The sequence below is a fragment of the Halopseudomonas bauzanensis genome (assembly GCF_900114735.1).
Lineage (GTDB): Bacteria > Pseudomonadota > Gammaproteobacteria > Pseudomonadales > Pseudomonadaceae > Halopseudomonas > Halopseudomonas bauzanensis.
Map to the genome: position 1 here is coordinate 54,801 of NZ_FOUA01000008.1, position 53,924 is coordinate 108,724.

The 53,924-nt window shown below is 60.2% G+C and carries 53 protein-coding genes and 1 pseudogene; 28 read left to right on the forward strand and 26 right to left on the reverse strand.

The features are described 5' to 3' along the window. Positions 1-35: 35 nt before the first annotated feature. From rhlB to BM267_RS15015, 7 genes are all read right to left on the reverse strand, one after another. Positions 36-1,568: an ATP-dependent RNA helicase RhlB gene (gene rhlB, locus BM267_RS14985; protein ID WP_083392537.1), complete on the reverse strand. Its 1,533-nt coding sequence runs from the start codon at positions 1,566-1,568 to the stop codon at positions 36-38. Between the two features lie 86 nt (positions 1,569-1,654). Next, positions 1,655-2,314, reverse strand: a complete 660-nt coding sequence (locus tag BM267_RS14990) for an alpha/beta hydrolase (protein WP_036992827.1) — start codon at positions 2,312-2,314, stop codon at positions 1,655-1,657. Between the two features lie 17 nt (positions 2,315-2,331). Then, positions 2,332-2,898 carry an elongation factor P-like protein EfpL gene (gene efpL / locus BM267_RS14995; RefSeq protein WP_036992826.1) on the reverse strand — a complete coding sequence of 189 codons (567 nt, stop codon included), beginning with the start codon at positions 2,896-2,898 and terminating at the stop codon, positions 2,332-2,334. 68 nt (positions 2,899-2,966) lie between these two features. Further along, the gene (gene mscK, locus BM267_RS15000; RefSeq protein ID WP_036992982.1) at positions 2,967-6,266 is read right to left on the reverse strand and encodes a mechanosensitive channel MscK; all 3,300 of its coding nucleotides are present in this window, start codon (positions 6,264-6,266) and stop codon (positions 2,967-2,969) included. Positions 6,267-6,497: 231 nt separating this feature from the next. Beyond that, entirely contained in the window at positions 6,498-8,300 is a 1,803-nt protein-coding gene (locus BM267_RS15005; RefSeq protein ID WP_036992824.1) for an acyl-CoA dehydrogenase, read from the reverse strand. A gap of 159 nt (positions 8,301-8,459) precedes the next feature. Continuing rightward, a complete protein-coding gene (locus BM267_RS15010) occupies positions 8,460-9,434 on the reverse strand; it encodes a serine/threonine protein kinase (protein ID WP_036992823.1) in 975 nt (324 codons plus the stop codon). 180 nt (positions 9,435-9,614) lie between these two features. Then, positions 9,615-10,331, reverse strand: coding sequence for a ComF family protein (locus BM267_RS15015; RefSeq protein WP_036992822.1), 717 nt, complete (start codon positions 10,329-10,331; stop codon positions 9,615-9,617). 76 nt (positions 10,332-10,407) lie between these two features. On the opposite strand from BM267_RS15015, the gene bioB reads away from it, so the two are divergent. From bioB to BM267_RS15050, 7 genes are all read left to right on the forward strand, one after another. Further along, the gene (gene bioB / locus BM267_RS15020; protein ID WP_036992820.1) at positions 10,408-11,457 is read left to right on the forward strand and encodes a biotin synthase BioB; all 1,050 of its coding nucleotides are present in this window, start codon (positions 10,408-10,410) and stop codon (positions 11,455-11,457) included. A 111-nt stretch (positions 11,458-11,568) separates the two neighbouring features. Next, positions 11,569-12,741, forward strand: a complete 1,173-nt coding sequence (gene bioF, locus BM267_RS15025; RefSeq protein ID WP_036992818.1) for an 8-amino-7-oxononanoate synthase — start codon at positions 11,569-11,571, stop codon at positions 12,739-12,741. Further along, positions 12,738-13,454 (forward strand): alpha/beta fold hydrolase, encoded by a 717-nt coding sequence (locus BM267_RS15030; protein ID WP_036992817.1) that lies wholly within the window; start codon positions 12,738-12,740, stop codon positions 13,452-13,454. The genes bioF and BM267_RS15030 overlap by 4 nt, the downstream gene beginning before the upstream one ends. After that, entirely contained in the window at positions 13,447-14,235 is a 789-nt protein-coding gene (gene bioC / locus BM267_RS15035; RefSeq protein WP_036992816.1) for a malonyl-ACP O-methyltransferase BioC, read from the forward strand. The genes BM267_RS15030 and bioC overlap by 8 nt, the downstream gene beginning before the upstream one ends. A gap of 14 nt (positions 14,236-14,249) precedes the next feature. After that, positions 14,250-14,954, forward strand: coding sequence for a dethiobiotin synthase (bioD, locus tag BM267_RS15040; protein WP_036992814.1), 705 nt, complete (start codon positions 14,250-14,252; stop codon positions 14,952-14,954). Between the two features lie 48 nt (positions 14,955-15,002). After that, positions 15,003-15,311 carry a flagellar basal body rod C-terminal domain-containing protein gene (locus BM267_RS15045; protein WP_036992812.1) on the forward strand — a complete coding sequence of 103 codons (309 nt, stop codon included), beginning with the start codon at positions 15,003-15,005 and terminating at the stop codon, positions 15,309-15,311. A 347-nt stretch (positions 15,312-15,658) separates the two neighbouring features. Then, complete coding sequence (locus BM267_RS15050; RefSeq protein WP_036992810.1) at positions 15,659-17,464, forward strand: phenylacyl-CoA dehydrogenase; 1,806 nt, start codon at positions 15,659-15,661, stop codon at positions 17,462-17,464. 450 nt (positions 17,465-17,914) lie between these two features. Here BM267_RS15050 and egtB read toward each other — a convergent pair whose 3' ends face one another. The 3 genes from egtB to yjgA form a co-directional block, all read right to left on the reverse strand. Then, positions 17,915-19,123 carry an ergothioneine biosynthesis protein EgtB gene (egtB, locus tag BM267_RS15055; protein WP_036992809.1) on the reverse strand — a complete coding sequence of 403 codons (1,209 nt, stop codon included), beginning with the start codon at positions 19,121-19,123 and terminating at the stop codon, positions 17,915-17,917. 1 nt (position 19,124) lies between these two features. Then, positions 19,125-20,099, reverse strand: a complete 975-nt coding sequence (egtD, locus tag BM267_RS15060; RefSeq protein ID WP_051611356.1) for an L-histidine N(alpha)-methyltransferase — start codon at positions 20,097-20,099, stop codon at positions 19,125-19,127. A gap of 75 nt (positions 20,100-20,174) precedes the next feature. After that, positions 20,175-20,699 carry a ribosome biogenesis factor YjgA gene (yjgA, locus tag BM267_RS15065; RefSeq protein ID WP_036992808.1) on the reverse strand — a complete coding sequence of 175 codons (525 nt, stop codon included), beginning with the start codon at positions 20,697-20,699 and terminating at the stop codon, positions 20,175-20,177. Positions 20,700-20,795: 96 nt separating this feature from the next. Here yjgA and pmbA point away from each other — a divergent pair, with 96 nt between their 5' ends. After that, on the forward strand, positions 20,796-22,154 hold the full coding sequence (gene pmbA, locus BM267_RS15070; RefSeq protein ID WP_036992807.1) for a metalloprotease PmbA: 1,359 nt from the start codon (positions 20,796-20,798) through the stop codon (positions 22,152-22,154). 54 nt (positions 22,155-22,208) lie between these two features. Here pmbA and BM267_RS15075 read toward each other — a convergent pair whose 3' ends face one another. From BM267_RS15075 to BM267_RS15120, 10 genes are all read right to left on the reverse strand, one after another. Next, positions 22,209-22,487, reverse strand: coding sequence for an HPr family phosphocarrier protein (locus tag BM267_RS15075; RefSeq protein ID WP_036992805.1), 279 nt, complete (start codon positions 22,485-22,487; stop codon positions 22,209-22,211). Beyond that, positions 22,484-23,338 carry an RNase adapter RapZ gene (gene rapZ, locus BM267_RS15080; RefSeq protein ID WP_036992804.1) on the reverse strand — a complete coding sequence of 285 codons (855 nt, stop codon included), beginning with the start codon at positions 23,336-23,338 and terminating at the stop codon, positions 22,484-22,486. Before rapZ ends, BM267_RS15075 begins: the two co-directional genes overlap by 4 nt. A 5-nt stretch (positions 23,339-23,343) precedes the next feature. Next, positions 23,344-23,793: a PTS IIA-like nitrogen regulatory protein PtsN gene (gene ptsN, locus BM267_RS15085; protein WP_036992801.1), complete on the reverse strand. Its 450-nt coding sequence runs from the start codon at positions 23,791-23,793 to the stop codon at positions 23,344-23,346. Positions 23,794-23,813: 20 nt separating this feature from the next. Continuing rightward, positions 23,814-24,122, reverse strand: a complete 309-nt coding sequence (gene hpf, locus BM267_RS15090) for a ribosome hibernation-promoting factor, HPF/YfiA family (RefSeq protein ID WP_036992799.1) — start codon at positions 24,120-24,122, stop codon at positions 23,814-23,816. Positions 24,123-24,218: 96 nt separating this feature from the next. Further along, positions 24,219-25,718, reverse strand: a complete 1,500-nt coding sequence (locus BM267_RS15095; RefSeq protein WP_036992797.1) for an RNA polymerase factor sigma-54 — start codon at positions 25,716-25,718, stop codon at positions 24,219-24,221. A gap of 84 nt (positions 25,719-25,802) precedes the next feature. After that, positions 25,803-26,528, reverse strand: a complete 726-nt coding sequence (lptB, locus tag BM267_RS15100; protein ID WP_036992795.1) for an LPS export ABC transporter ATP-binding protein — start codon at positions 26,526-26,528, stop codon at positions 25,803-25,805. Then, a complete protein-coding gene (gene lptA / locus BM267_RS15105; RefSeq protein ID WP_036992793.1) occupies positions 26,515-27,051 on the reverse strand; it encodes a lipopolysaccharide transport periplasmic protein LptA in 537 nt (178 codons plus the stop codon). The genes lptB and lptA overlap by 14 nt, the downstream gene beginning before the upstream one ends. Beyond that, a complete protein-coding gene (gene lptC, locus BM267_RS15110; RefSeq protein WP_051611354.1) occupies positions 27,038-27,610 on the reverse strand; it encodes an LPS export ABC transporter periplasmic protein LptC in 573 nt (190 codons plus the stop codon). Before lptC ends, lptA begins: the two co-directional genes overlap by 14 nt. Beyond that, complete coding sequence (locus tag BM267_RS15115; RefSeq protein ID WP_036992792.1) at positions 27,607-28,131, reverse strand: KdsC family phosphatase; 525 nt, start codon at positions 28,129-28,131, stop codon at positions 27,607-27,609. Before BM267_RS15115 ends, lptC begins: the two co-directional genes overlap by 4 nt. After that, positions 28,128-29,099, reverse strand: a complete 972-nt coding sequence (locus BM267_RS15120) for a KpsF/GutQ family sugar-phosphate isomerase (RefSeq protein ID WP_036992791.1) — start codon at positions 29,097-29,099, stop codon at positions 28,128-28,130. The genes BM267_RS15115 and BM267_RS15120 overlap by 4 nt, the downstream gene beginning before the upstream one ends. A gap of 195 nt (positions 29,100-29,294) precedes the next feature. On the opposite strand from BM267_RS15120, the gene BM267_RS15125 reads away from it, so the two are divergent. The 10 genes from BM267_RS15125 to hisC are packed head-to-tail and all read left to right on the forward strand — an operon-like array spanning position 29,295 to position 36,989. Further along, positions 29,295-30,113: an ATP-binding cassette domain-containing protein gene (locus BM267_RS15125; protein ID WP_036992789.1), complete on the forward strand. Its 819-nt coding sequence runs from the start codon at positions 29,295-29,297 to the stop codon at positions 30,111-30,113. After that, positions 30,110-30,892, forward strand: coding sequence for a lipid asymmetry maintenance ABC transporter permease subunit MlaE (mlaE, locus tag BM267_RS15130; protein WP_036992788.1), 783 nt, complete (start codon positions 30,110-30,112; stop codon positions 30,890-30,892). Before BM267_RS15125 ends, mlaE begins: the two co-directional genes overlap by 4 nt. Before the next feature lie 18 nt (positions 30,893-30,910). Then, positions 30,911-31,375, forward strand: a complete 465-nt coding sequence (gene mlaD, locus BM267_RS15135) for an outer membrane lipid asymmetry maintenance protein MlaD (RefSeq protein ID WP_036992786.1) — start codon at positions 30,911-30,913, stop codon at positions 31,373-31,375. Between the two features lie 12 nt (positions 31,376-31,387). Further along, positions 31,388-32,035, forward strand: a complete 648-nt coding sequence (locus BM267_RS15140; protein ID WP_036992784.1) for an MlaC/ttg2D family ABC transporter substrate-binding protein — start codon at positions 31,388-31,390, stop codon at positions 32,033-32,035. Then, positions 32,032-32,376 carry an STAS domain-containing protein gene (locus BM267_RS15145; RefSeq protein WP_051611352.1) on the forward strand — a complete coding sequence of 115 codons (345 nt, stop codon included), beginning with the start codon at positions 32,032-32,034 and terminating at the stop codon, positions 32,374-32,376. Before BM267_RS15140 ends, BM267_RS15145 begins: the two co-directional genes overlap by 4 nt. Then, positions 32,363-32,599, forward strand: coding sequence for a BolA family protein (locus BM267_RS15150; RefSeq protein ID WP_036992782.1), 237 nt, complete (start codon positions 32,363-32,365; stop codon positions 32,597-32,599). The genes BM267_RS15145 and BM267_RS15150 overlap by 14 nt, the downstream gene beginning before the upstream one ends. Positions 32,600-32,624: 25 nt before the next feature. Continuing rightward, positions 32,625-33,890, forward strand: a complete 1,266-nt coding sequence (gene murA, locus BM267_RS15155) for a UDP-N-acetylglucosamine 1-carboxyvinyltransferase (protein ID WP_036992781.1) — start codon at positions 32,625-32,627, stop codon at positions 33,888-33,890. 10 nt (positions 33,891-33,900) lie between these two features. Beyond that, complete coding sequence (gene hisG / locus BM267_RS15160; RefSeq protein ID WP_036992779.1) at positions 33,901-34,542, forward strand: ATP phosphoribosyltransferase; 642 nt, start codon at positions 33,901-33,903, stop codon at positions 34,540-34,542. 34 nt (positions 34,543-34,576) lie between these two features. Further along, positions 34,577-35,884, forward strand: a complete 1,308-nt coding sequence (gene hisD / locus BM267_RS15165; RefSeq protein WP_036992778.1) for a histidinol dehydrogenase — start codon at positions 34,577-34,579, stop codon at positions 35,882-35,884. 49 nt (positions 35,885-35,933) lie between these two features. After that, positions 35,934-36,989, forward strand: coding sequence for a histidinol-phosphate transaminase (gene hisC, locus BM267_RS15170; protein ID WP_036992777.1), 1,056 nt, complete (start codon positions 35,934-35,936; stop codon positions 36,987-36,989). A 4-nt stretch (positions 36,990-36,993) separates the two neighbouring features. On the opposite strand, the gene BM267_RS15175 is transcribed toward hisC, so the two are convergent. Beyond that, positions 36,994-38,130 carry a S1C family serine protease gene (locus BM267_RS15175; RefSeq protein ID WP_036992974.1) on the reverse strand — a complete coding sequence of 379 codons (1,137 nt, stop codon included), beginning with the start codon at positions 38,128-38,130 and terminating at the stop codon, positions 36,994-36,996. Between the two features lie 147 nt (positions 38,131-38,277). Here BM267_RS15175 and BM267_RS15180 point away from each other — a divergent pair, with 147 nt between their 5' ends. From BM267_RS15180 to tadA, 4 genes are all read left to right on the forward strand, one after another. Further along, positions 38,278-39,036, forward strand: a complete 759-nt coding sequence (locus tag BM267_RS15180; protein WP_036992776.1) for a Nif3-like dinuclear metal center hexameric protein — start codon at positions 38,278-38,280, stop codon at positions 39,034-39,036. Between the two features lie 129 nt (positions 39,037-39,165). After that, the gene (gene cysD / locus BM267_RS15185; protein ID WP_036992774.1) at positions 39,166-40,071 is read left to right on the forward strand and encodes a sulfate adenylyltransferase subunit CysD; all 906 of its coding nucleotides are present in this window, start codon (positions 39,166-39,168) and stop codon (positions 40,069-40,071) included. 23 nt (positions 40,072-40,094) lie between these two features. Next, positions 40,095-42,002: a sulfate adenylyltransferase subunit CysN gene (cysN, locus tag BM267_RS15190; protein ID WP_036992773.1), complete on the forward strand. Its 1,908-nt coding sequence runs from the start codon at positions 40,095-40,097 to the stop codon at positions 42,000-42,002. Positions 42,003-42,101: 99 nt separating this feature from the next. Beyond that, the gene (gene tadA, locus BM267_RS15195) at positions 42,102-42,557 is read left to right on the forward strand and encodes a tRNA adenosine(34) deaminase TadA (protein WP_036992770.1); all 456 of its coding nucleotides are present in this window, start codon (positions 42,102-42,104) and stop codon (positions 42,555-42,557) included. Between the two features lie 57 nt (positions 42,558-42,614). Here the strand turns inward: tadA and mltF are convergent, their stop codons facing one another. After that, complete coding sequence (mltF, locus tag BM267_RS15200; RefSeq protein WP_036992768.1) at positions 42,615-44,054, reverse strand: membrane-bound lytic murein transglycosylase MltF; 1,440 nt, start codon at positions 44,052-44,054, stop codon at positions 42,615-42,617. Positions 44,055-44,228: 174 nt separating this feature from the next. Between mltF and purL the strand changes: the two genes are divergently transcribed. Next, positions 44,229-48,125, forward strand: a complete 3,897-nt coding sequence (purL, locus tag BM267_RS15205; RefSeq protein WP_036992765.1) for a phosphoribosylformylglycinamidine synthase — start codon at positions 44,229-44,231, stop codon at positions 48,123-48,125. A gap of 174 nt (positions 48,126-48,299) precedes the next feature. Next, positions 48,300-48,647, forward strand: coding sequence for a hypothetical protein (locus tag BM267_RS15210; protein WP_074781251.1), 348 nt, complete (start codon positions 48,300-48,302; stop codon positions 48,645-48,647). Positions 48,648-48,806: 159 nt separating this feature from the next. Here BM267_RS15210 and BM267_RS16980 read toward each other — a convergent pair whose 3' ends face one another. Then, positions 48,807-49,424 (reverse strand): integron integrase, encoded by a 618-nt coding sequence (locus BM267_RS16980; RefSeq protein ID WP_328586288.1) that lies wholly within the window; start codon positions 49,422-49,424, stop codon positions 48,807-48,809. Continuing rightward, positions 49,316-49,771: a phage integrase N-terminal SAM-like domain-containing protein gene (locus BM267_RS16985; protein ID WP_328586289.1), complete on the reverse strand. Its 456-nt coding sequence runs from the start codon at positions 49,769-49,771 to the stop codon at positions 49,316-49,318. The genes BM267_RS16980 and BM267_RS16985 overlap by 109 nt, the downstream gene beginning before the upstream one ends. Positions 49,772-49,991: 220 nt before the next feature. Between BM267_RS16985 and BM267_RS15220 the strand changes: the two genes are divergently transcribed. From BM267_RS15220 to BM267_RS15235, 4 genes are all read left to right on the forward strand, one after another. Further along, positions 49,992-50,264 carry a hypothetical protein gene (locus BM267_RS15220; RefSeq protein ID WP_235818296.1) on the forward strand — a complete coding sequence of 91 codons (273 nt, stop codon included), beginning with the start codon at positions 49,992-49,994 and terminating at the stop codon, positions 50,262-50,264. 115 nt (positions 50,265-50,379) lie between these two features. After that, positions 50,380-51,687 (forward strand): FRG domain-containing protein, encoded by a 1,308-nt coding sequence (locus BM267_RS15225; protein WP_036992762.1) that lies wholly within the window; start codon positions 50,380-50,382, stop codon positions 51,685-51,687. A gap of 45 nt (positions 51,688-51,732) precedes the next feature. Further along, positions 51,733-52,368, forward strand: a complete 636-nt coding sequence (locus BM267_RS15230; protein WP_036992761.1) for a DUF5343 domain-containing protein — start codon at positions 51,733-51,735, stop codon at positions 52,366-52,368. Then, complete coding sequence (locus BM267_RS15235) at positions 52,368-52,931, forward strand: Swt1 family HEPN domain-containing protein (protein WP_036992759.1); 564 nt, start codon at positions 52,368-52,370, stop codon at positions 52,929-52,931. Before BM267_RS15230 ends, BM267_RS15235 begins: the two co-directional genes overlap by 1 nt. A gap of 175 nt (positions 52,932-53,106) precedes the next feature. Here BM267_RS15235 and BM267_RS16765 read toward each other — a convergent pair. Together BM267_RS16765 and BM267_RS15240 are read right to left on the reverse strand one after the other, a co-directional pair. After that, positions 53,107-53,256, reverse strand: a pseudogene (locus tag BM267_RS16765) (IS3 family transposase); the annotation flags it as partial. A gap of 25 nt (positions 53,257-53,281) precedes the next feature. Then, a partial coding sequence (locus BM267_RS15240) for an IS3 family transposase (RefSeq protein ID WP_074992216.1) occupies positions 53,282-53,924 on the reverse strand: 643 nt, incomplete at its 5' end.

Consider the following 53,924-nt stretch of genomic DNA (forward strand, 5'->3'; position numbering starts at 1 on the left):
GGGGCGATGGCTCGCCCCGGCTCTTGCATTGCGCGTCAACGACGGTCCCGTCGGCCATCCCGGCGGTTGCTCGAACGCTTGCGGTTGGCTGCCGCCGCAGCGGCCTGTTCGGCTTCGTTGGCGTCGCTGGCGGCTTTCTCCTCCGCGGTGCGCTGAAGCTTGGGCACGGGCTTGAGGTAGATCTCCTCCGGTGGGATGCAATCGAGCTTGCCGCCCAGCAACTCCTCGATCGGCGGCAGCTGGAAGGCGTCATCTTCACCGGCGAAGCTGATGGACGTGCCCTTGGCGCCGGCGCGACCGGTACGACCGATGCGGTGTACGTAGTCTTCCGGATCGTCCGGCAGGGTGTAGTTGATCACATGGCTGATGCCATCGATATGGATGCCACGGCCGGCCACATCGGTAGCGACCAGTACCCGCAGCTTGCCCTCGCGGAAGTTCTCCAGGGTGCGTACCCGCTTGTTCTGTGGCACATCGCCGGAGAGCTGGGCGGCATTCACGCCATCGCGGACCAGGCGCTCCTGGATGCGGCGCACTTCATCCTTGCGGTTGGCGAAGACCATGACCCGTTCCAGTTCGAGCTGGGTAACCAGGTTGAACAGCAGCTTGTACTTGTCACTGCCGCTCACGGCATAGACCTTCTGCGTGATGTTCTCCGAAGCGGGCCGTTCCGGCTCGATTTCGACGATGGCCGAGTCGACCGTCCATTGCTGCGCCAGGTTCATGACGTCATCGCTGAAGGTGGCGGAGAACAGCAGCGTCTGGCGGTCGCCCTTGCGCGGAGTCTGGCGGATGATCTGCCGCACCTGGGGAATGAAGCCCATATCCAGCATGCGGTCGGCTTCATCGAGTACCAGCACCTCGACCAGATCCAGGTGCACTTCACCGCGGTTGCAGAAGTCCAGCAACCGGCCGGGGGTGGCCACCAGAATGTCGCAGTACTTGCGTTCCAGCTGCTTGAGCTGCTTGTCGTAATCCATGCCGCCGACAAAGCCCATGACATTCAGGCCGCAGTGCTTGGTCAGCCCTTCGGCGTCGCTGGCAATCTGCATGACCAATTCGCGGGTCGGGGCGATGATCAGCGCCCGGGGCTCACCCATGAAACGCTCATCCGGTGGCGGGGTTTCCAGCAACTGGGTGATGGTGGAAATCAGGAACGCCGCAGTCTTGCCGGTACCGGTCTGGGCACGGCCAATGGCATCGTGGCCGAGCAGGGTGTTGCCCAGCACTTCGGCCTGGATCGCGGTGCAATAACTGAAGCCCTGGTCCTGAATGGCGCGCATCAGGCTGTCAGGCAGCGGGAAGTCATGAAAGCGCGTCTTGCCCTCGGCCGGTTCGACCGCGAAATCCGCAAGCGTCCAGGGTTTGGCTGGCGGCGGGGTGGCGCGCGGTTTGCTCTGGCGGCTGCGCTTGGGGCGGGCTTCACGCTGGTCCTGCTGGGCTGCGGCAGGCGGCGTCGGCGGCTCGGGAGCCGGGCGTATCGGTGCGGCCGCCGGCTCGATATGCGTCTCATGGTGCGGAGCCGGTGTCTTGCCCGGCTTGAACAGTTTTTTCAGTGCCTTTAGCACAATCGTCTCTCGATGTGATATGGGATCACCGAGCAGTGTAAAGGAAGCTCTGAAAAACTACTATGCGCAGCGGTATTGCCGCCCGGTCAGAGTCCCAGGCGGCTGACCAGCCAGGCGCGGATATCACTGATCTCTTGCGGGCACACTTCATGGGCCATGGGATAGCTGTGCCATTGAGTGGCATATCCCGCCTGCTGCAGCAGGTCGTGGGCGCTGCGGCCCATCTCCGGTTGCAGGATGTCGTCATACAGGCCATGGGCAAAGAATGCATTCAGCTTCGGACCCTGGTGGTCGGTCAGCAGCTGTTGGAGGGTGGGGCCATAGGTCGACAGCGCCATGATGCCACCCAGCGGCAGCCCACTTTCCAGCGCGGTATGCATGATCACCGCGCCGCCCTGGGAAAAGCCGGCCAGAATGATACGCTCGGCAGCGATGCCGGCAGTGATCTGTTCATCGATCAGCCCGCGCACCATGGCTACGGATTCGGCCAGTTGCGCCATGTTCATCACCCGCTGGGGTGTCACCGCGAGAATGTCGAACCAGCACGGCATGGGATAGCCACCGTTGATGGTCACCGGGCGGGTCGGTGCCTGGGGAAAGATGAAGCGCACCCGGTGATCGGTCGGCAATTCCAGCGCCTTGACCACCGGCACGAAATCGTACCGATCCGCGCCCAGGCCGTGCAGCCAGATAACGCAGGCATCGGCCGGCTGGGGAGATTCGATGATCAGGGCTTGGTTGGACATGATGTTCCTCAGGTTTATCAGGCGCGCGACATGAACTTGCCGCTTTCGGTATTGATGCGGACCACTTCGCCGGTTTCCAGGTATTCCGGAATCTGGATTTCCAGGCCGCTGGCGAAACGGGCGGTCTTGGTACGGGCGCTGGCGGAGGAGCCCTTGATCGCCGGGGGCGTTTCCTCGATGGCCATTTCCACTACTGCCGGCAGCTCCACACCCACCAGATTGCCTTCCACTACCAGACCGTAGAGGCCCGGAATGCCATCATGCAGATAAGGAATCTGTTCCTCAAGGGCATCGGCGTTCAGGGTGAACTGGGTAAAGTCCTCGTTATCCATGAAGGTGTAGCCGTCCATATCCTGGTAGAGAAACTGCACCGCGCGCTTCTGGAAGTCGATGGGCGCGAGGAAGTCATCGCCGGTCAGGCTCTGTTCCAGCTTCTGTTTGGTCTGCGCATGGTTGAAACGCACCTTGTACAGGGTCGTGCCGCTGCGTGAAGAGGGACTCTTCACGTCGATCTGGGACACGATATACGGCTGATTATTGATCTGGACGATCTGGCCTTTCTTCAGTTCGGCGGCTTTTGGCATCGGTCATGCTCGGTGGGCGGGGAAAACGCTATTGTGCGTTTTTCCCCGATTGGCGCGCAAGCTGCGACTCATCCCTTGTCGATGCTGATCAGTCGCTCCAGACCTTCATTGGTGCGCAGGTTGACATCCACCTGCCGGGTGGCGATCTCGATGTCGTTCTCGGCAAACAGGCGGTCGATTTCGCGGTTGGTTTCATCGATGGTCAGGTTGCGGTCGATCAACTGTCGCACGTGCATGCGCAGCTCGTGATCCAGGCGGTTGTCATTGAAGCCGAGGAACAGCACCATCGGCTCCGGCTCGTCCAGAACCCGGGGGTTGTCTTCGGCAATCTGCAACAGCAGGCGGCGCACCAGGGTGACATCCGAGCCATAGGCGACGGCAATCTTCACCGTGACCATGGTGATGGTATCGGACAGTGACCAGTTGATCAGATGTTCGGTAACGAAGGTCTTGTTGGGGACAATGATTTCCTTGCGATCGAAATCGATGATGGTGGTGGCGCGGATGCGGATGCGGTTGACCGTGCCCGACAGGTTGCCGATGGTTACCACATCGCCGATGCGCACCGGCCGCTCGAAAAGGATGATCAGCCCCGAGACGAAGTTGGCGAAGATCTCCTGCAGGCCGAAACCCAGCCCCACCCCGAGCGCTGCCACCAGCCACTGCAGCTTGTTCCAGCTGACGCCCAGGGTGGCCAGGCAACCGATGATGCCGACGCTGACGATGATATAGCTCAGCAGCGTGGTTATGGCGTAACTGCTGCCCTGGCGCAGCTCCATGCGCGATAGCACCAGTATCTCCAGCAGTCCGGGCAGGTTGCGGGCCAGCATGACGGTCAGAATGACGATAATGACCGCGCCCAGCAGGTCGCCGGCGCTGAGTGGCGCCATCAGCGGATTGTCCGCGGTGCCGCTGTTGTATTCCCAGAGGGTGATGGACTCCAGATAGGAAGCGGCGCTGAGCAAGTCGGACCAGACCAGATACACCAGTACGCCGAACAGCACCAGCAGGCCCAGACGGGCCAGACGCAACGACTGCTGATTGATCTGCTCCAGCTTGAGTTCAGGTATCTCCACCGGTGTTTCATGCTCGGCGCCATTGGCCTGTTCCTCGGCCTGGCGTTTGCTGATGGCCCGCTGGTAGGCGAGGTGACGCCCAGCCACACCCAGATTGCGCACCACAATGCCCTGCAGCAATATCCAGGCGGCGATCAGGTACAGGGTATCGATCATCCGGTCCGCCAGGCGGATGGCGGTGAAGTGATAGCCCCAGATGGTCATCCCGGCCAGCACCAGCGGCAGCAGGATGAGGATCAGCGAGGCACCGAAATGGAAGATCCGCGAATTGTTCAGCGGCTCGCTCCGGCGCATCAGGCGTCCGACCAGCAGGCTGAACAGCGACAGGGTGATGATCATCACCACTCGGCCCACCACATCCTTGTCCAGATGCTCCGGGTTGGTGGACCCCAGGCTGATGATCAGCACCATCGGCAACAGTACCCAGGCCAGGTGGCGGGTCAGCTTGCGCAGGCGCGCGACCTTGATGGCGGACCAGCGGAAATGGCGGATGGTAATGCCCTGTGGGTCGAACAGGCGATACATCAGGTGCAGCGCGAACCAGCTAACCGAGAGCTGCAACAACGCCCGCCCCAGCCTGGGCATGGCGGGGGTATCACCGAACACCAGGCCGAAGCCGGCGCCGCCCAGCAGGATAGGCAGCGGCAATACCGAGACCGCCGTCAGCAGCAGAGCGAGGGGCGTGGTGCGTTGGCTGTCGAGCCGGTAGTGGCCGACTTCTCCATGAAGCTGATTCAGGCGGTTGACCAGGCGCTTGCGCAATAGCAATGGAATGCTGGCCACGGCCAGTAGCAGGGCGAGCCAGCCGGGGTGATCCCAGAGCGTCAACAGCAGCAGCTTTATCTGCGCCAGCGGCTGCAGATTCTGTAATTGGGACAATATCTGTTGTGGCAGGTTGAGCAGCCACTCGCGGTTGATCGGCGGATTGCTGGCCACCCAGAACAACTGATCATCGATGGTTTGTCGCAGCTTGGTGCTGAGTTGCTGCAGCTGGTTTTCGCTGATCTGCAGGGCGATGGCTTCACCCAGCAGGGTATTGATATGGACGCTGAGTTGTTCGACCAGGGTTCCCCGGCTGCGGATCAGCTGCAGCAGGTCGTCGCGCAACTCGTCCCGCTGGGCCTCAGGCAATTGATTCAGTAGCCGGGTGAGATAGGCGTCCTGATTGCGCAACTGTTCGCGCAGCTGGTTGATCTCGAACTGGCGCAGGCGCATGTCCGCTACCGAGTCGGCGAGGGTGCGGTCGATCTGCACCGCCGGCAGCGCCTGCTTTTCCTGATGCAGGATACGCGACAGGAGCACGCTGCCCTCCAGTACGCTGATCTGCTGGTCCAGAGCGCTTTCCTGCTGGGTGAGCTGATCGATCTGCTGGGTCGTCTGGATATTGCGGCGCGACAGGGTACTGATTCGATTCGATGATGCGAGCAGCTCCTCGCTGATCCGCTGATTGATCAGGCTCTGCTCGTGCAGCAACTGGTGGTTGCTGATCTGCTGTGATTCGGCGGTTGTATCGCTGATCACCTGTTCCGACAAGCTGCGGCGCTTCTCGTCAATCACGTCCTGCAGGACATTGATTTCCTTATCGATGTTGCCGAGTTCGGCGAGCAGGTGGCGGCGCTTGCCGTTGGCCAGCTCCAACAGCGTATTGTTCGCCGACAACTGCTGGCGCAGCAGCGCGCTGGATTGTTCCAGGCTGACCAGTTCGGCCTCCGCCGCCTCGATTCGGGCCTGGTTGAGCTGGTTCTGCGGCTGGCGTTGCAGTTGGCGCAATTGCTCGTTGAGCTCATTGGTCCGCGCCTGGTTGGCGGAAATCCGGCTCTGGGTTTTTTCCGGGCGGGTTTCGGCGGCGATCAGTTCACTGTTGACGGCCGTCAGCTCGTTCTGCCAGTCATACATCCGGGCGACCTGATCGCCCAGGGTGGCATCCAGGGTCTGCAGCGTGCCGGCGGCAAACCGCTGGCGCAGGCGCTCTTCATTGACTGGACCCAGGGCTTCGGTCTGTTGATTCAGCCGGCGCAGCTCTTCCGGCGCGTCGTCCAGAGTCGCCTGCAGCTCGGTCTGTTGCTCGCGCAGTGACTCGGTTCGTTGCAGTGAGGTCAGTGTCTGCTGCCAGGCTTCCTGCAACTGCTGCTGCTCGGCGGCGGACTTGCCGCTGTCGGGTAGGGCAGCGATAGCCTGCTGCAGGCGTTCGACGGGATTGGCACCGTCCTCGCTGTCCTGCGCATGGGCCAAGGGCAGGGCCCAGAACAGGCACGCGAGCAGAATCAATGGCAACAGGTGGAGGCGTGGCATGATAATGATAATCCGCGATGAACAAAGGGAAGCTTAGTCCCGAGTGCGTGCCAATGAAAGCAGCACCAAGGAACGACGCCTCGGACAATGCGGGTCAGGGGTTGGTTCAGGAGTGGCTGAGGAAGTGCTTACGTCATCGACGGAACGAAGATGAACATGGGGAGCGGCCCGCGGACCGGTAAAAAGGGTTCCGGCTGATCGGTGTCAGCCGGAACTCGCGCAGAAGCGGATTTAGAACCACCCGTCCTGCATTGCCATGCACGTTTGATCACGCGCATCCAGCAGGTTCAGCTCATGGTGGCAGGCAGGCACTTCCCAGGTCAGGAAGTAGCGCGCCGCCTGCAGCTTGCCCCGGTAGAAGCTCTCGTCAGAGGTATTGCCGCGGGCCAGACCTTCCTCGGCGCGAATCGCCTGCTCCAGCCAGCGCCAGCCGATCACTGCATGACCGAAGACCTTCATGTACAGCGCCGAGTTGGCCAGGGTTTCGTTGAGCTTGCCGCTGCCCAGGTCGGTGAGCAACGCCTGGGTGGTGGTCTGCAGGTGTTGCAGCAATTGCTCAAGCGGCTTGCGCAGTTCCTCCAGCGAGGCGTATTCGCCGGCACGCTGGATGCTGCTTTCGATCAGCCCGATCAATTGGCGTAGGCCAGCGCCCTTGTTCTGGGTCAGCTTGCGGGCCAGCAGGTCCAGCGACTGGATGCCATGGGTGCCTTCGTGGATCGGGTTCAGGCGATTGTCGCGGTAGTACTGTTCCACCGGATATTCGCGGGTATAGCCGTGACCACCGAGGATCTGGATCGCCAGCTCGTTGGCCTTGAGGCAGAACTCCGAGGGCCAGGATTTGACGATCGGGGTCAGCAGGTCCAGTAGTTCATTGGCCAGTTGCCGCTGCTCTTCGGTATTGCCGGTCTTGCCGTCATCCACCAATCGGGCGCAGAACAGGCCCAGATCGAAGGAGCCTTCGACATAGGCTTTCTGCGTCAGCAACATGCGACGGATATCGGCATGCTCGATCAGCGCCACCTGCGGGCTGGTCGGATCCTTGCCATCGGGGTGGCGACCCTGAGGGCGCTCGCGGGCGTAATCCAGCGAGTACAGGTAGCCGGCGTAACCGAGCATGATGGCGCCCATGCCGACGCCGATACGCGCCTCGTTCATCATCTGGAACATGTAGGCCAGGCCCTTGTGCGGCTCGCCGACCAGATAACCCACGCAATTGCCGTTGTCACCGAAGTTCAGTGCGGTGGATGTGGTACCGCGCCAGCCCATCTTGTGGAACAGGCCCGCCAGCACCACATCGTTGCGCTCGCCCAGGCTGCCGTCATCATTGACCAGGAACTTGGGCACGATGAACAGGGAAATACCCTTCACTCCGGGCGGCGCGTCGGGCAGCTTGGCCAGCACCATGTGCACGATGTTTTCCGACAGCGGATGGTCGCCACCGGAAATGAAGATCTTGTTGCCCTTGATGCGGTAGGTGCCGTCGCCAGCCGGCTCGGCACGGGTACGCAGATCGGACAGGGAGGAGCCGGCGTGGGGCTCGGTCAACGCCATGGTGCCAAAGAAACGACCTTCGATCATCGGCTGGAAGAAGCGGCGCTTCTGGTCCTCTGTACCGAACTTGCCGATCAGGTTGCTGGCGCCCATGGTCAGCATCGGGTAGGACGAGGTGGCGATGTTGGCCGCCTGGAAGTGCGCGAAACAGGCGCGCGACAGCAGGTTCGGCAACTGCATGCCGCCTTCCTCGAAGCTGCGCCCGGCGTTCTGGAAACCGGCTTCAATAAAGGCGTCTACCGCCGGCTTGATCTCGGGGATCAGTACCGCTGCGCCGTCTACATACTCCGGCTCGTTTTCGTCGCTCTTGCGGTTGTGCGGGGCGAAGAACTTCTCCGCGATCTGGCGGGCTGTGGCCACGGCGGCATCGAAGGTTTCGCGGTTGTGATCGGCGAAGCGCTCGCGCTGGGTCAGTTCTTCAGCATCCAGCACTTCGTAGAGTTCGAATGCCAGGTTGCGTGGGTCGAGCAGGGTATCGGTCATGGCAGTTGCCCTTGTTGTGTTACCTCGAACTCGCCGTTCCCGGTTGGCTACCGACGTAATGCGCCGAGGTTGCAGATAATGATGTGCCGCAGTGTATGCGGCACATCATCGGTGGGGGAACAGCCATTGATGGGATTGATAAAGCGGAATCAGGAATTTTCAGAACAACCGCAGGGTCGGCTCATCCAGCGCAGCGCGCTGTTCGCGCAGGGTGAGGATCTGATCGGCCCAGTAGCGCTCGCTGGCAAACCAGGGGAAGTGCATGGGAAACGCCGGGTCATCCCAGCGCCGGGCCAGCCAGGCGCTGTAATGGATCAGCCGCAGACTGCGCAGGGATTCGATCAGCGGCAGCTGGCGCGGGTCGAAATCATGGAATTCGTTGTAGCCATCGACCAGTTCCGCCAACTGCGCCTGGCGCTGATCGCGCTCGCCGGACAACATCATCCACAGATCCTGGATCGCCGGGCCCTGGCGGCAGTCATCCATATCCACCATATACAGCAGCTCATCGCGCCACAGCAGGTTGCCGACATGCAGATCACCATGCAGGCGAATGGTCTGGTAGGGGTGCTCGCGGACGATGTCATCAATCCGTGCGAGCAGGTCATCGGCTACCGAGAAGTACGCCGGACGCAGGTTGGCGGGCACGCTGTCATGTTCACGCAGCCAGGCGATGCTGTCATGGCCGAAGTTCTGCACCGTCAATTCGGGGCGGTGATCGAAGGGCCGCATGGCGCCGACTGCATGAAGGCGACCCAGCAGGCGGCCGAGCATCAGCAGGTGGTCGGGGTTATCCAGCTCCGGTGCGCGACCACCGAAGCGCTTGAACAGGCTGAAACGGAAGCCGGCGAATTCGAACAGGGTCTGGCCTTCGACCTGCATCGGCGGAATGACCGGAATGTCCCGTTCGGCCAGTTCCAGAGAGAACTGATGCTCCTCCAGTATCGCCCCGTCGCTCCAGCGGTCCGGGCGGTAGAACTTGGCGATCAGCGGCTGGCCATCCTCGATCCCGATCTGGAACACGCGGTTCTCGTAACTGTTCAGCGTCAGGGTGCGGGCATCGCTGATAAAACCCAGCGACTCCACCGCATCCAGCACGGTATCAGGGGTCAGCAGGGCGAACGGGTGACTCATCGACAATTCCTCTGAGCTCCGGGCGATAGCAGCGCAGGAGAGGCTGCCCGCGTGGAGCTATTCAATTGTCCGCAGCTTACAGGTAATCCCCGGCGCGTTGTAGGCGCGCAGCCATCTACCAAGGAGCTTAGCGGCCAGGCCGCGAACAGGTCGCAGAGAAATGACGCCTGCGCCAGCCACCTATGGGGTGCGCGCCACACACCAGATACTGACACTCGCCGCCCCGGCAGCCAGCAGGGTGCGGCTGGCTTCGTTGATGGTGGTGCCGGTGGTCACAACGTCATCGATCAGCGCGATATGCTTGCCGGCCAGACGTTCGGGTTGGCGGCAGGCAAAGGCATTCTGCAGATTCTGCCGGCGCGCCTGGGCGTCGAGACCTTGCTGGGGCGCTGTCGAGCGCTGGCGCACCAGGGTTTTGCGGTCCAGTGGCAACTTCAGCAGGCGGGCGATCGGGCGAGCCAGTTCCAGTGCCTGGTTGTAGCCCCGTTGCGCCTGGCGGGCGCGGTGCAGTGGCATGGGTATCAGCATATCGGGAAGGGCTAAGCTATGCTCCTGGTAATGATGGACGACTGCCTGGTGCAGCAGGCGGGCGAGCAGCCGGCCATAGGTCAGTTGGTGGTTGTACTTGAAGGCCGGGATCAGGCTGTCGAGCGGAAAGCGGTAGCAGAACGGGGTGATCACCTGGGCGAAAGCGGGTGGCCGTTGCTGACACTGGCCGCATAGCTGGCCCGCCTGGGGTAAGGGTAGTGCACACTGTCGGCAGGCCGGACCCAGCCAGGGAAGATCCGCCAGGCAGCCATTGCACAGACATTCTGATATGCCGGCCGCAGAGCCGAGGCATAACAGGCAACGGTTGAATTGATCAAAATGCGTCCAGTTGTAAACCTTGATGATCATAAGTGGTTGACAGTCTCCCTGCCGTCATTATCATGCCTTGCATAAGAATCCCCACCGACTTCAAGGATATGCCTCGATGACCGCGCCCGTAACCCGCCACGACTGGAAACCGGCAGAAGTGCTGACTCTGCTGCGTCAACCTTTCAATGATCTGCTGTTCCAGGCGCAGACGGTGCATCGCCAGCATTTCGACGCCAACCGGGTGCAGGTTTCCACCTTGCTGTCGATCAAGACCGGGGCCTGCCCCGAGGATTGCAAGTATTGCCCGCAGTCCGGCCACTACAACACCGGCCTGGACAAGGAAAAGCTGCTGGAAGTGCAGAAGGTGCTGGACGAGGCCGCCGCGGCCAAGGCCATCGGCGCGACCCGTTTCTGCATGGGGGCAGCCTGGAAGCATCCTTCCGACAAGGATATGCCCTATGTGCTGCAGATGGTGCGTGGTGTGCGTGAACTGGGTCTCGAAACCTGCATGACCCTGGGCAAACTGACCAAGGAACAGACCGCTGCCTTGGCCGATGCCGGGCTGGATTACTACAACCACAACCTGGACACCTCGCCGGAGTTCTACGGCAACATCATCACTACCCGCACCTACAGCGACCGTCTGCAGACGCTGTCCTACGTGCGCGATGCTGGCATGAAGATCTGTTCTGGCGGGATTCTCGGCATGGGCGAATCGCTGGAGGACCGCGCCGGTCTGTTGATCCAGCTGGCAAACCTGCCGGAGCACCCGGAGAGCGTGCCGATCAACATGCTGGTCAAGGTTGCCGGCACGCCGTTGGAGAACGTCGAGGATATCGACCCCTTCGACTTCATCCGCATGCTTGCCGTCGCGCGGATCATGATGCCCAGGTCCCACGTGCGCCTGTCCGCTGGCCGTGAGCAGATGAACGAGCAGACCCAGGCGCTGGCCTTCTTCGCCGGTGCCAACTCGATCTTCTACGGCGACCGTTTGCTGACCACCAGCAACCCGCAGGCCGAGAAGGACATGCGCCTGTTTGACCGCCTGGGCATCAAGCCCGAAGAGCGCCAGGAACATGATGATGAAGTGCATCAGGCAGCCATCGAGCAGGCGCTGGTCGAGCAGCGCGACAGCCAGATGTTCACCAACGCGGCGGCGGTTTGAACGCCGCTGCGGGCTGCTAGCTATCCGCTTGAACGTGTTTGCCGATAACCGAACCTGACCCTGTGCGGCAAGCTGTTACTGACAGCCTGCCGCCCGCATCTGCGTGAGCCTATGCCTTTCGATCTTTCTTCACGCCTGGCCGAGCGCCGCGCCGCCCACCTCTACCGCCAGCGCCCGTTGCTGACCTCGCCGCAGGACGTGCATATAAGCGTTGATGGTCAGCCGCTGCTGGCTTTCTGCAGCAATGATTACCTGGGCCTGGCCAACCATCCCGAGATCGCCGAGGCGATGGTCGAAGGCGTACGCCGTTGGGGTGTGGGTGGTGGTGCTTCGCACCTGGTGATCGGTCACAGCGAGGCGCATCACCAGCTGGAAGAGGCGCTGGCTGCATTGACCGGTCGGCCGCGGGTGCTGCTGATGTCCAGCGGTTACACCGCCAACCTGGGGGCCATCACTGCGCTGGTCGGGCAGGGCGATACCGTATTGCAGGACCGGCTTAACCATGCCTCGCTGCTGGATGCCGGATTGCTGAGCGGGGCGCGCTTTTCCCGCTATCTGCACAATGATGTGGCGAGTCTGGAGAAGCGCCTGGCCAAGGCCACCGGCAACACACTGGTGGTTACCGACGGCGTGTTCAGCATGGACGGCGACCTGGCCGATCTACCCGCCCTGTGCGCCGCCGCCCGCCAGCGCGATGCCTGGGTCATGGTGGATGATGCCCACGGCTTCGGCTGTCTCGGCGCCACGGGCGCTGGCATAGTCGAGCAATACGGACTGGGCTTGGACGACGTTCAGGTACTGGTCGGCACCCTGGGTAAGGCCTTCGGTACCGCCGGCGCCTTTATCGCGGGCAGCGAAGAGCTGATCGAGACCCTGATCCAGTTTGCCCGACCCTATATCTACACGACCAGCCAGCCTCCGGCTGTGGCCTGGGCAACCTTGAAAAGCCTGCAATTGCTGCGTGATGAGAGCTGGCGCCGGGAGCATCTGGCGCGACTGATTGCGCGTTTTCGTGCCGGCGCCAGTGCGCTGGGGCTGCAACTGATGGACAGCGCCACGCCGATCCAGCCGCTGCTGGTTGGTGACAGTGCGCGGGCCATGCAGTTGTCCGCCGGCCTGCGCGAGCGCGGCATTCTGGTCACCGCCATCCGCCCACCCACAGTGCCGCAGGGCACGGCCCGGTTGCGGGTGACGCTATCGGCGGCGCACAGTGAAGCTGACATCGACCGCCTGCTGGAAGCATTGCAGCAGACCTTGAGCTATTTGCCGGAGATCGAGGCATGAAGAACATCACCCTGCTGCCGGGCTGGGCGCTGGCACCGCAGAATATGCAGCCGCTGCGTGAAGCACTGCTCGAGCGCCTTTCTGATATCAATGTGGACATCCTGCCGCTGCCGGCGATTCAGCTGTCCAGCCTGGAAACCGACCTGAGCAGCCTGGCCCAGCGGATCAAGCCCGGCGTGCTGATCGGCTGGTCACTGGGCGGCATGCTGGCGGTACAACTGCACCGGCGTTTCCCCGAGCACTTCGGACAGGTCGCCACCCTGGCAGCCAACGCCTGCTTCGTCGCGCGCAAGAGCTGGGCGGCGGCCATGTCCACGGAGACCTTCAAGGCTTTCTATAACGATTATCGCGAGGCGCCGGAGAAAACCCTCAAGCGCTTCGGCCTGCTGGTAGCCCAAGGCAGTGCCGACGCCCGGCAGCTGGCAAAGCAGCTGGCCTGGGACAATCAGGACCCCGAGCAGCGTCTGCACGGTCTGGCGGTGCTGGGCATGCTCGACAACCGCGTGGCCTTGAGCAAGCCGACCCAGCCGATGCTGCATTGTCTGGGCGCGCAGGATGCGCTGCTGCCGGAGGCGGCGGCGCAAGATCTTGCCATGTTGCATGAAGGGTCGCGGGTAGCAATCCATTCCCACGCCAGCCATGCCTTGCCGCTGGAACAGCCGCTGTGGCTGGCTGAGGAAATCGCCGGCTGGCTGGAGCGCCAGCATGCCTGAACAGCGGCCAGACAAGCGCCTGGTCGCCGACTCCTTCAGTCGTGCAGCTGCAACGTACGATCAGGCCGCCGCCCTACAGCGCGCGGTGGGCAGTAACCTGCTCGCGCGACTGCCCGCTGAATTTGCGCCGACTGAGCTGGTAGATCTGGGCTGCGGTACCGGTTATTTCAGTCGCGCTCTGCAGGCGCGTTATGGCCAGCAAGTGATCGGTCTTGATCTGGCCGAAGGCATGCTGCGCCACGCCCGGCAAACCAGCCCGCTGATCAGCGGCTGGGTGGCGGCCGACGCCGAAGCCTTGCCGCTGCGGGCGAACTCCCAGGACCTGATCTTTTCCAGCCTGGCGCTGCAATGGTGCCCCGACCTGGCTCGCGTGCTGCACGAAGCCTATCGGGTACTGCGCCCTGGCGGTTGCCTGGCATTCAATACATTGCTTGAAGGCAGCCTGCATGAGCTGCGCACCGCCTGGCGGGCAGTGGATGACTTCGTCCACGTCAACCGCTTCATGCCGGCGGAAGAGCTGCACAGCATTCTTGCGACGGGTGAATTCGGCGATTGGCGCTGTGAGGTCGAAGAGCACCAGTTGTACTACCAGCGCCTCGGTGAACTCACCCAGGAACTCAAGGCGCTGGGCGCGCATAACGTCAACCCTGGCCGCCCCGGTGGGCTGACCGGGCGGGCGCGGCTGCGCCGCCTGACTGACGCCTATGAGCCATTTCGCACTGATCAGGGGCTGCCTGCCAGCTGGCAGGTGGCGCAGATTCTCATGTTCAAACCCGCATGAAACGGAGACCCGACATGCCCCAGCGTTATTTCATCACCGGCACCGATACCGAAATCGGCAAGACCACCATCGCCGCCGGGTTGCTGCACGCAGCGCGGCAGCGCGGCTTGACCACCGCCGCGGTGAAACCGGTCGCAGCAGGTTGTGAAGTCACGCCGGAAGGTTTGCGCAACGACGACGCCCTGGCCTTGCAGGCCGAATGCTCGCCGCCGCTGGATTACGCTGCGCTCAACCCGGTAGCACTGGCGCCGCCGATCGCGCCGCATATCGCTGCCCGGGAAGCAGGGCTCCAGCTTTCCGCTAGCCGGCTCGCTGATGCCTGTTTCCGGGTCTTCGAGCGTGGTGCCGACCTGACATTGGTGGAAGGGGCTGGCGGCTGGCGAGTGCCGCTGAACGATGACCAGACTCTGGCCGATCTGGCCCAGGAGCTGGGCGAGCCGGTAATCCTGGTGGTGGGCTTGCGCCTGGGGTGCATAAATCATGCGCTGCTGACCGCCGAGGCAATCGCCGCCGACGGTCTGCGGCTGGCCGGCTGGGTGGCCAACCAGGTCGATCCGCAGATGGATCGCCAGCAACATAATCTGGAAACGCTCAAGGCGATGCTGTCGGCGCCCTGTCTGGGAGTAGTGCCGCGGGTGAAAGGGGGGCGGCCGGCGGAAATTGCCAAATACCTCGCACTGGATACGCTGCTCGAGCCGACCGCCGGTCTGTCATCCTGAAACGACATGTGCTTGAATGGGCATATTGCCACTATGTGAGCTTATGCCATGGCCTCGCTCGATCTACTTTCCTCCGGCTTTGACGCCGTACGTCAGGGTCAGTACCGCGCCAATACCGCCGCCGCAGAGATCGCCCGCGCCGGCGCGCCGATCAGCGCATCGGCGGCCGCCACCATTCCCCTGCAACCCGCCACCGGCCAGCCGGCGGCGACCACTCAGGTCGACAGCAACCGGCCGGTGAATCTGGCCAACAGCCTGGTCGAACTGCAGCAGGCGCAACGGGAAGTCGAGGCGGGTGCCTCGGTTATCGATACCGCCGATGAAGTGCTGGGTACGCTGATCGACATCCGGGCTTGACCGGTTTTCCCGGGCGTTATCCAACAGGCTGTTCGCGAGTAAGCCCGCTCCCACAATAGGATTCCTGATAATGGCTGAGCACCCGCTCGACCAGCGGAGTGCCTGAAATATCTTTCATCGAGCTGGTGCTCGACGCCCCCCAGGAATGCTGCGCTGCATAACGCACACGCCCGATCCCAACTCTGCGACCTTTACTGCTAATCTCGAACTTCACCATGTTCCCCGGTTTTTCATCCGGCGGGGCTTGACATTGCTGTGGCTGAAACGTAAGTTTCAAACACGCGTTTGAATGGGCCCTGTGGCTCGTCGCCGTCCCGAATCCTGAAATAATCGTTGAGGTCAGTACCATGCCAGAATACAAGGCTCCCCTGCGTGACATCCGTTTTGTTCGCGACGAAGTACTGGGTTATGAAGAACATTACAGCAGTCTGCCGGGATGCGAAGATGCTACTCCCGACATGGTCAGTGCCATTCTCGAGGAAGGTGCCAAATTCTGTGAACAGGTCATCGCCCCGCTGAACCGCGTCGGTGACACCGAAGGCTGCACCTGGTCTCCCGAGGGCGTGAAGACGCCGACCGGCTTCAAGGAAGCCTACGAGCAGTTCGTCGAAGGCGGCTGGCCGAGCCTGTCGCTGGACCCTGAGTACGGCGGCCAGGGCCTGCCCGACTCCCTGGGACTGGCCGTCAGTGAAATGGTTGGCCAGGCCAACTGGTCCTGGGGCATGTACCCCGGCCTGTCCCACGGCGCGATGAACACCATCGAAGCCCACGGCACCGACGAGCAGAAGCAGGTCTACCTGACCAAGCTGGTATCCGGCCAGTGGACCGGCACCATGTGCCTGACCGAACCCCATTGCGGCACCGACCTGGGCATGCTGCGCACCAAGGCCGAGCCGGCCAGCGATGGCAGCTACAAGATTTCCGGTACCAAGATCTTCATCTCCTCCGGTGAGCATGACATGGCCGAGAACATCGTCCACATCGTACTCGCTCGCCTGCCCGATGCTCCGGCCGGCACCAAGGGTATTTCCCTGTTCATCGTGCCCAAGGTTCTGCCGAACGCTGCTGGCGAAAACGGCGAGCGTAACGGTGTCAGCTGCGGTTCGCTAGAACACAAGATGGGTATCCACGGTAACGCCACCTGCGTGATGAACTTCGACGGCGCCACCGGCTTTTTGATCGGGCCGCCGAACAAAGGCCTGAACTGCATGTTCACCTTCATGAACACCGCACGCCTGGGCACCGCACTGCAGGGCCTGGCCCATGCCGAAGTCGCCTTCCAGGGTGGCATCAAGTACGCCCGTGAGCGTCTGCAAATGCGTGCTCTGACCGGCCCGAAAGCCCCGGAAAAGCCCGCCGACCCGATCATCGTGCATCCGGACGTGCGCCGCATGCTGCTGACCATGAAAGCCTTCGCCGAAGGCAACCGCGCCATGGTGTACTTCGCTGCCCAGCAGGTCGACATCATCAAGCGCAGCACCGACGAAGAGCAGAAGAAGCACGCCGATTCCCTGCTGGCCTTCCTGACCCCGATCGCCAAGGCGTTCATGACCGAAGTCGGCTTCGAAGCGGCCAACCACGGTGTGCAGATCTACGGTGGCCACGGCTTTATTTCCGAGTGGGGCATGGAGCAGAACGTGCGTGATTCGCGCATCTCCATGCTGTACGAAGGCACCACCGGTATCCAGGCGCTGGACCTGCTGGGCCGCAAAGTACTGATGACTCAGGGCGCGACCCTGCAGAACTTCACCAAGATCGTGCACAAGTTCTGCAAAGGCCAGGAAGGCAACGAGACCATTCAGGAATTCGTCGGCCCGCTGGCAACCCTGAACAAGGAATGGGCTGACCTGACCATGAAGGTCGGCATGGCTGCCATGAAGGACCGCGAGATGGTCGGTGCCGCCTCGGTGGATTACCTGATGTACTCCGGTTACGTCTGCCTGGCCTACTTCTGGGCCGACATGGCTCGCGTAGCTGCCGAGAAACTGGCTTCCGGCGAAGGCGATGCTGCCTTCTACAAGGCCAAGCTGCAGACCGCGCGTTTCTACTACCAGCGCATCCTGCCGCGTACCCGCACCCACGTTGAAGCCATGCTGTCCGGTTCTGCGAACCTGATGGACATGGACGAAGAGAGCTTCTCGCTGGGCTACTGATAGCCTCGCGTTGAGTGATCTGCGAAGCCGCTCCCGGTTGCCGGGGGCGGCTTTTTTGTTGTGTGGTGCGGCTGGTTCTGTGTCGGTGCATAGCCGGCTGGCCCTGACCGGACCCGCTCGAGCCGTCCATGGGCGCTCGTGTGGTGGCCTTCCCTGGCCACCACACGGTCCAGTCAGGGCCAGCCGGCTACGCACTTGCCAACTATATGCACGCTGATAGATTTTTTACGTCATTAGTGACAGGGCGACGGGTTATCCAGACTTGCTTTTGCTTTTACCAGCAGCAGCTTCGATGTAGGTAAGGGCTGAGCCGGTGGAGGTAGTGCGGACCGTCGATTGCCATGGATGGCAATCGCGAGCCTACATGGATGTATTCACGGCGTGTCCGCATTGCCTCCACCGGCTCGGCCCCACCCCGCAAGCCGCCCCAAGCCATCAACGAACAATCGACTAAACGCTATCCCACGCCAACCGCACCCCACTGAACTGCCACCGCGCCCATGCCGGAAAGAAGTTGCGATACGAAGCCCGGCTATGTCCTGTTGGCGTGGCCAGCGAGCCGCCGCGCAGGACCATCTGGTTGATCATGAACTTGCCGTTGTATTCGCCAACCGCTCCCGCAGCGGGCTGGAAGCCGGGGTAGGGCAGGTAGGCGCTGTTGCACCATTGCCAGACCTCGTCGAACAGACCTTCCAGCCGCTGTTCCTCGGAAGCGGCATATTCCCATTCCGCTTCGGTAGGCAGGCGAGCGCCGGCCCAGCGGGCGTAGGCATCCGCTTCATAGAAGCTCACATGGCTGAGGGTCGCATCTTCATTCAGCGGCTGCAGCCCGTGCAGGGTAAAGACCTGCCAGCCGGCGTCGTGGTGTTGCCAGTACAACGGAGCGTGCCAGCCTTCGCTGCAAACCTGATCCCAGCCGTCGGACAGCCACAACTCGGAGCGCTGATAGCCGCCGTCACGGATAAAGGCCAGGTACTCGCCGTTGGTCACATTGCGGCTGGCCAGGGAAAACGGCTCCAGCCAGACGCGGTGGCGCGGCAATTCGTTGTCATAACAGAACCCGCGGCCGGCATGACCAATATCCACCAGACCACCGTTGCAGTGCAGCCGCTCAGCGGTTGCACCAGAGCCTGCACGTTGATCATCACCGGTCTCCCGCCATGCCGGAAACAACGGATTACGGGAAAAGTGGTGTTTCAAATCGGTCAGCATCAACTCCTGATGCTGCTGCTCGTGATTCAGACCCAGCTCGACCAGTGCGACCTGCTCGGCAGGCATATCCGCTGCGGCGAGGGCTTGTTGCATGTGCTGATCGACATGGCAGCGATAGGCCAACACCTGCTCCAGCGTAGGCCGTGACAGCATCCCTCGTTCCGGTCGTGCGTGGCGGTCACCAACGCCGACATAGTAGGAATTGAACAGCACCTTGAAAGCGGGATCGAAGGGCGCTGGTGGCTGGGCCAGTGCCGCCAGGATGAACGTCTCGAAAAACCAGCTGGTATGGGCCAGATGCCATTTGAGCGGACTGGCTTCGGCGATGGATTGCAGTTGGCAATCCTCCGGCGTCAGCCCTTCGATCAGGTTCAGGCTGCGGTCGCGCACCTGACGGTAGCGGGACAGCAGCACGGCGGCTTCGGTGTGGGGTGGTTGCTGGGTCATCTCAAGACTCCGCCAGAAACACACCGAACCATTGCTGCGGATCGGTCCACAGGTGCTGACAATGGAACCCGGCCTCGGCCAGCAGGGCGCTGAAGCCATCGGTGGTGTATTTATGCGAATACTCGGTGAGGATATATTCGCCCCTGTGGAAGTGCCGCTCGGTGTGGCCCAGCCGAACACGATGCGGGTGTTTTGCTACCAGACGCATCTCGATCCGATTCTGCTCGCGGTCATAGACTGCCTGATGGACGAAGTTGGCCGGTTCGAAATCGGCATGCAACAGCTGGTTGACCATGCTCAGCACGTTCAGATTGAACGCGGCGGTCACGCCCTCGGCGTCATCATAGGCCGCTTCCAGAATAGGGCTGGGTTTCACCAGGTCGATGCCGATCAGTAGTTGCCCGCGAGCACCGCACTGCTGACGAATGCAGCGCAACAGGCGCAAAGCATCGGGGCGGGTGAAGTTGCCGATTGATGAGCCGGGATAGAAGAACACCGGCGGACTGGCGCGGTCTTCGGCAAGCAATTCGGCCAGATCGAGACGACGGGTGAAATCGCTGACTACGCCGATGCATTCCAACTCCGGATGATCATGGGCAATATCGGCCAGACAGCTTTGCAGAAAGTCGCCGGCAATATCGACGCCGATCAGCCTGGCCGGAGCGATATGTTGCAGCCAGCGGCGTGACTTGCTGCAGTCGCCGCAGCCCAGGTCAATCCATTGGGCGTGATTGACCAGCGCCAAGCTGATGTCATCCGCGCAGCGCTCGAAAATCGCCGCCTCGGTGCGGGTCGGGTAGTACTCCTCAAGCTCGCAGATGCGGGTAAACAGCTCGCAGCCGGTGTCATCGTAGAAGTATTTTGGATTGATGCGTGCCTGGGGTTGCAGGAGCCCATCGAGCAACTGCTGATATTCATTGTCGTGATCAGGCGGTAGCAGGTTTTCCAGGCGGGGGAGTGGCGTGGCGATATTCACGGCAGGTCCTGTGGCTTGATGTTCTATTTGAACCTAGCACATCAGCCACAGATCGCCATTACATGCTGCCGCGGGTTATTCCGCGTTTTCGACGACCTCACGGATCAGCTTGAACAGTTTGCGCGAGGCGGCCGGCGGCTTGCCTTCGGCTGCTTCCTTGCTGGCCTGACGCACCAATTGGCGGATGGTTTGCCGGTCGGCATCGGGGTAGGCTTCCATGAAGGCCTGCTGTTCGTCCGGCTTGCCAGTCAGCAGCCGGTCGCGCCAACGCTCCATTTGATGGAAGAACTGGGCATGGGCCTGGCTGCTGCTGTCGAGTCGGGCGAGGTACGCCTCGATTGCTTCCACATCTTGATCCCGCATCAGCTTGCCGACGAAGCTGAGGTGCCGCTTCAGCGCGCCTCGGGCGGTGTGGCGGTGGGCCTCGTCCAACGCCTTGCGCATCTCATCGGTGAGGTTGAGCTTTTCCAGCTGGTGAGGCTTGAGTTCGGTCAGTCGGCGCCCGAGCTCCTGCATGGCGTGCATTTCGCGTTTGACCTGACTCTTGCTCTTCTCATCATCCAGCTCGTCATTGTCGTGTTCTTCAGGAAAATCTGTCATGGTTTGCTGCCCGTTCACCGGTTCTGTTCAAGGCGTCATGATACCCGTTCACAGGGCGGCTGTCCGGGGTACAATGGCCGCCTACAAGGAGATCACATGACCGAACAGCTTCCTGTCCAGCACGATGACGACCCCAGCGCCCTATGCCAGCAGCTCGAGCAGCGCGTGGCATTCATTCTCGATGAGGCCCGTCGGCAAGGTGCTTCGGCCTGCGAGGTGGCGGTCAGTCAGAACACTGGCTTGTCCGTTGGCGTGCGCCGCGGTGAAGTTGAAACGGTGGAACTGAACCGGGACCGGGGCTTCGGCATCAGCCTGTATCTGGGCCAGCGCAAGGGCTCGGCCAGTACCTCGGATACGTCCGACGAGGCGATTCGCTCGGCGGTCGAGGCGGCCCTGGCGATCGCTCGCAATACCTCACCTGACAGTTATTCCGGCCTGGCCGATGCCGCACTGATGGCGAGGGATATCCCGGACCTGGATCTGTATCATCCCTGGGCGCTGGATGCTGATGCGGCCATCGAGCGGGCATTGAGCTGCGAGGCGGCGGCGTTGGCAATGGATCCGCGGTTGAGCAGTGACAGCGCCAACCTCAGCAGCCAGCAGGGTTGTCGGGTCTACGGCAACAGCCACGGTTTCATCGGCAGCTCGCTGGGAACCCGGCACAGCGCCTCGGCGGTCCTGATCGTCAATACTGAAGACGGTATGCAGCGTGACTACTGGTATACGGTGGATCGCAAGGCCGAGCGGCTGCTGGGCCCGCAAGCCCTGGGGCAGAAGGCTGCTGAGCGGGCACTGGCACGGCTGGGCGCCAAGCCGGTGAAAACCGCCAAGGTGCCGGTACTGTTTGCCGCTGATCAGGCGGCCGGTCTGCTTGGCAGTCTGGTCGGATCGATTTCCGGCGGCGCGGTTTACCGTCAGTCCACCTTCCTGCTGGATGCCATGGGTACTCAGGTATTTCCCGAGTGGGTCACCATCGATGAGCGTCCACACCTGCTGCAGGCGCTGGGCAGTGCCGGTTTCGACGGCGACGGCCTGGCGACCCGAGCGCAGAGCTTCATTCAGCAGGGCGTGTTGCAGAGCTGGGTGCTGAGCACCTACTCGGCCCGCCGGCTGAAGCTGGCCAGTACCGCCAATGCTGGCGGTGTGCATAACCTGCATATCAATGCCAACGCCGGTGACCTGCCGGCGCTGCTGCGGGAAATGGGCACTGGCCTGCTGGTCACCGAGCTGATGGGGCAGGGCGTCAATGGCGTTACTGGCGACTATTCACGCGGAGCCGGTGGTTTCTGGGTGGAAAACGGCGTGATCAGTCACCCGGTGCGGGAAGTGACCATCGCCGGCAACCTGAAGGACATGTTCGCCAACCTGCGCTGCGTCGGCTCGGATATCGAGCGTCGCGGCAACTACCTGACCGGCAGCTGGCTGGTGGATGGCATGACGGTGGGCGGGGCGTAGAGTCAGTCTTTAACGCCTGTTAGCGGGTTTGCCTGCTGACAGGCCCTGGCTGCGCTACTCGCCTTCACCAAAGTAATCATTGATCAGCCCGATCAGTTCCGCCATGGCCTGTTCGGCATGCTCGCCTTCACAACTGATGCAGATCTCGCTGCCCTTGCTGGCGGCCAGCATCATCACTTGCATGATGCTCTTGCCGTCGACCATCTGCTGCTCGTCACCACCGACCCTGACGCTGCACTCGTGCTGCTTGGCCACATTGACAAACTTGGCGGCTGCCCGGGCATGCAGGCCGAGTTTGTTGATGATGCGCACGCGTTCGGTCAGTTGGGTCATGGCAGGTCCCGGTGGCGGATGAGCAGGTTGGAGGAATGCACACTGAGCTCCCTGACCAGGCGTTCGGCGATATATACCGAGCGGTGATGACCGCCGGTGCAGCCGATGCCGATGCTCATGTAGCTGCGCTCACCAGCGGCATAGCGCGGCAGCCACTTCTGCAGAAAATAGAAGATGTCCTGGTACATGTCCTGAACATCGGGCTCGGCGTCCAGGTAATCGCGGATCTGCTGGTCCTTGCCGGAAAACGGCCGCAGGTCGGGCTTCCAGTAGGGATTGGGCAGGCAGCGAACGTCGAATACCAGATCGGCATCCACCGGCACGCCGCGTTTGAAACCGAACGACTGGATCAGGATCGACGGACTGTTGCTCTGGCTGCTGAGCAGACGCTGCTTGAGCAGGTCGCGTAGCTGATAGAGCGTCAGGTGACTGGTGTCGATCTTCAGGCTGGCCAGGTCGATGATGGGTTCGAGTAGCTTCAGTTCGGCCGCGATGGCTTCGCCGAGGGACAAGTTGCCGTCGGTTAACGGGTGCTTGCGGCGGGTTTCCGAGAAGCGCTTGATCAGTACCTCATCGGTCGCGGCAAGGAACAACACGTCGCAGTGAATACCGGCGTCGCGTACCTGCTTGAGCAGGTCCGGGAAGCGCTCGAGATCACTGGGCAGGTTGCGGGCATCGATGCTGATGGCGACCTTGGGCAGGCTCAGGTCGGTATTGTTGGCCTGCCGGGCCAACTCCGGCAGCAGGCCTGCCGGAAGGTTGTCGATGCAATAGAAACCATTGTCTTCCAGGAGGTGCAGAGCGGTACTTTTACCGGATCCGGATCGTCCGCTGACTACAACCAGGCGCATCAGTATCAGCCTCCGCCAACCATGACCCGATACAGGGTTTCTGCATCTGGCGCCTGTCGCAGGGCCTCGCGCAAATCTTCCTGGTCAAGTTTCTCGGCCAGCATCTTGAGTATCTGCAAATGCTGCTCGGTGGCCTCATGGGGCACCAGCAGTACGAAAATCAGATCGACCGGCTCACCATCCAGAGAGTCGAAGTCGATCTTGCTGTCGAGCTGCAGCAGGGCACCGATGGCATGGGTGCACTGCTCCAGCCGGCAATGGGGAATGGCGATGCCATTGCCGAAGCCGGTCGACCCGAGCTTTTCCCGGGCGATCAGGCTTTCATAAATGGCATCGGAGTCCAGATCGGTGTGCTGGGCGACCATATCACCGATCATTTCCAGCACCCGTTTCTTAGAGCCCCCCGGCACACTGGTGAAAGTAAGCTGGGGGGTAAGTACGTTATCTATCTGCATGGGTTCGCTGCTTTAAAGCCTTACCGGTCATTGACGCCTTGTTGGCGGCCAATGTGTTTTTCCTTATGTTTGATCAACTGGCGATCCAGGCGGTCAGCCAGCAGGTCGATGGCGGCATACATGTCGGAATGTTCCGCTTCGGCAACCAGATCGTTGCCGGCAATGTGCAGGGTACCTTCGGCCTTCTGCTGAAGCTTGTCCACCTCCAGAGTGATCTGAACGCTGATGATCTTGTCGAAATGCCGCTCAAGGCGGGCCATCTTTTCGGTAACGTAATCACGCAGTGCGTCGGTGATATCGAGCTGAAGACCAGTGATGTTCATTTGCATAACACTTCTCCTGATTGGCTTGATAACCGGAGTACCATTGTCGGTGACTCCATGGTGCCACTTCTCGTTGCCGATTTCATTGATCCAACAATTGATTCAGACCAGACGTTTCCTCTCGCTGGATGGCGCTATGTTGAGGGACTCGCGGTATTTGGCGATGGTCCGTCGCGCGACATGGATGCCCTGTTCCTCAAGTAGACCAGCGATCTTGCTGTCACTCAATGGTTTCTTCGGGTTTTCCGCCGCGACCAGCTTCTTGATCAGCGCCCGAATGGCGGTGGAGGAGAACTCGCCGCCCTCGCTGGTGCTGACATGGCTGGAGAAGAAATACTTGAGCTCGAAGATGCCCCGCGGCGTATGCATGAATTTCTGTGTGGTCACCCGGGAGATGGTCGACTCATGCATGCCCACGGCTTCGGCGATGTCGTGCAGTACCAGCGGTTTCATGGCTTCTTCGCCATGTTCGAGAAAGCCGCGCTGATGCTCGACGATCTGGGTTGCGACCTTCATCAACGTCTCGTTGCGGCTCTGCAGGCTCTTGATGAACCAGCGCGCTTCCTGCAGATGGTTGCGCAGGTAGGTGTTGTCGTTGCTGCTGTCAGCTCGCTTGACCATGGAGGCGTATTGGCTGTTGACCCGGACCTTGGGCGCAGCCTCCTGGTTCAGCTCGACGATCCAGCGGTTCTGGTCCCGCCGCACGATGACATCGGGAATCACATATTCTGCTTCACCGGAGGCGATCTCGCCGCCGGGGCGTGGGTTCAGCGTCTGGATCAGCTCCACCACCTCGCGCAGCTGATCCTCCTTCAGCCGGGAGCGGCGCATCAACTGGGCGAAATCGCGGCTGCCGAGCAGCTCCAGGTGGTCGCGGACCACACGTTTGGCCTGCTCCAGCATGGGCGTGGTGTCGGGTAACTGCTGTAACTGCAGGTGCAGGCATTCGCTCAGGTTGCGGGCGCCAACACCGGTCGGCTCGAACTGCTGAATCCGGTGCAGCACCATCTCGACCTCATCCAGCTCCACTTCGAGGGCTGGGTCGAGGGAGGTCAGAATGTCTTCCAGGGATTCTTCCAGATAGCCATCGGCGTTGATGCCATCGATCAGGGCGATAGCGATCTGATAGTCGGTGTCCGACAACGGCAGCAAATTGAGTTGCCACTCAAGGTGGCTCTGCAGGGTCTCGCCAGTGCCGGTGCGCGCGGTAAAGTCCCAGTCTTCATCATCTGAACTGGGCAGGGAGCTGGCAGAGGTCTGATAGATATCCTCCCACTGGGTGTCGACCGGCAATTCGTTGGGAATCTGCTCGTTCCAGTTGCCTTCTTCTTCGCCGTGGCTGTGCTGGTCAATGGCCTCCAGCTCAACGGGCTCGGGCAGGGCCGTGGCGGGGGCATCGTCGTTGCCAGCGGTATCGCTCGCACTGGGGCTGAAATCATCATCGCCGTCGTCGGCCAGCTCCAACATGGGATTGGCTTCCAGTGCTTCCTGCACTTCCTGCTGCAGATCCAGGCTGGACAGCTGAAGCAGCCGAATGGCTTGCTGCAGCTGTGGAGTCATGGTCAGCTGCTGCCCCATTTTGAGGACGAGCGTTGGTTTCATAGTGTTGCGGTTTACCTTGTGCGCTGTTTAAGCCATTGAGAGACAACCAAAAACATGGCCAGCATGCCTCATTCCGTTGGGCTTTTACAAACGGAAGGCATGGCCCAGATACACATCGCGTACCAGCTGGTTGGCGAGCACTTCCTCGGCGTCACCTTCGGCGATGATATGGCCGTCATTGACGATATACGCCTTGTCGCAGATATCCAGAGTCTCCCGCACGTTATGGTCGGTTATCAGTACGCCGATGCCCTTGTCCTTGAGGTGCTGGATGATCTGCTTGATATCATTGACCGAGATCGGATCGACCCCGGCGAAAGGTTCGTCGAGCAGAATGAACTGCGGATCGGTCGCCAGTGCGCGGGCAATTTCAGCGCGGCGTCGCTCTCCACCGGACAGGCTCATGCCGGCGCTATCACGCAGGTGATGGATATGAAATTCACGCAGCAGGGAATCCAGTTTGCCTTCGCGGCCCTGGCGGTTCAGGTCCGGGCGGGTTTCCAGAATCGCCATGATGTTGTCCGCGACGCTGAGCTTGCGAAAAATGGAGGCTTCCTGCGGCAGGTAGCCGATGCCCTGGCGCGCCCGGCCGTGCATCGGCAGGCGGGTGACATCCTGATCATTGATCAGGATGCTGCCCTGGTCTGCCTTGACCAGGCCGACGATCATATAGAAGCAGGTGGTCTTGCCGGCGCCGTTGGGGCCGAGCAGGCCGACCACCTCGCCACTCCTGATCGACAGGGATACATCCTGTACTACCTTGCGCGATTTGTAGGCTTTGGCCAGGTGGCGTGCTTCAAGTTTCGTCATTGGTTGCCGGCTCGGTACGCTTGCGTGGCTGGATGATTATCTCGATGCGCTCGGCGGATTCCCCTTCGGCGGCATCGGCTCGACCGGCGTCTACCACCTGGCGCTCGATGTCATAGCTGACACGCTGGCCCTGGAAGGTATTGCCGGATTGTTCGAGGAAGGCCTGGTCGATCAGGACCACGCGATTGGCGGCGGCGTGGTATTCGATGGTCTGGGCCCGTGCGTCCACTGGACTGCCGTCCGCTTCGGGCTGCTGCCGGTAAGTGGCAGGCGAGCCCACCGAGACGACCTTGCTGACGTCGCCGGCGTCGTTGGTGGTCAGGGTCACGCGATTGCCGGTCAGGCGCATGCTGCCCTGGGTGATGATGACGTTGCCGGTATACACGGCGGTGCTGCGACGATCGTCCAGGGTGGCGGCATTGGCCTGGATGCGGATCGGCTGATTGGCATCGTCGGGCAGGGCCAGCACTGGCGTGGCCGCACCCGTCAGCAGGGCCAGGCAGAGGATTCTAAAGGGCTTCATGTTCGCCTCTTACGTTGGACAGCAGCTTGATGGTGCCGTCATTGAAATTCGCTTCCATACCGGTGGCTGTGGTCACGCCGTTGGCGGCCTCGATTCTGACGCTCCGGTCAGTTTCGGCAAAATGCCGGTGGGGGAAGATGCTCAGGGCCGGCGTCGACAGGCGCCGCAGTGGCTGGCCCGTCAACTGCTGTTCAATCACTACGTTCTGGCTCAGGTCCACCCGATCCCCCCCAGCGCTGACTTCGCCGTAGCGGGCCTGCACATCCCAGGGCTGCTGCTCGCCTTCGCGGTAATACAGCAGTTTGGGGTCATCCAGTTCGGTCACGTCGTCACCGACCTGGTGCGCGGCACGTACACTGTCCAGGTCATATACCGGCTGGCCATTGACGTCGAGCTGGCGGATCCGGGCATTGTCCATGAAGAAATCGGGCTGCAGCGGGTCCTGGATCACCTGTGGCGTGAAACTGGCTGGGCGGATGTTCCAGTAACCCACCGCCAACGCCAGTGCCACGGCGAGCAGGACAATGCCGCCGGTAACCAGATAACGTGGGATCTTCACAGGTAAGCTGCCTGGGCGCTTTCCAGGGTGCCCTGGGCGCGCATGATCAGTTCGCAGAACTCCCGCGCCGCGCCGGCGCCGCCGGCATTGCTGGTCACGCCGTGGGCATGCTGGCGCACGAAGGTATCCGCGGTGCCCACGGCCATGCCGAGGCCGACGCGGCGCATGACCGGCAGATCCGGCAGGTCATCGCCGAGAAAGGCGATCTGCTCCATTTCCACTGGCACCAGGGCGCGCAACTCGGCCAGTGCGGTGAGCTTGTCCTCGCGCCCCTGGATCAGGTGCTGGATACCCAGGTTGGCGGCGCGGCGTTCCACCAGCGGCGAGTTGCGGCCGCTGATGATCGCAGTCTGCACTCCGGAGGCGATCAGCATTTTGATGCCGTGGCCATCCAGAGTATTGAAGGATTTGAATTCGGTGCCGTCAGGCATGAAGTACAGACGACCGTCGGTCAGCACGCCATCGACGTCGAAGATCGCCAGGCGGATATGACGGGCGCGTTCGAGCAGCTCGTTGTTCATACCACCCCCGCGCGTAGCAGATCATGCATATTCAGGGCGCCGACCGGCTTGCCGTCGGCATCGACCACGAACAGGCCGCTGATCTTGCCGTCTTCCATGATTTTCAGTGCCTCGGCGGCCAATACACCCTGGCGGGCGGTCTTGCAGCGCGGCGTCATCACCTGCTCGATGCGGGCGTTGCGGATATCGATGTCCTGGTCCAGGGTGCGGCGCAGGTCACCGTCGGTGAAGATTCCGGCAAGCCGGCCTTCGCCATCGGTGATGCCGGTCAACCCCAGACCCTTGCGGGTCATTTCCAGCAGCGCATCGCGCAGGGGCGTGTCGGGCGATACCAGCGGCATCTGTGGGCCGCTGTGCATGATGTCATCCACCAACAGCAGCAGGCGGCGACCGAGGCTGCCGCCGGGGTGCGAGAAAGCGAAATCCTCGGCGCTGAAGCCGCGGGCTTCCAGCAGGGCAATGGCCAGGGCGTCGCCCATCACCAGTGCGGTGGTAGTGCTGGAGGTGGGGGCCAGGTTCAGCGGGCAGGCTTCCTGCTCGACGCCGGTGTTCAGGTTGGCAACGGCGGCGCGGGCCAGTGTCGAATCGGGGTTGCCGGTAATGCTGATCATGGGAATGCCCAGGCGCTTGATCAGCGGCAGCAGGGTAACCACTTCAGCGGTATTGCCCGAGTTGGACAGGGCGATGACGACATCATCACGGGTGATCATACCCATGTCGCCGTGACTGGCTTCGCCTGGATGCACGAAAAACGCCGGGGAGCCGGTGCTGGCCAGGGTGGCGGCAATCTTGCGACCGACATGCCCGGATTTGCCCATGCCGGTAACGACAATGCGCCCCGAACACTGGATGAGAGTGGCGCAGGCAGTATCGAAGTGGCCTTCGAGCCGGGTAAGCAGGCTGTCGACGGCGTCACGTTCCATACGGATGGTGCGTTGCGCTGATGCGGTGTAATCGAATTCTGGCATGGGCTTTGATATCTGTTTTCGGTCAGCGCTGAGTATAACGTTTTGTGGCGGGCGGCTCATCTGTGTTGTTGCTGCGCTTTTCTGGTGGAAAACAAATGAAACCCATGCAGCTTGGGCTGCAACGGCGGAACTGGTATATTACCCCGTTCATTTTTCCGTCATTGCGCCGGTTAACAGGTAAGGCCGCCTATAACTATGCCCGAATCATCGGATTTTATCGTCGATCTGCAGCAGGTAACCTTCACCCGGGGTGAGCGGACTATCTTCAATAATGTAGACATCCGGATCCCCCGCGGCAAGATTACCGGCATCATGGGGCCTTCGGGCTGCGGTAAGACCACCTTGCTGCGCCTGATCGGTGCGCAACTGCGCCCTGACAGCGGCGCCATTCTCGTCAATGGACAGAACATTCCCCAGCTGGGCCGTGAAGAGCTGTTTGCCGCGCGCCAGCATATGGGCATGCTGTTCCAGAGTGGGGCACTGTTTACCGACCTGAACGTGTTCGAGAACGTCGCCTTCCCGCTGCGAGTGCACACTCAGCTGCCGGAAGACATGATCCGCGATATCGTCCTGCTGAAACTCCAGGCCGTCGGCCTGCGTGGTGCCACGCAGTTGATGCCCGACGAACTGTCCGGTGGTATGAAGCGGCGCGTCGCGTTGGCCCGCGCTATCGCCCTGGACCCCGAGCTGATGATGTACGACGAGCCCTTCGTCGGCCAGGACCCGATTTCCATGGGCGTACTGGTGCGGTTGATCCGCCTGCTCAACGACGCACTGGGGCTGACCAGCATCGTGGTATCCCACGATCTGGCGGAAACCGCCAGTATCGCCGACTACCTCTATGTGGTGGGTGATGGCCAGGTGCTGGGCCACGGCGAGCCCGATGAGTTGATGAACTCCGATAACCCGCGCATCCGTCAGTTCATGCAGGGCGAGCCGGACGGCCCGGTGCCGTTCCACTTTCCTGCCACGGATTATGTGGATGAACTACTGCAGAAGGAGCGCAAGGCGTGAGCATTCTTGCAAATCGGGTGACCCTGCTGGGGCGATCCGGCCTGAATCTGGTCGCGGCCATCGGCCGGTCCGGCATCTTCCTGTATCAGGCGCTGGCCGGACGTTCCAACTTCGGCAATCCCTTTGGCCTGCTGCTCAAGCAACTGTATGCCGTGGGGGTGCTGTCGCTGGCGATCATCACCGTTTCGGGGGTGTTCATCGGCATGGTTCTGGCACTGCAGGGTTACAATATCCTCAAGGACTACGGCTCCGAGCAAGCGGTCGGGCAGATGGTGGCGTTGACCCTGCTGCGTGAACTGGGGCCGGTGGTCACCGCGCTGTTGTTCGCCGGCCGAGCCGGTTCGGCGCTGACCGCCGAGATCGGCCTGATGAAGGCCACCGAACAGCTCTCCAGCCTGGAAATGATCGGTGTCGACCCGCTCAAATATGTAGTCGCCCCTAGACTGTGGGCGGGCTTCATTTCCATGCCGCTGCTGTCGCTGATCTTCTGTGTGGTCGGCATCTGGGGCGGCGCCATGGTGGCCGTGGATTGGCTGGGCATCTATTCCGGCTCCTACTGGTCCAATATGCAGAACTCGGTACTCTTCAGTGCGGACGTGCTTAACGGGATGATCAAATCCCTGGTATTTGCCGTCGTGGTGACCTGGATCGCGGTATTCCAGGGCTACGATTGCGAGCCGACGTCCGAGGGCATCAGCCGGGCTACCACCCGTACTGTTGTCTATGCCTCCCTGGCCGTGCTGGGCCTGGATTTCATTCTCACCGCTTTGATGTTTTGATCAGCCAAGGAAACTGCCATGCGCACCCGTAAACTGGAATTGACTGTCGGCCTGTTCATCCTGGCCGGATTGCTGGCCCTGCTGATACTTGCCCTGCGTGTCAGCGGTCTGACCCTGACCACCAGTGGCGACACCTATACGGTCTATGCCCACTTCGACAACGTGTCCGGCCTGACCGCTCGCTCCAAGGTAACCATGGCCGGTGTGACCATTGGCCAGGTCAAACGCATCACCTTTGACAAGAACCGTTACACCGGCTTGGTCGAGATGTCGATCAACTCTGATGTCGACACCCTGCCGGCGGACAGTACCGCATCGATCGTCACCGCCGGCTTGCTCGGTGAGAAATACATTGGCATCTCCGTTGGCGGAGATGAACTGGTGCTGGCTGATGGTGACGAGATCCTCGATACCCAGTCGGCGCTGGTGCTTGAGGAACTGATCGGACGTTTCTTGCTCAATACCGTCAGCAAAGACGACTAACAGGAGAAGACTATGCGCAACGTCATGACGTGGGGCCTGGCCCTGTTGCTGAGCATGCCGCTGCTGGCTCAGGCTGCGGCGGCTACACCCCATCAGGTAGTGGAAGATACCTCCGTGCGGGTCATGGAAGTACTGGACTCCAACCGCGAGCTGTACAAGCAGGATTCCAACGCCTTTCTCGAAGGGCTCAACGAGGTCCTCGATCCGGTGGTCGACTTCAAGGGCATCGCTCGCAGCGTGATGACCGTACGCTACAGCCGCAGTGCCTCGGATGAGCAGATGGAGCGCTTCATCGATACCTTCAAGCGCAGCATGGTCGAGTTCTATGGCAATGCTCTGCTCGAATTCAATAGCGGCAAGATCGCCGTACTGCCGCCGGCCCGGGGCTCGCAGCAGTCTGAGCAGCGTGCCAGTGTGGATATGGAAGTGCAGGCCAATGATGGCAACGTCTACAAGGTGACCTATACCATGGCCAATATCGATGGCCAGTGGAAAGTGCGCAACGTGATCGTCGAAGGCATCAACATCGGCCTGCTGTTCCGTGACCAGTTCGCCCAGGCCATGCAGGCCCAACGCAATGACCTGGATGCGGTCATCGACAACTGGGGCAGTGTGGTTGCCGAGTCCCGCGAGATCGTCGAAGACGAGGCCGGCGAGTGACGGCGCGCTGGGTACCTGACGGCGAGCGGCTGCGGCTGGAAGGCGAGCTGGACTTCGTCAGCGCCATCCCGGTACGTGAGGCGCTCGACAGCTTCCTGGCCAGCTCGGCCGGCAAACGCGTGGTGCTTGATCTGTCCGGCGTGACCCGGATCAACAGCGTCGGCCTGTCGCTATTGTTGTCTGCCGCTCGGTCGGCGCAGCAGAGCCAGGTTCAACTGCAGGCCACAGCGCTGCCGGCCGGCCTCCTGAGCATGGCGGCGGTATGCGGCCTGGATGATTGGCTGGAAACACTTTCTGCTGCCGACGGCAGCACAACGGAGATACCCCATGCAGGCCAGTGAAGTAAAGAAGCTGCTGGAGCAGCATTTGCCCGAGACACAGGTGGAAGTGGAAGGCGAAGGCTGCAACTTTCAGCTGTTGCTGATCAGTGACGAACTGGCGGCGCTGTCGCCGGTCAAGCGTCAGCAGCAGGTCTATGCGCTGCTCAACGGCCCGATTGCCGATGGCAGCATCCATGCGGTCACCATGAAATTTTTTACCCGCGAAGCCTGGGACAACCGGTAACCGGACCCAGCACGAGAGAACCCGTATGGACAAATTGATGATCACCGGCGGTAACCGCCTGGATGGCGAGATCCGCATTTCCGGCGCGAAGAACTCTGCGCTGCCGATCCTGGCCGCCACCCTGTTGGCTGACGAAGCCGTCACCATCTGCAACCTGCCGCACCTGCATGACATCACCACCATGATCGAACTGTTCGGTCGCATGGGTGTGCAGCCGGTAGTGGGCGACAAGCTCAACGTGGAAGTGAACCCGACCAGCATTACCACCCTGGTGGCGCCTTACGAGCTGGTCAAGACCATGCGCGCTTCCATCCTGGTGCTGGGGCCGATGGTAGCGCATTTCGGCTATGCCGAAGTGGCCCTGCCCGGCGGTTGCGCGATCGGCTCGCGGCCGGTGGATCTGCATATCCGTGGCCTGGAAGCCATGGGTGCCGAGATCACCGTCGAAGGTGGTTACATCAAGGCCAAGGCGCCGGAAGGTGGCCTGCGCGGGGCACATTACTTCTTCGATACCGTGAGTGTCACCGGTACCGAGAACATCCTGATGGCGGCCACCCTGGCCCGTGGGCAGACGGTGATTCAGAACGCTGCGCGGGAGCCCGAGGTGGTGGATCTGGCCGAATGCCTGATCGCCATGGGCGCGCAGATCCGCGGCCATGGTACCGACACCATCACCGTGGATGGCGTAGAGCGCCTGCATGGTGCCACCTATTCGGTGATGCCTGACCGTATCGAAACCGGCACTTTCCTGGTCGCCGGTGCTGCCACCCGTGGCCGCGTCAAGCTCAAGGATACCGATCCGTCGATTCTGGAAGCCTTCCTGTTGAAGCTGGAAGAAGCGGGCGCGCAGATCGATACCGGCAAGAACTGGGTCAGTCTGGACATGAAGGGCAACCGTCCGCGCGCGGTCAACCTGCGCACCGCGCCTTACCCGGCCTTCCCGACGGATATGCAGGCGCAATTCATGGCCATGAACGCCGTGGCCGAGGGCACCGGGACCGTGATCGAGACGGTGTTCGAGAACCGTTTCATGCACGTGCAGGAAATGAGCCGCATGGGCGCGCAGATTCAGGTCGAGGGCAACACCGCCATCATTACCGGCGTGGAGCGGCTCAAGGGTGCACCGGTCATGGCGACCGACCTGCGTGCCTCCGCCAGCCTGGTAATCGCCGGCCTGTGGGCTGATGGCGACACCCTGGTTGACCGGATCTACCACATCGATCGTGGTTACGAATGCATCGAAGAAAAGCTGCAAATGCTTGGCGCCGGTATCCGCCGCGTTTCCGCTTGAGAGGATTTTCATGAGCAATAGCCTGACCATCGCCCTGTCCAAGGGCCGCATCCTGGACGACACGCTGCCGCTGCTGAAGCTGGCGGGCATCGAGCCGGTGGAAGACCTGGACAAGAGCCGCAAGCTGATCTTCAGCACCAGCGACCCGGACGTGCGGCTGTTGATCGTACGCGCCACTGACGTGCCGACCTATGTCGAGCAGGGCGCTGCCGATCTGGGCGTGGCGGGCAAGGATGTGCTCATGGAGTACGGCAGCCAGGGGTTGTACGAACCGCTGGATCTGAAGATTGCCAACTGCCGGCTGATGACGGCCGGCCCGGTGAATACGCCCGAGCCCAAGGGCCGCCTGCGGGTGGCCACCAAGTTCGTCAACGTCGCCCGTCGTTACTACGCCGAGCAGGGCCGCCAGGTGGAGCTGATCAAGTTGTATGGTTCCATGGAGCTGGCGCCGCTGGTCGGCCTGGCGGACAAGATCATCGATGTGGTCGATACCGGCAACACGCTCAAGGCCAATGGCCTCGAGCCGCAGGAACTGATCGCGGACATCAGCTCCCGGCTGATCGTCAACAAGGCGTCGATGAAGATGAAGCATGCCCGGATCAAGAGCCTGATTGACCTGTTGGCCGAGGCCGTCGAGCGCCGCGCCAACTGATAGCACTACCCCGAACCCACTTGAGGAATACGCCATGAACACGCCGTTGAAAATCGCCCGTTTGGATATCAATCAGGTCGATTTCAACCATCATCTCGATGGGCTGCTGGCGTGGGAAGGTGTGTCTGACAAGGCGGTCAACGAGAGGGTCGAGGAAATCATCTCCGCCGTACGCGCCCGTGGCGATGCGGCGGTGGTGGAATATACCGCGCGCTTCGACGGACTCGAAGTGGCCAGCATGGCCGATCTGACCCTGGATCGTGCCCGCCTGGAGCAGGCACTCGATCGCATCACCGCCGAACAACGTCAGGCCCTGGAAGTAGCAGCCGAGCGGGTGCGGCTCTACCACGAGCATCAGCGTCAGGACTCCTGGCGCTACACCGAGGCTGATGGCACGGTACTCGGCCAGCAGGTAACGCCGCTGGATCGGGTTGGTCTCTATGTGCCGGGCGGCAAGGCGTCCTATCCTTCGTCGGTGCTGATGAATGCGATTCCCGCCAAGGTCGCGGGTGTGCCCGAAGTGGTCATGGTGGTGCCGACGCCGCGCGGCGAGATCAACGAGCTGGTGCTGGCCGCAGCCTGTCTGGCCGGGGTTGATCGGGTATTCACTGTGGGTGGCGCGCAAGCCGTGGCCGCGCTGGCCTATGGCACTGACAGCATTCCCGGGGTGGACAAGATCGTCGGCCCGGGCAATATCTACGTGGCGACCGCCAAGCGCGCGGTGTTCGGCAAGGTCGGTATCGACATGATCGCCGGCCCCTCGGAAATCCTGGTGATCTGCGATGGCCAGACCGATCCGGACTGGATCGCCATGGACCTGTTCTCCCAGGCCGAGCACGACGAAGACGCCCAATCGATTCTGCTGTCGCCGGACGCGGATTTTCTCGACGCGGTCGAAGCCAGTCTGAACAAGTTGCTGGGCAGTCTGGAGCGCAGCGACATGGTCCGTATCTCCCTGGAGAGTCGCGGCGCGCTGATCAAGGTCGACAGCCTGGAGCAGGCCTGCGAGCTGTCCAACCGCATCGCCCCCGAGCACCTCGAACTGTCGGTCGCCGACCCCGATGCCATGCTGTTGCAGATCCGTCACGCCGGCGCCATCTTCATGGGCCGCTTCACACCCGAAGCGCTGGGCGATTATTGCGCCGGCCCGAACCATGTGTTGCCGACCTCCGGTACCGCGCGGTTCTCGTCGCCGCTGGGCGTCTACGACTTCCAGAAGCGCTCCTCGGTGATCTTCTGCTCCCCGGAAGGTGCCTCGGAACTGGCGAAAACGGCCTCGGTGCTGGCTCGCGGCGAAAGCCTGACCGCGCACGCCCGCAGCGCGGAATACCGAATCAAATAACAGCCCCAAGCCGGCAGCTTGCGGCTTGCTTCAAATCGAGGATTGACCTGTGAGTCGTTTCTGGAGCCCTTTTGTAAATGATCTGGTGCCTTACGTGCCGGGCGAGCAGCCCAAGCTGGACAACCTGATCAAGCTCAATACCAACGAAAACCCCTACGGCCCGTCGCCCAGGGTGGTCGAGGCCATCCGGGCCCAGCTGGACGATAGCCTGCGGCTGTATCCGGCGCCCAATGCCGACCAGCTGAAAGACACCATTGCCAGTTATTACGGCGTGACCGCAGCCGAGGTGTTCGTCGGCAATGGCTCGGACGAAGTGCTGGCGCACATCTTCCATGCGCTGTTCCAGCATGGCAAACCGGTGTTGATGCCGGATATCAGCTACAGTTTCTACCCGGTGTACTGCGGTCTGTACGGTATCGAGGCCCAAACGCTGCCCTTGGCCGAGGATTTCAGTATTCGCCCGGCGGATTACCGGGGTGAGAACGGCGGCATCATCTTCCCCAATCCGAACGCGCCCACCGGCATGCTGATGCCGCTGGCCGGCATCGAGCAGATTCTGCAGGCCAACCCGGACTCGGTGGTAGTGGTAGATGAAGCCTACATCGATTTCGGCGGCGAGACGGCTATCGCGCTGGTGAATCGCTACCCCAACCTGCTGGTGACCCAGACCCTGTCCAAGTCACGCTCGCTCGCCGGCTTGCGGGTGGGGCTGGCGGTGGGGCACGCGGATCTGATCGAGGCGCTGGAGCGGGTCAAGAACAGCTTCAACTCCTACCCGCTGGACCGCCTGGCGATTGTCGGGGCGGTGGCTGCCTTCGAGGATCAGGCGTATTTCCAGCAGACCTGCCAGGCGGTGATCAACAGTCGGGACGCCCTGAGCCAAGGACTGCAAGAACGCGGTTTCCAGGTGCTGCCGTCGGCCGCCAACTTCGTGCTGGCCCGACACGGCGAGCGGGACGCCGACGAACTCGCAGCTGGGCTGCGGGCGCAGAAGGTGATCGTGCGGCACTTCCGCGCGCCGCGCATCGAGCAGTTCCTGCGCATCACCGTAGGCACGCCGGAGCAGAACCAGGCGCTGCTGCGCGCCCTCGACGCGCTGCTTTAAGGTATCAGGAGCCGAGGGTAGGCCGCACGCCAACCTCGGCGGTGAAGCTCATGGCTTCGCCGTTGCGCAGCACTTCCAGCTGCACCTGAGAGCCCGGCTTGGCACGGGCGACCTGATTCATCGCATGCCGGCCATTGGTAATGGCCGCGTCATCGATCCGCAGGATGACATCCCCCGGCCGCAGGCCTGCGGACCAGGCCGGGCCGTTGCGATACAGGCCGGAGACCACGATGCCTTCGGTCTTGACCAGACCGAAGGACTCGGCCAAATCGCTGGTCAGCGGCTGCACCTCCACGCCCAGCCAGCCACGGATCACCCGGCCACGTTCGATGATTTCCTCCATCACATTCACCGCCAGGGGAGCAGGAATAGCAAAGCCGATGCCTTGGGAGCCACCGGACTGGGAGAAGATGGCCGTATTGATACCGATCAACCGGCCATGGGCATCTATCAAGGCGCCACCGGAATTGCCCTGGTTGATCGCTGCGTCAGTCTGAATGAAGTCCTCATAGGTATTGAGGCCCAGCTGATTGCGGCCAGTGGCGCTGATGATGCCCATGGTCACGGTCTGCCCCAGTCCGAAGGGGTTGCCGATAGCCATGACCACGTCGCCAGTGGATTGCTGCTCTTCAGTGCTGATGGTCACCGTGGGCAGGTCCGGCAGATTGATCTTGAGTACCGCGAGGTCGGTCTCGGGATCGGTGCCGATCAACTCGGCAATGGCTTCGCGGCCATCGCGCAGCGCGATGAGAATCTCGTCGGCATCGGCAACCACATGGTTGTTGGTCAGCAGGTAGCCATCGCTGCGCAGGATTACCGCCGAGCCCAGACTGGACTGGCGGCGTGACGGAGCTGGCAGGGTATTGGAATAGTCGCGCAGGGTCGGGGTGTCGAACGGACTGTTGTTGCGACTGGGTATCTGTTTGGTAGTGAAGATGTTGGCCACGGCGGGAGCGGCCTTGCTGACGGCGTCGCTGTAGGACACCACGCCATTGCTGCTGGGCAGCGTCAGGGCGGGGGCCATTTGATAGGACGAATGCGCCGGCAGCCCTAGCCATTGCGGGAATTGCTGAATGATCAGCAGGGCGATCAACAGGCCACAGACGGCAGGCCAGCCCAGATTACGCAAAAAACCTTTCATTGGGGGTACCTGGAGTGCGGTCATGATGAATGGTCCGGAAGCGGCCATTATAGGGAGATTTTTTGGATTGTGCAGGTACGTATTGCAACCTTGTATCCTTGTGCAACAGACACACGAAAACCTTTTTTTCATTGGGGGAGAGTCGTAATGACACAATGTTCCGAGTTGGTCGCTTATTGCAATAATCTGCTGGAGAGGGGAGCCTTTCAGGATTATTGCCCCAACGGCCTGCAAGTGGAAGGGCGCAGCGATATTCAGCGGATAGTCACCGGAGTGACCGCCAGTCAGGCACTGATTGAAGCTGCCGCGGCGCGGGGTGCTGATTTGCTGCTGGTGCACCACGGTTACTTCTGGAAGGGCGAAGCCGCTCCGATCACCGGATTGAAACAGCGGCGGATCAAGGCGTTGCTGGAGCACGGCATCAACCTGGTCGCCTATCACCTGCCCCTCGATGCCCATGCCAAGTTTGGCAATAACGTGCAATTGGCGCAGTTGCTCGGCTGGCATATCACTGGTGGGCTGGAGCCGGACAACCCAAGGTCCATCGGCCTGCAGGGTGAACTGAGCGAGGCGGTTTCCGGGGCCGAACTGGCCCAGCAGTTGAATATCGCCCTGGGGCGCGAGCCACTGTTCATCAGCGGCCATAGCCGCCCGGTGAAGCGTATCGCCTGGTGCACCGGTGCTGCCCAGGGGTATATCGAAAAGGCGGTAGCGTTGGGTGTGGATGCTTTCATTACCGGCGAAGTTTCAGAGCCCACCATTCATATCGCCCGTGAATGCGGGATCAATTTCTACGCCGCCGGCCACCATTCCACCGAGCGTTACGGTGTGAAAGCACTGGGCGAGCACCTGGGGGAGCACTTTGGTCTCGAGCATGAATTCATCGATATTGACAACCCGGTCTGAGCGGGATCGGGTCGAACCGGGTCGTATATGCTTATAACTTAAAGGTATCGAAGGGCTGCTTATTAGAAGGGGATGGCTTTGATACAATGCCGGCATTCTTATTCATGCCTCCTTCACCGTGAGTAGCCCATGCTGGAAAAACTGACCCATCTCAAACAGCTGGAAGCTGAAAGCATCCATATCATCCGTGAGGTTGCCGCCGAATTTCAGAACCCGGTAATGCTCTACTCCATCGGCAAGGATTCGGCTGTGATGCTGCACCTGGCGCGCAAGGCCTTTTACCCAGGCCGCTTGCCGTTCCCGGTGCTGCATGTGGATACCGGCTGGAAATTTCGCGAGATGTACAGCTTCCGCGAACGCATGGTCGAGGAAATGGATCTGGACCTGCTGGTGCACATGAATCCCGAGGGTGTGGCGCAGGGCGTAGGTCCGTTTACTCACGGCAGCGCGGTGCATACCGATGTGATGAAAACCCAGGGCCTGAAACAGGCATTGGACAAGTACGGCTTCGATGCGGCCTTCGGCGGCGCGCGCCGGGATGAGGAGAAATCCCGGGCCAAGGAGCGTGTCTACTCCTTCCGTGACAAGCATCATCGCTGGGATCCGAAAAACCAGCGCCCGGAACTGTGGAACATCTACAACGGCAAGGTGCACAAGGGTGAAAGCATCCGCGTGTTCCCGCTGTCCAACTGGACCGAGCTGGATATCTGGCAATACATCTATCTGGAAAGCATTCCGATCGTGCCGCTGTACTTCGCTGCCGAGCGCCCGGTGGTCAACCGTGACGGTTCGCTGATCATGGTCGATGACGAGCGCATGCCGCTGAACCCCGGCGAAACCCCGGAAATGAAGATGGTGCGCTTCCGTACCCTGGGTTGCTATCCGTTGACCGGCGCCGTGGAGTCCACCGCGGCGACCCTGCCGGAAATCATCCAGGAAATGTTGTTGACCCGTACTTCCGAGCGCCAGGGCCGCGTGATCGATCATGATCAGGCCGGATCGATGGAAGAAAAGAAACGCCAAGGCTACTTCTAAGCGCCCGCCCGGAGAATTATGTAATGAGTCACCAATCTGATCTGATCAGCCAGGACATCCTGGCCTACCTGGGGCAGCACGAGCGCAAGGAACTGCTGCGTTTTCTTACCTGTGGCAACGTCGATGACGGCAAGAGCACGCTGATCGGTCGTCTGCTGCATGACTCCAAGATGATCTACGAAGATCACATGGAAGCCATCACCCGCGACTCGAAGAAGTCCGGCACCACCGGTGAAGAAGTGGATCTGGCGCTGCTGGTCGATGGCCTGCAGGCCGAGCGTGAGCAGGGCATCACCATTGATGTAGCCTACCGCTACTTCTCCACGGCCAAACGCAAGTTCATCATCGCCGACACCCCCGGCCATGAGCAGTACACCCGCAATATGGCCACCGGCGCCTCGACCTGCGACCTGGCGATCATCCTGATCGATGCACGTTACGGTGTGCAGACCCAGACCCGCCGCCACAGCTTTATTGCCTCGTTGCTGGGCATCAAGCATATCGTCGTTGCGGTCAACAAGATGGACCTGCTGGACTTCGACCAGACCGTCTTCAACAAGATCTGCGCCGACTACAGCGAATTCGCCGAGGGCCTGGACACGCTGGCCGGCAGCTCGATTCACTTCGTCCCGATGTCTGCGCTCAAGGGCGACAACGTGGTCAATCGCAGCGAGCGCAGCCCGTGGTATACCGGCCCCTCGCTGATGGAAATTCTGGAAACCGTGGAAGTGGCAGCGGACCGCAATCTGACCGACCTGCGCTTCCCGGTGCAGCTGGTCACCCGGCCGAACCTCAACTTCCGCGGCTTTGCCGGCACCATCGCCTCCGGTGTGGTGAACAAGGGCGACGAGTTGGTAGCACTGCCCTCGGGCAAGACCAGCCGGGTCAAATCCATCGTCACTTTCGATGGTGAACTGGAAGCTGCCGGGCCCGGCCAGGCGGTGACCCTGACCCTGGAAGACGAGATCGATATCTCCCGCGGTGACATGCTCGCCCACGTGGATAACCAGCCGGTGATCGGCGACCTGTTCGAAGCCAGCCTGGTGTGGATGTCCGAGCAGCCAATGCAGCCGGGGCGCAAATACGACATCAAGCGGGCCACCAGTTATAGCCCGGGCTCCTTTACCCGGATTCACTTCCGGCAGGATGTGAACACCCTGGCCCATGAAGAAGTCGGCGAGTTGGCCCTGAACGAGATCGCCCGGGTCGAGCTGGCCCTGGAACGGCCCATTGCCTACGACGACTACCGCGCCAACCGCACCACCGGCGCCTTTATCGTCGTCGATCGCATGACCAACGGCACCGTCGGCGCCGGCATGATCGTGGCCAAGGCGCAGGCGGAGCAGCACACTGCGGGTGGTCAGCATGGCGAGTTTGCCCATGTGACGCCGAGCGAGCGCGCTGTGCGTTATGGTCAGGAGCCGGTGACGCTGCTGTTCACCGGCCTGTCGGGCGCCGGCAAGAGTACTCTGGCCTATGCCGTAGAGCGTCGCCTGTTCGATCGCGGCCGCGCCTGCTTTGTGCTGGATGGCAAAGCCATGCGCCAGGATCTGAGCAAGGGGTTGGGACGTGATGCGGCAGGCCGGGCAGAGAATCTGCATAAAGGCGCCCGTGTTGCCCGCCAGCTGAATCAGGCCGGTCTGATTGCGCTGGGCGCCTTTGTCGCGCCCACTGCGGAAAGTCGCGCCACCGCCAAGCACATCCTCGGGGATCGCTGCTTGATGGTGTACCTGGATACACCGCTGGAAGTATGCCAGGCGCGTGATCCGTCCGGGCTCTACGCCGCTGGGGAGGAGGGCACCATTCCGGGTATTTCCTATCCTTACGAAGCCCCTGATGATGCTGACCTGATCATCAACACCGCGGAATTGGATCTGGTGGCCAGCGTCGACAAGGTTATCGAACTGCTGCGCGAGCGGTCGCTGATCTAAGCTGTATCCCTCCGGCGGGCAGCAATGCCCGCCATTTTCCCTGCATCATTGTGTATCCTTGCCGTCCATGAAGGTGAGACGGGCGGCAAGAGATTCCAGATGAAACCAGCTGATATCGATTTCATGCGTGAGGCCATCGCCGAAGCGCGCAAAGGTGCCGAACTGGGCGAAGTGCCGGTGGGCGCCATTCTGGTGCGCGACGGCAAGATTATTGGTCGCGGCTTCAACCAGCCCATCAGCAGTCACGACCCCAGTGCCCACGCCGAAATGGTTGCCCTGCGCCAGGCTGCCGCCAGCGACGCCAATTATCGCCTGCCCGGCACTACCCTCTACGTCACCCTCGAACCCTGCACCATGTGCTCCGGTCTGCTGGTCCACAGCCGCATCAGTCGCCTGGTCTTCGGCGCCAGCGAGCCCCGCTCCGGCGCGGTGATCAGTCGTAGCCAGGTGCTGGACCAGCCGTGGTTGAATCACCGGGTGCAGGTGGAGGGAGGAGTGTTGGCGGAGGAGTGTGGGGAGATATTGACGGAGTTTTTTCGGGCGCGGCGGCAGTAGCGGTAACAGCAGAGAACAATCAAGGTGGCTTCTCGGGGTGTAGCGCACCTGCCGAGCTCAAATTCCCTGTGGCAACTGATCCAGAATCCCCGGCGCATGGTACTGCTCGTCCGGCATCTGCGGTGTTTCCGCCTGCGGCTGGGTCACCCAGGTAAGGATTTCGTAGTAGCGGCGGATGTTCTGCACATAGTGCACGGGCTCGCCACCACGGGCATAGCCGTAGCGGGTCTGGCTGTACCACTGCTTTTTCGATAGCAGCGGCAGGTGATCCTTCACGTCAATCCAGCGGTTGGGGTCGCGGCCATTGTTGCGGGTCAGAATGCGGGCATCATCCAGATGCCCGATGCCGACGTTATAGGCGGCCAGCGCGAACCAGGTGCGGTCCGGTTCGGGAATGTCGGTCGACAGCTGGTCCCGCACCCACACCAGATAACGCGCGCCCCCGGCAATACTCTGGGCCGGATCGACCCGGTTGGTCACGCCGACGAACTTGGCGGTGGGCAGGGTCAGCATCATCAGGCCACGCACGCCGGTCGGCGAACGGGCGTCCACATCCCACAGCGATTCCTGATAGGCCATGGCCGCCAGCAGACGCCAGTCCATGCCCTGTTGATCCCCCGCCTGCCGGAACAATTTCTCGAACCGCGGCAGGCGTTGCTGCATATGCCGGGCAAAGGCGCGGGCGCCGACGTAATCGAGTACATCGGCATGGCCGTAGAAACGTTCCAGCAGTTGATCGAGGGTGCCATCGGCGCGGATGCTGTCGAAGAACTGGTTCACTTCCAGCAGCAGGCTGTCATCTTCACCGCCGGGCAACGCCCAGGCCATGGGCTGGGGCGGGGCGAGATCGAACCCCACATGCACAGCGGGATAGAACGCCTGATTGACGATCAGCTCGTTGGAATAGACCACCGCAAAATCGATCTCGTCGTCATTGACCATGCGCAGCAGGTCCACGACCTCCAGGTTGTCCGATTCCTCGAATACCAATTGCGGATGCTCGACCTGCAGCTGGCGCAACTGATCGGCCAGGGTGCTGCCCTTGAGCACCAGGATGCGCCGATCGTACAGGTCCTCGATTCCCCGCGGTTGGCGATCACCGCGGCGATAGACTACCTGTGGCGTAACCTGCAGATAGGCTTCGGCAAACTGCACCTGATCCTCGCGGGCCGGGTTGGCGGTAACCCCGGCGGCGGCCAGGTGTGGCCCCTTGTCCTGCGCCAGTTGCCGATACAGATCCTCCAGTGTTGGGCTGGTGATCATTTCCAGCTCCAGGTCGAGGCTGTCGGCGAAGCGTTTGCTCAGCTCGTACTCCAGGCCGGTATCGCCATGTCGGCCCTGGTAATAGGTGGTCGGCGTGTTGCGGGTAACCACGCGCAGGGTGCCATCCTCGCGCAACTGCTCCAGTCGGCTGGGTTGTTCGCAGGCAACCAGCAGCACCGAGCACAGGATGGCCAGGATGGGAACAGCAGTGTGACGAAGGCGGTTTTTCGGCATGCGCTCAGTATATGTAAATCCGCCTCCCGGCAATAGAGCGGGATCGTCACAGGGCAACGATGATATGCGGCTGGTCGCCCGCGCCCCGCCGCACAATAGCCCGAACGCCCAGCATGGGTTATCCTATGCGCCTTCTTTTTCACTTTCCCAAAAATCTCCGAGGCCGAAACCAACATGCATATCCTGCGTGGCGCCCCAGTCCTTTCCGATTTCCGTCGCAACAAGCTGCTTGCTCGTCTGCAACAGCAGGTCCCCGGCGTGAGTGGTGTGTATGCCGAATTCATGCATTTTGCCGACCTGATTGGCGAATTGGCGAAGCAGGAGCAGACCGTGCTGGATCGCCTGCTCAAGTACGGCCCGCGGGTGGCGGTCGAAGAGCCGGCTGGCACGCTGGTATTGGTGGTGCCGCGTTTCGGTACCATCTCGCCCTGGTCGAGCAAGGCCACGGATATTGCCCATAACTGCGGGCTGCAGGCCATCGCGCGCCTTGAGCGCGGCATCGCCTATTACATCAGTGGTGAGCTGAGCGCCGCCGAGCTGCAGCAGGTTACGGCGTTGCTGCATGACCGCATGACCGAGCTGGCGCTGGACAACGTGGAAGCCGCTGCGCAGCTGTTCCACCACACCGAGCCCAAGCCGTTCAACCGCGTGGACATTCTGGAAGGTGGCAAGGCCGCGCTGGAACAGGCCAACATCGAGCTGGGCCTGGCGCTCGCCGATGACGAGATCGACTATCTGGTAGCAAGCTTCACCGACCTGGGGCGCAACCCCAGCGACGTCGAACTGATGATGTTCGCCCAGGCCAACTCCGAGCATTGCCGGCACAAGATTTTCAATGCCAGCTGGGACATTGACGGCCAAGCGCAGGAAAAAAGCCTGTTCGGCATGATCAAGAATACCTACCAGATGCGCAGCGAAGGCGTGTTGTCCGCGTACAAGGACAACGCTGCGGTGATCGAGGGTTTTGTCGGTGGTCGCTTCTTCCCCGAGCCCGGCACCGAAGAATACCGCTCGCATCAGGAACAGATTCACATCCTGATGAAGGTCGAGACCCATAACCATCCGACCGCCATTTCTCCATTCTCTGGCGCCTCCACTGGCTCCGGTGGCGAGATCCGGGACGAAGGCGCGACCGGCCGTGGCGGCAAGCCCAAGGCGGGCCTGACGGGCTTCACTGTTTCCAACCTGCGCATTCCCGGCTTCGAACAGCCCTGGGAAGAAGACAACGGCAAGCCGGGTCGCATCGTCACGCCGCTGCAGATCATGATCGACGGCCCGCTTGGCGGCGCCGCGTTCAACAACGAATTCGGTCGTCCCGCGCTGACCGGTTACTTCCGCACCTTCGAGCAGACCGTACAGTCGCCCCGTGGCCCGGAAATCCGTGGTTACCACAAGCCGATCATGATTGCCGGCGGTCTGGGCAACATCCGCGCGGATCACGTCGAGAAAGCCGAAATCCCGGTCGGTGCCAAGCTGGTCGTGCTCGGCGGCCCGGCCATGCTGATCGGTCTGGGCGGCGGCGCGGCTTCGTCCATGGCCACCGGTAGCAGTGCCGAAGACTTGGACTTTGCCTCCGTGCAGCGCGAAAACCCGGAAATGGAACGCCGCTGCCAGGAAGTCATCGACCGTTGCTGGCAGCTGGGCGCCAAGAACCCCATCGCCTTTATCCACGATGTGGGCGCGGGCGGGTTGTCCAACGCCTTCCCCGAGCTGGTTAACGATGGTGGCCGCGGTGGCCGTTTCGAACTGCGCAACGTACCGAATGACGAGCCGGGCATGAGCCCGCTGGAAATCTGGTCCAACGAATCCCAGGAACGCTACGTCATGGCCGTGCCGAACGCCGACTTCGAGCGTTTCCAGGCCATCTGCGAACGCGAGCGTTGCCCCTTCGCCGTGGTCGGTGAAGCCACCGAAGAACAGCTGCTGGTGCTCAACGACAGCCACTTCGACAACCAGCCGGTCGACATGCCGCTGTCCGTCCTGCTCGGCAAGCCGCCGCGCATGCACCGCAGCGTCAACCGCGAAGCAGAGCAGGGCGACGACTTCGACGCCACCAGCGTAGCGCTGGAAGAAGCTGCCCTGCGCGTGCTGCGCCTGCCGGCCGTGGCCAGCAAGAACTTCCTGATTACCATTGGTGACCGCAGCATTACCGGCCTGGTCGCCCGCGACCAGATGGTCGGTCCCTGGCAGGTACCGGTCGCTGATTGCGCCGTTACCGCGACCAGCTTCGATGTGCACACCGGTGAAGCCATGGCCATGGGCGAGCGCACCCCGCTGGCTCTGCTCGACGCCCCGGCTTCCGGTCGCATGGCGGTTGCCGAAACCGTTACCAACCTGGCTGCCGCACGGATCGACAAGCTGTCCGACATCCGCCTGTCTGCCAACTGGATGGCCGCTGCCGGTCACCCTGGCGAAGACGCGCGGCTATACGACACGGTCAAGGCCGTCGGCATGGAATTGTGCCCGGAGCTGGGCATTACCGTGCCGGTGGGCAAGGACTCCATGTCCATGCAGACCCGCTGGAGCGATGAAGGTCAGGACAAGAGCGTTACCTCCCCCATGTCGCTGATCGTGACCGGCTTTGCCCCGGTGCAGGACGTACGCCGTACCCTGACCCCGCAACTGCGCGTCGATCAGGGCGACACCGACCTGATCCTCATCGACCTCGGCCGCGGCCAGAACCGCCTCGGCGGCTCCGCGCTGGCGCAGGTATATAACCGCATCGGCCAGCAGGCACCGGATCTGGATGACGCCGAAGACCTGAAAGCCTTCTTCGCCGTGGTCCAGGGCCTGAACCAGGATGATCTGTTGCTGGCCTATCACGACCGCTCCGACGGCGGCCTGCTGGCCAGCGTCGCGGAAATGGCCTTTGCCGGCCATTGCGGCCTGGATATCAATCTGGATGTGCTGGCCGACAACGCCAGCGATCTGCCCGCTGCCCTGTTCAACGAAGAGCTGGGCGCGGTGATTCAGGTGCGCCAGGACGATACCGAAGCCGTACTCAGCCAACTGGCTGCCGCCGGTCTGGGTGATTGCAGTGCCGTAATCGGCCAGCCGAAGGTCGAGCAGCAGTTGGACTTCTACTACGCTGGTGAACACGTACTGTCCGGCACCCGCGCCGACTGGCAACAGGCCTGGAGCGAAACCAGCTGGCAAATCCAGCGCATGCGTGACAACGCCGAGTGCGCCGACCAGGAGCACGAGCGTCTGGCCGACGACAAGAACCCCGGCCTGCAAGCCATGCTCAGCTTTGACATCAATGAAGATGTGGCAGCGCCCTTCCTCAATACCGGCATGCGCCCGGCGGTTGCCATCCTGCGCGAGCAGGGCGTCAATGGCCAGGTAGAGATGGCCGCCGCGTTTACCCGCGCGGGCTTCACCGCCATCGACGTACACATGAGCGACATCCTCAGCGGTCGTGTCGATCTCGCCGACTTCCGTGGTCTGGTCGCCTGTGGCGGCTTCTCCTACGGTGACGTATTGGGTGCCGGCGAAGGTTGGGCCAAATCGATCCTGTTCAACGAGCAGGCACGTCAGGCCTTCACCGACTTCTTTGCCCGCCCGGACACCTTCACCCTGGGTGTGTGCAACGGTTGTCAGATGCTGTCCAACCTGCGCGAACTGATTCCCGGCAGCGAGCACTGGCCGCGTTTTGTACGCAACCGCTCCGAGCAGTTCGAAGCGCGGGTGGCCATGGTCGAAGTACAGCCATCGCCGTCGGTCTTCCTCAGCGGCATGGTCGGCTCACGCATGCCGATCGCCATCGCCCACGGCGAAGGCTTTGCCGAGTTTGCCGACAGCGCAGCCGTAGATGCCTGTGAAGCCAACAGCACGGTGGCCCTGCGTTTCGTCGACAACCACGGCCGCATGACTGACCGCTACCCTGCCAACCCCAACGGCTCCCCCCGCGGCATCACCGGCCTGACTTCCCGCGACGGCCGCGTTACCATCATGATGCCGCACCCGGAACGGGTCTTCCGCACCGTACAAAACTCCTGGCACCCCGATGACTGGAGCGAAGATGGCGCCTGGATGCGCATGTTCCGTAATGCAAGAGTCTGGGTAGGCTAACAACCAACCCGCACCAACAAAAATCCCGGCCACGCGCCGGGATTTTTGTATGCACATTCTGTCAGTAGCGCATTTTTGCTCCCTCTGCCCTCGTGGGGGGAGAGGGGAAGCAACCAGAAGTCCTCCCAGAGCAACTACACTACTTCCAGACATCAACAAACAAGAAAGCTACCCATGAAAACAACAACCCTCATAGCCTCGCTCCTCCTAACCGCCTGCACAACCCAAACCACCCACGTCTACAAACCCGACGGCAACAAACAATGCGAGCCCGTTACCACGTCCTTAGCCGACAGCACCGATCAACTCACCAACGCCGGCATTAAAGCCGTCACCTCAAACTGCGCGATCCAAACCGGCATGGCCGTAATAACCGTCTGCGGCGCCCCGACCCTGGGCATCCATCTTCACGAAATCGCAGCCAGCGATGTGCAGAAAGCCAAAGAGCTCGGCTACGAAGAGGCAAGCAACCTGCTCAACGAAGATCGCGGCATAGGCTATGAAATCACCAGATGCCCGTAACGTCATTGAAATGGCCAGATGCCTGCATTATGGTTAAGCCAAACAGGGATAGCAGACTCTCCTCCAGAGGCATCGGACAGCCATCATTTCCCTCCCAAACATAACGCTAATGCTCGGAGGCGAGGGGTAGGGCGGTAGCGTTCCTGGACTACCGAAATGCTACCCCAGTGGGCTCTGAACACCAGCAAACCCTTGCCCGAGTACATGGGTATAGATTTGTGTAGTACGCACATCCGCATGTCCCAGCAGCGTTTGTACTGTACGAATATCACTGCCACGGCGCAGCAGCTCGGTAGCAAAAGTGTGCCGGAAAGTATGGCAGCCAACAGGCTTCTCCATGCCCGTAACGCGAACAGCCTGCTTAACAGCGCGCTGAATGGTGCTGACGTGCACATGATGGCGGACGCTCTGACCATCTTCATCAATGCAGATCCCGCTTGAAGGGAAAATCCACTGCCACGCCAGAGAAAAAGATGCACGAGGATACTTACGACGCAAAGCAAAAGGGAGAGATACAGGAATCTTGTAAATTTCCTCCTGTGACCGCCACCCGGCTTCGATCTGCCTTATTCGATGTTTAAGAGGGATTATCAAGGGGGCAGGCAGTAAAGTGGTTCTATCCTTACCGCCTTTGCCGTCTCTGACTATGATCGTCTGGTTCAGGAAATCTATATCCTTGACGCGCAGGCGGGATGACTCAACGACCCGCAGACCCGCGCCATACATAAGAGATGCCAATACTTGGTACGGTTGGGATAGCTGCTCAATGATCGACATGGCTTCCTGGTGGGTAGCACAGTCGGCAATCTCGGCGGACGCTTGACTCTGACCACGTCTCCGATCTCACCGAGAGGCTGCTCAAGAACACGCGCATACAGAAACACGATGGCATTCAAAGCCAGATTTTGCGTCGCAGCTGCCACCTGGCGATCAGTGGCTAGCCAGCTGAGAAACGCGTTTACATCGGATGTACCCAGCTCAAGGGGGTGACGCATCCCATGGAAGCGAATGAAATAGCGGATCCAGTACCAATAGCTTTTTTCTGTACGGATACTGTAGTGATGTCGACGCATCACCGAGCGGAACTGGTCCCTCAGGCGAGGTTTAGGAGCTAGGCTGTCCATGTGTTCTCCTTGACTGTTTTTTTATACAGTAGTAATAGTTGTACGAAAAGACGAAGTCAAGCGAATACAGCAGGAGGGAGGCTGGTCATGGGTAACATATTGGTTTTTAAAGGTTTTCGTAGGGTGTGTAATTCCGCTTACCCGGAGTTATACCGCAGTCACTATTATGTATTAGTACCGCACGCGGTCTAATCACTGTTATGTGTCATGAGGAAATTGTGTGTTCTTTAAGAAGAAAGAAAAAAAGTATAAGCCTCCTCAAAAGCTAAAAGAATGGGCCAACGACATTCCAGGAGGAGAGTTATATGAGGTTTACATTTCCTCAGATCAAAAAGTTTGGTGTACGTCTGGTCGGTTCGCTCATTCGTCAGGCGCTTCAAGCACCACTTGGTCAGGGTTCCTGTCCGGCGAATTAAATGAGCTTGTTGTTAAAAAAATGGGGCAAAACGTACTGAATGAAGTCATTTCGTTCCTCAATCAGCAAAACACATAACAAGTTGCTCAAGTACACTCCGGCCGCAAACAGCGCGGCCTCCGCGGGACAGCCTTCACTGCGTTTCGGCTGCCCCTTAGCAAAGCGTTAAATTTTCAGGGAGCTATCTCGTAGGATGTACAACCTATTAGTTACTTCGAGATTGGGCGCTTGGGATCAGCCATTCTATGAATTCGATAAAAGTCGGTTTCTGGAATACACTACAGAATCCATAGCAGAAGCTTTTAAATCCCTCACGCCAAGTTTAATAGAAACTTTGAAGGGCTACCCATGCCTGTTTGCATATGAAGGTGATAGAGAAGATGTTCGCATTGGGAGATTTACTTCAATTAAGGAAAGAGGAAGAAGCTTACTTATAGAGTTTGAGTTTGATCGGAATATCCCCCCCATACCATTTGAAGCCATCAAACCAATAGCTCCATTGCTTGATATACGCGATTGGGAAATGAATAGGACCCACTGGGCGGTTAAGGATGAAAACCTTTTTGAGCGCCTTGTGACTGCTGGTGTTCTAAATCAAGATCAAACAGGCGAGCCAGCAAAGCAAGAGAAGCCACCCGTTAAAAGATCCATAAACCCAAAAGTAACTACCGTACAAGGATTCATTGGAAAAGTTCTCTCGTCTGAAAGAGAAAACGGTTCAGAAGTTTTTTACCGAGGTCACTCAAATAAGAGTAGATACAAACTGGAACCATCTTTATTTAGGAAGGATGATGATGGGAATTATCTCTACCTAGAAAATGAACACATCTTGTACAGAGAGTTGATAGTTTCAAATTCAGCCGACTTCCAAGCTGATGAATATACCTTGGATAGATTGGTAAGAATGCAGCACTACTCGCTTCCAACTAGATTGCTGGATATAACCTCAAACCCGCTAATAGCCCTTTATTTTGCATGCAAATCAGCTCCTGATGAAGATGGTGAGGTTGTTGTCTTTTCTTTGGCCCGGAGCGAGGTCAAGTATTTTGATTCAGATGTTGCTAGCTGCATATCTAATCTAGCGAGACTTCCAAAAGCAGAAAAGGATAACATCAGTTTTAAGAGCGGAAATTTCAACGAACAAATATCAGTAAAGCGCCTGATTCATTTGATACGAGAAGAAAAGCCATATTTCGAACCGAAGATTATTCCTGACGATCTGAGGAAAATTGTTTGTGTAAAAGGAAAACAAAGCAACGATCGAATATCATCGCAATCTGGTGCGTTTCTGCTATATGGGCTTGATGCAGTCATGGATGAAGAGGGAACGTCAGAAATAAACGTTATGAGGATTGCTGTATCCAATAAGCCTTCGATACTCAAAGAACTTGATCTTCTTAATATTAATGAAAGCACTGTTTTCCCATATATAGAGAACTCGGCAAAGTATGTTGCAGGCAAATACAAATTTAACAAGGAATTGCAGCGGACAAGCCGCTGAATGCGACGTTAGCTAAATAAATCATAACGGATAGATGGAGATACCATGGCTCAGGAACTTCCTTATCTTCAAAGTTATAAGAATGTTGGAGAGCTCTTCCAGAAGGCAAAAGCGGCAAAAGTCCCTGAGGCTTTCACCCAGAAGTTTTTGGCAGAAACTATAGGTTTAAAGGCGAGTGGAGATCGACCGCTAATTAACCTTCTTAGACTGCTTGGTTTTCTTGATAGTAGCGGGAAGCCGACTCCGCGTTACTCTGCGTTGAAGAACGAAAAAATAGCAGGAATAGAAATTGCTAGAGGGATTCGTCAGGCTTACCAACCTTTGTTTGATGCGAATGAAAATGCACAAAAACTCGATGGCGCAGACCTGAAAGGTTTAGTAGCACAGGTCTCAGGGGCGGACACCGGAACAACATCGAAAATTGTTGGAACATTCAAATCGCTTTTGAAGTTGGCCGACTTTGAATCAGAAAACCAGCTTGCTGAAGATGACGAATCTCAAAGCAATGATAAGGAAAATAGCCAAATCGATATTAAGTCCCAAGTAGACTCACGGGCGTCATCGGGAAGCAAAGATATGCGGCCAGAATTTCATTACAATTTTCAAATACATCTTCCTTCCAATGGTAGCGAAGAGACCTATGCAAACATATTTAATGCAATTCGTAAGGTTTTCAAGTGATGGACGATGCAAGGCTAGCCTTATATCTGATGCTTGGACAAACGGCATCGAAGACAACCTTTTCTATCCCGGAAATTTCGGATGGAAAGCCGTTAATGATATCCGACTCTTACGACTTAAGCACATCTCTTCCGGAGACTGTTAGGTCTGCCAATCAAGCGTCAGAGGGATATAAGCTGTTTTTTGTTTTTGAAAACTACCTAAGAGATTTTGTTGTAGAAACTCTTTCCAAAAACTCCAGTGAAACTTGGTGGGATAAGCTCCCTGCTGATGTGCAACAAGAAATCGATAAGCATGAAGAGAATGAAGGCACTAAGGTCTGGATGGCTATCGGGTCTAGAGATAAATCTGCGTTGATGACATACCCCCAGATTCTGAGGGTTATTGATTTCTGTTGGAAGGACTACTTTCAAGAGTTGATCCGTGACAAAGCTCTAGTGCAAGAGGCTAGGATGGTTTCTCATTTGCGCAATACAATTTGTCATATGACCCCTATTAGCATGGAAGAAATGGACCGTGTGAAGCTGGTTATTAGAGATTGGTTTAGAGTCGTTTCACCGTAAATGGCTAACAATGCCAAGCACAGCGACAGCTTAGCAATTCCGGCTTCGCCTTCACAACGAAGCTGCGCGTGTTGGCGGCGTTATGCAGAATAAGGTTGTAGATATGAAAACTAATCAGAGGCTGGCCGAGGCATGGTGAATCACACCGGGTTTTATGGAGGCCATTCCGTTTAAGTCAGGCCGCCACGGCCTGACCTGTGTGTTGCTGGTAGAAGTTTGCCTCAGCTTCTGCCGGCGGTATATGTCCAATCGACCCCAGAAGGCGCTGATGATTGAACCAGTGAACCCATTTCAGGGTGGCTATTTCTACTGCTTCGCGACTCTGTAATGACCCAGCGGAATTTGCACACTCAAGCCGCTAATTGTTGGTAAATCGTACTGGGTGTTTTCATCCCCAGTGCCTGATGAGGGCGCTGCTCGTTGTAGTACTTGAACCACGCCCTCAAGGTTTGCCTGGCTTCATCCAGTGTCTGGAAGTTATGAAGCCAGAGACACTGCTCTTTCACAGTTCGGATCAGTCGCTCAACCATCCCGTTCTGCTGCGGGGTGTGGGGACGGATGAACTCCTGTTTCAGACCGTATTGGTACACCGTCCGAGTGTAATGCCGAGAGGTAAATACCAGGCCGTTGTCACTACGCAGCGTGATCGGATCCTGAGCCCTGCCCAGCGTGCCGTACCGGGTAATGAGCGCCTCCTCCAGTGCTGCTTCAGCTGCCTTGGCGTTGCCGCTGGGGCTCAACCGCCAGCCAAGTGCCTCTCGGGTATAGCAGTCCATAACGATGGTCAGGGCGCACCAACGGTGAACCGGACCACACCAGACACGTGCAATGTCTGTTGCCCAGCGCTCATTCGGGCGCGAGGCCACCGAAGGTAATGCCTGCACCCGGGGGCGGGCTCCACTGCGGCGCTTGCGCACCTGCCAGCCCTTGATCTGGAACAGGCGCTGGATGGTGTTCTTGTTCTCACCCAACAGCCAGGCAACGGTACGGTAG

What these genes read in the sequence shown, in the direction of transcription:
- BM267_RS14990 (WP_036992827.1), bottom strand. Translation starts at nt 2,314, where the DNA reads ATGTCCAACCAAGCCCTGATCATCGAATCTCCCCAGCCGGCCGATGCC.
- efpL (WP_036992826.1), bottom strand. Translation starts at nt 2,898, where the DNA reads ATGCCAAAAGCCGCCGAACTGAAGAAAGGCCAGATCGTCCAGATCAAT.
- mscK (WP_036992982.1), bottom strand. Translation starts at nt 6,266, where the DNA reads ATGCCACGCCTCCACCTGTTGCCATTGATTCTGCTCGCGTGCCTGTTC.
- BM267_RS15005 (WP_036992824.1), bottom strand. Translation starts at nt 8,300, where the DNA reads ATGACCGATACCCTGCTCGACCCACGCAACCTGGCATTCGAACTCTAC.
- BM267_RS15010 (WP_036992823.1), bottom strand. Translation starts at nt 9,434, where the DNA reads ATGAGTCACCCGTTCGCCCTGCTGACCCCTGATACCGTGCTGGATGCG.
- BM267_RS15015 (WP_036992822.1), bottom strand. Translation starts at nt 10,331, where the DNA reads ATGATCATCAAGGTTTACAACTGGACGCATTTTGATCAATTCAACCGT.
- bioB (WP_036992820.1), top strand. Translation starts at nt 10,408, where the DNA reads ATGACCGCGCCCGTAACCCGCCACGACTGGAAACCGGCAGAAGTGCTG.
- bioF (WP_036992818.1), top strand. Translation starts at nt 11,569, where the DNA reads ATGCCTTTCGATCTTTCTTCACGCCTGGCCGAGCGCCGCGCCGCCCAC.
- BM267_RS15030 (WP_036992817.1), top strand. Translation starts at nt 12,738, where the DNA reads ATGAAGAACATCACCCTGCTGCCGGGCTGGGCGCTGGCACCGCAGAAT.
- bioC (WP_036992816.1), top strand. Translation starts at nt 13,447, where the DNA reads ATGCCTGAACAGCGGCCAGACAAGCGCCTGGTCGCCGACTCCTTCAGT.
- bioD (WP_036992814.1), top strand. Translation starts at nt 14,250, where the DNA reads ATGCCCCAGCGTTATTTCATCACCGGCACCGATACCGAAATCGGCAAG.
- BM267_RS15045 (WP_036992812.1), top strand. Translation starts at nt 15,003, where the DNA reads ATGGCCTCGCTCGATCTACTTTCCTCCGGCTTTGACGCCGTACGTCAG.
- BM267_RS15050 (WP_036992810.1), top strand. Translation starts at nt 15,659, where the DNA reads ATGCCAGAATACAAGGCTCCCCTGCGTGACATCCGTTTTGTTCGCGAC.
- egtB (WP_036992809.1), bottom strand. Translation starts at nt 19,123, where the DNA reads ATGACCCAGCAACCACCCCACACCGAAGCCGCCGTGCTGCTGTCCCGC.
- yjgA (WP_036992808.1), bottom strand. Translation starts at nt 20,699, where the DNA reads ATGACAGATTTTCCTGAAGAACACGACAATGACGAGCTGGATGATGAG.
- pmbA (WP_036992807.1), top strand. Translation starts at nt 20,796, where the DNA reads ATGACCGAACAGCTTCCTGTCCAGCACGATGACGACCCCAGCGCCCTA.
- BM267_RS15075 (WP_036992805.1), bottom strand. Translation starts at nt 22,487, where the DNA reads ATGACCCAACTGACCGAACGCGTGCGCATCATCAACAAACTCGGCCTG.
- rapZ (WP_036992804.1), bottom strand. Translation starts at nt 23,338, where the DNA reads ATGCGCCTGGTTGTAGTCAGCGGACGATCCGGATCCGGTAAAAGTACC.
- ptsN (WP_036992801.1), bottom strand. Translation starts at nt 23,793, where the DNA reads ATGCAGATAGATAACGTACTTACCCCCCAGCTTACTTTCACCAGTGTG.
- hpf (WP_036992799.1), bottom strand. Translation starts at nt 24,122, where the DNA reads ATGCAAATGAACATCACTGGTCTTCAGCTCGATATCACCGACGCACTG.
- BM267_RS15095 (WP_036992797.1), bottom strand. Translation starts at nt 25,718, where the DNA reads ATGAAACCAACGCTCGTCCTCAAAATGGGGCAGCAGCTGACCATGACT.
- lptB (WP_036992795.1), bottom strand. Translation starts at nt 26,528, where the DNA reads ATGACGAAACTTGAAGCACGCCACCTGGCCAAAGCCTACAAATCGCGC.
- lptA (WP_036992793.1), bottom strand. Translation starts at nt 27,051, where the DNA reads ATGAAGCCCTTTAGAATCCTCTGCCTGGCCCTGCTGACGGGTGCGGCC.
- BM267_RS15115 (WP_036992792.1), bottom strand. Translation starts at nt 28,131, where the DNA reads ATGAACAACGAGCTGCTCGAACGCGCCCGTCATATCCGCCTGGCGATC.
- BM267_RS15120 (WP_036992791.1), bottom strand. Translation starts at nt 29,099, where the DNA reads ATGCCAGAATTCGATTACACCGCATCAGCGCAACGCACCATCCGTATG.
- BM267_RS15125 (WP_036992789.1), top strand. Translation starts at nt 29,295, where the DNA reads ATGCCCGAATCATCGGATTTTATCGTCGATCTGCAGCAGGTAACCTTC.
- mlaD (WP_036992786.1), top strand. Translation starts at nt 30,911, where the DNA reads ATGCGCACCCGTAAACTGGAATTGACTGTCGGCCTGTTCATCCTGGCC.
- BM267_RS15140 (WP_036992784.1), top strand. Translation starts at nt 31,388, where the DNA reads ATGCGCAACGTCATGACGTGGGGCCTGGCCCTGTTGCTGAGCATGCCG.
- BM267_RS15150 (WP_036992782.1), top strand. Translation starts at nt 32,363, where the DNA reads ATGCAGGCCAGTGAAGTAAAGAAGCTGCTGGAGCAGCATTTGCCCGAG.
- murA (WP_036992781.1), top strand. Translation starts at nt 32,625, where the DNA reads ATGGACAAATTGATGATCACCGGCGGTAACCGCCTGGATGGCGAGATC.
- hisG (WP_036992779.1), top strand. Translation starts at nt 33,901, where the DNA reads ATGAGCAATAGCCTGACCATCGCCCTGTCCAAGGGCCGCATCCTGGAC.
- hisD (WP_036992778.1), top strand. Translation starts at nt 34,577, where the DNA reads ATGAACACGCCGTTGAAAATCGCCCGTTTGGATATCAATCAGGTCGAT.
- BM267_RS15175 (WP_036992974.1), bottom strand. Translation starts at nt 38,130, where the DNA reads ATGAAAGGTTTTTTGCGTAATCTGGGCTGGCCTGCCGTCTGTGGCCTG.
- BM267_RS15180 (WP_036992776.1), top strand. Translation starts at nt 38,278, where the DNA reads ATGACACAATGTTCCGAGTTGGTCGCTTATTGCAATAATCTGCTGGAG.
- cysD (WP_036992774.1), top strand. Translation starts at nt 39,166, where the DNA reads ATGCTGGAAAAACTGACCCATCTCAAACAGCTGGAAGCTGAAAGCATC.
- cysN (WP_036992773.1), top strand. Translation starts at nt 40,095, where the DNA reads ATGAGTCACCAATCTGATCTGATCAGCCAGGACATCCTGGCCTACCTG.
- tadA (WP_036992770.1), top strand. Translation starts at nt 42,102, where the DNA reads ATGAAACCAGCTGATATCGATTTCATGCGTGAGGCCATCGCCGAAGCG.
- mltF (WP_036992768.1), bottom strand. Translation starts at nt 44,054, where the DNA reads ATGCCGAAAAACCGCCTTCGTCACACTGCTGTTCCCATCCTGGCCATC.
- purL (WP_036992765.1), top strand. Translation starts at nt 44,229, where the DNA reads ATGCATATCCTGCGTGGCGCCCCAGTCCTTTCCGATTTCCGTCGCAAC.
- BM267_RS15210 (WP_074781251.1), top strand. Translation starts at nt 48,300, where the DNA reads ATGAAAACAACAACCCTCATAGCCTCGCTCCTCCTAACCGCCTGCACA.
- BM267_RS16980 (WP_328586288.1), bottom strand. Translation starts at nt 49,424, where the DNA reads ATGTCGATCATTGAGCAGCTATCCCAACCGTACCAAGTATTGGCATCT.
- BM267_RS16985 (WP_328586289.1), bottom strand. Translation starts at nt 49,771, where the DNA reads ATGGACAGCCTAGCTCCTAAACCTCGCCTGAGGGACCAGTTCCGCTCG.
- BM267_RS15225 (WP_036992762.1), top strand. Translation starts at nt 50,380, where the DNA reads ATGTACAACCTATTAGTTACTTCGAGATTGGGCGCTTGGGATCAGCCA.
- BM267_RS15230 (WP_036992761.1), top strand. Translation starts at nt 51,733, where the DNA reads ATGGCTCAGGAACTTCCTTATCTTCAAAGTTATAAGAATGTTGGAGAG.
- BM267_RS15235 (WP_036992759.1), top strand. Translation starts at nt 52,368, where the DNA reads ATGGACGATGCAAGGCTAGCCTTATATCTGATGCTTGGACAAACGGCA.